At 38.7% G+C, this 55955-nt stretch carries 76 protein-coding genes and 1 pseudogene (1 of these 77 running past the window's edge); 71 read left to right on the forward strand and 6 right to left on the reverse strand.

All coding sequences use genetic code 11. The annotated features are described in order from the left end of the window. The 16 genes from IGI67_RS25235 to IGI67_RS25310 form a co-directional block, all read left to right on the forward strand. Positions 1-1597, forward strand: a 1597-nt coding sequence (locus IGI67_RS25235; RefSeq protein ID WP_429959829.1) for a phage tail tip lysozyme, incomplete at its 5' end; no start/stop codon positions are given. Positions 1598-1606: 9 nt separating this feature from the next. Continuing rightward, positions 1607-2233, forward strand: a complete 627-nt coding sequence (locus tag IGI67_RS25240) for a hypothetical protein (protein WP_429959830.1) — start codon at positions 1607-1609, stop codon at positions 2231-2233. Between the two features lie 46 nt (positions 2234-2279). Beyond that, positions 2280-2456, forward strand: a complete 177-nt coding sequence (locus IGI67_RS25245; protein WP_429959831.1) for a hypothetical protein — start codon at positions 2280-2282, stop codon at positions 2454-2456. Between the two features lie 71 nt (positions 2457-2527). Continuing rightward, positions 2528-2830, forward strand: coding sequence for a hypothetical protein (locus IGI67_RS25250; protein WP_429959832.1), 303 nt, complete (start codon positions 2528-2530; stop codon positions 2828-2830). Between the two features lie 41 nt (positions 2831-2871). Beyond that, positions 2872-3861, forward strand: coding sequence for a conjugal transfer protein (locus tag IGI67_RS25255; RefSeq protein ID WP_429959833.1), 990 nt, complete (start codon positions 2872-2874; stop codon positions 3859-3861). Positions 3862-3865: 4 nt separating this feature from the next. Further along, positions 3866-4123 carry a hypothetical protein gene (locus tag IGI67_RS25260; protein ID WP_429959834.1) on the forward strand — a complete coding sequence of 86 codons (258 nt, stop codon included), beginning with the start codon at positions 3866-3868 and terminating at the stop codon, positions 4121-4123. Further along, on the forward strand, positions 4104-4517 hold the full coding sequence (locus IGI67_RS25265) for a TcpE family conjugal transfer membrane protein (RefSeq protein ID WP_429959835.1): 414 nt from the start codon (positions 4104-4106) through the stop codon (positions 4515-4517). The genes IGI67_RS25260 and IGI67_RS25265 overlap by 20 nt, the downstream gene beginning before the upstream one ends. Then, entirely contained in the window at positions 4514-4771 is a 258-nt protein-coding gene (locus IGI67_RS25270; protein WP_429959836.1) for a hypothetical protein, read from the forward strand. The genes IGI67_RS25265 and IGI67_RS25270 overlap by 4 nt, the downstream gene beginning before the upstream one ends. Positions 4772-5093: 322 nt before the next feature. After that, positions 5094-7589 carry an ATP-binding protein gene (locus IGI67_RS25275; protein ID WP_429959837.1) on the forward strand — a complete coding sequence of 832 codons (2496 nt, stop codon included), beginning with the start codon at positions 5094-5096 and terminating at the stop codon, positions 7587-7589. Between the two features lie 17 nt (positions 7590-7606). Continuing rightward, positions 7607-9961: a CD3337/EF1877 family mobilome membrane protein gene (locus tag IGI67_RS25280; RefSeq protein ID WP_429959838.1), complete on the forward strand. Its 2355-nt coding sequence runs from the start codon at positions 7607-7609 to the stop codon at positions 9959-9961. 21 nt (positions 9962-9982) lie between these two features. Continuing rightward, a complete protein-coding gene (locus IGI67_RS25285) occupies positions 9983-12193 on the forward strand; it encodes a type IV secretory system conjugative DNA transfer family protein (RefSeq protein WP_429959839.1) in 2211 nt (736 codons plus the stop codon). After that, positions 12159-12557: a hypothetical protein gene (locus IGI67_RS25290; RefSeq protein WP_429959840.1), complete on the forward strand. Its 399-nt coding sequence runs from the start codon at positions 12159-12161 to the stop codon at positions 12555-12557. Before IGI67_RS25285 ends, IGI67_RS25290 begins: the two co-directional genes overlap by 35 nt. Before the next feature lie 716 nt (positions 12558-13273). Beyond that, complete coding sequence (locus IGI67_RS25295) at positions 13274-14056, forward strand: ArsR family transcriptional regulator (protein ID WP_429959841.1); 783 nt, start codon at positions 13274-13276, stop codon at positions 14054-14056. Between the two features lie 5 nt (positions 14057-14061). Continuing rightward, on the forward strand, positions 14062-14691 hold the full coding sequence (locus IGI67_RS25300) for a SprT-like domain-containing protein (RefSeq protein ID WP_429959842.1): 630 nt from the start codon (positions 14062-14064) through the stop codon (positions 14689-14691). 74 nt (positions 14692-14765) lie between these two features. Continuing rightward, the gene (locus IGI67_RS25305) at positions 14766-15713 is read left to right on the forward strand and encodes an SPFH domain-containing protein (protein ID WP_429959843.1); all 948 of its coding nucleotides are present in this window, start codon (positions 14766-14768) and stop codon (positions 15711-15713) included. 4 nt (positions 15714-15717) lie between these two features. Further along, on the forward strand, positions 15718-15963 hold the full coding sequence (locus tag IGI67_RS25310; protein WP_429959844.1) for a hypothetical protein: 246 nt from the start codon (positions 15718-15720) through the stop codon (positions 15961-15963). 273 nt (positions 15964-16236) lie between these two features. On the opposite strand, the gene pepG1 is transcribed toward IGI67_RS25310, so the two are convergent. Further along, the gene (gene pepG1, locus IGI67_RS25315; RefSeq protein WP_429959845.1) at positions 16237-16380 is read right to left on the reverse strand and encodes a type I toxin-antitoxin system toxin PepG1; all 144 of its coding nucleotides are present in this window, start codon (positions 16378-16380) and stop codon (positions 16237-16239) included. A 614-nt stretch (positions 16381-16994) separates the two neighbouring features. Here pepG1 and IGI67_RS25320 point away from each other — a divergent pair. From IGI67_RS25320 to IGI67_RS25400, 17 genes and pseudogenes are all read left to right on the forward strand, one after another. Next, positions 16995-17249 (forward strand): hypothetical protein, encoded by a 255-nt coding sequence (locus tag IGI67_RS25320; protein WP_429959846.1) that lies wholly within the window; start codon positions 16995-16997, stop codon positions 17247-17249. Positions 17250-17270: 21 nt separating this feature from the next. Beyond that, positions 17271-17783, forward strand: a complete 513-nt coding sequence (locus IGI67_RS25325; RefSeq protein WP_429959847.1) for a hypothetical protein — start codon at positions 17271-17273, stop codon at positions 17781-17783. Positions 17784-17840: 57 nt separating this feature from the next. Further along, positions 17841-18134, forward strand: a complete 294-nt coding sequence (locus IGI67_RS25330; RefSeq protein WP_429959848.1) for a hypothetical protein — start codon at positions 17841-17843, stop codon at positions 18132-18134. A 53-nt stretch (positions 18135-18187) separates the two neighbouring features. Continuing rightward, the gene (locus IGI67_RS25335) at positions 18188-18511 is read left to right on the forward strand and encodes a hypothetical protein (protein ID WP_429959849.1); all 324 of its coding nucleotides are present in this window, start codon (positions 18188-18190) and stop codon (positions 18509-18511) included. 63 nt (positions 18512-18574) lie between these two features. After that, complete coding sequence (locus IGI67_RS25340; protein ID WP_429959850.1) at positions 18575-18832, forward strand: hypothetical protein; 258 nt, start codon at positions 18575-18577, stop codon at positions 18830-18832. Between the two features lie 11 nt (positions 18833-18843). Beyond that, on the forward strand, positions 18844-19092 hold the full coding sequence (locus IGI67_RS25345; RefSeq protein ID WP_429959851.1) for a hypothetical protein: 249 nt from the start codon (positions 18844-18846) through the stop codon (positions 19090-19092). Between the two features lie 24 nt (positions 19093-19116). Beyond that, positions 19117-19551, forward strand: a complete 435-nt coding sequence (locus IGI67_RS25350; protein ID WP_429959852.1) for a single-stranded DNA-binding protein — start codon at positions 19117-19119, stop codon at positions 19549-19551. A 19-nt stretch (positions 19552-19570) separates the two neighbouring features. Further along, positions 19571-19780 (forward strand): hypothetical protein, encoded by a 210-nt coding sequence (locus IGI67_RS25355; RefSeq protein ID WP_429959853.1) that lies wholly within the window; start codon positions 19571-19573, stop codon positions 19778-19780. Positions 19781-20544: 764 nt separating this feature from the next. Continuing rightward, positions 20545-20772: a hypothetical protein gene (locus IGI67_RS25360; RefSeq protein WP_429959854.1), complete on the forward strand. Its 228-nt coding sequence runs from the start codon at positions 20545-20547 to the stop codon at positions 20770-20772. 28 nt (positions 20773-20800) lie between these two features. Then, positions 20801-21220 carry a hypothetical protein gene (locus tag IGI67_RS25365; RefSeq protein ID WP_429959855.1) on the forward strand — a complete coding sequence of 140 codons (420 nt, stop codon included), beginning with the start codon at positions 20801-20803 and terminating at the stop codon, positions 21218-21220. 641 nt (positions 21221-21861) lie between these two features. Next, on the forward strand, positions 21862-22071 hold the full coding sequence (locus IGI67_RS25370; RefSeq protein WP_429959856.1) for a hypothetical protein: 210 nt from the start codon (positions 21862-21864) through the stop codon (positions 22069-22071). Continuing rightward, a pseudogene (locus IGI67_RS25375) lies at positions 22071-22765 on the forward strand (hypothetical protein). The gene IGI67_RS25370 and the pseudogene IGI67_RS25375 overlap by 1 nt, the downstream one beginning before the upstream one ends. Before the next feature lie 58 nt (positions 22766-22823). After that, the gene (locus IGI67_RS25380; protein ID WP_429959857.1) at positions 22824-23111 is read left to right on the forward strand and encodes a hypothetical protein; all 288 of its coding nucleotides are present in this window, start codon (positions 22824-22826) and stop codon (positions 23109-23111) included. 81 nt (positions 23112-23192) lie between these two features. Beyond that, positions 23193-23489, forward strand: a complete 297-nt coding sequence (locus IGI67_RS25385; protein WP_429959858.1) for an LPD28 domain-containing protein — start codon at positions 23193-23195, stop codon at positions 23487-23489. A 657-nt stretch (positions 23490-24146) separates the two neighbouring features. Continuing rightward, positions 24147-24539 carry a hypothetical protein gene (locus tag IGI67_RS25390; protein ID WP_429959859.1) on the forward strand — a complete coding sequence of 131 codons (393 nt, stop codon included), beginning with the start codon at positions 24147-24149 and terminating at the stop codon, positions 24537-24539. A gap of 47 nt (positions 24540-24586) precedes the next feature. Further along, on the forward strand, positions 24587-25387 hold the full coding sequence (locus IGI67_RS25395) for a Cas9 inhibitor AcrIIA9 family protein (RefSeq protein WP_429959860.1): 801 nt from the start codon (positions 24587-24589) through the stop codon (positions 25385-25387). Between the two features lie 179 nt (positions 25388-25566). After that, complete coding sequence (locus tag IGI67_RS25400) at positions 25567-26739, forward strand: PcfJ domain-containing protein (protein ID WP_429959861.1); 1173 nt, start codon at positions 25567-25569, stop codon at positions 26737-26739. A gap of 78 nt (positions 26740-26817) precedes the next feature. Here the strand turns inward: IGI67_RS25400 and IGI67_RS25405 are convergent, their stop codons facing one another. Beyond that, positions 26818-26967, reverse strand: a complete 150-nt coding sequence (locus IGI67_RS25405; protein ID WP_429959862.1) for a hypothetical protein — start codon at positions 26965-26967, stop codon at positions 26818-26820. Positions 26968-27414: 447 nt separating this feature from the next. Between IGI67_RS25405 and IGI67_RS25410 the strand changes: the two genes are divergently transcribed. The 21 genes from IGI67_RS25410 (at position 27415) to IGI67_RS25510 (ending at position 36037) form a co-directional block, all read left to right on the forward strand. Next, positions 27415-27609, forward strand: coding sequence for a hypothetical protein (locus IGI67_RS25410; RefSeq protein ID WP_429959863.1), 195 nt, complete (start codon positions 27415-27417; stop codon positions 27607-27609). A gap of 8 nt (positions 27610-27617) precedes the next feature. Then, entirely contained in the window at positions 27618-28346 is a 729-nt protein-coding gene (locus IGI67_RS25415; protein WP_429959864.1) for a DNA/RNA non-specific endonuclease, read from the forward strand. Between the two features lie 11 nt (positions 28347-28357). Continuing rightward, a complete protein-coding gene (locus IGI67_RS25420; RefSeq protein WP_429959865.1) occupies positions 28358-28858 on the forward strand; it encodes a hypothetical protein in 501 nt (166 codons plus the stop codon). A gap of 40 nt (positions 28859-28898) precedes the next feature. Then, the gene (locus IGI67_RS25425; protein WP_429959866.1) at positions 28899-29210 is read left to right on the forward strand and encodes a hypothetical protein; all 312 of its coding nucleotides are present in this window, start codon (positions 28899-28901) and stop codon (positions 29208-29210) included. Between the two features lie 46 nt (positions 29211-29256). After that, a complete protein-coding gene (locus IGI67_RS25430) occupies positions 29257-29436 on the forward strand; it encodes a hypothetical protein (protein WP_429959867.1) in 180 nt (59 codons plus the stop codon). A 36-nt stretch (positions 29437-29472) separates the two neighbouring features. Further along, complete coding sequence (locus tag IGI67_RS25435) at positions 29473-29730, forward strand: hypothetical protein (protein ID WP_429959868.1); 258 nt, start codon at positions 29473-29475, stop codon at positions 29728-29730. Positions 29731-30076: 346 nt separating this feature from the next. Continuing rightward, on the forward strand, positions 30077-30283 hold the full coding sequence (locus IGI67_RS25440; protein ID WP_429959869.1) for a hypothetical protein: 207 nt from the start codon (positions 30077-30079) through the stop codon (positions 30281-30283). A 62-nt stretch (positions 30284-30345) separates the two neighbouring features. Then, positions 30346-30564 (forward strand): hypothetical protein, encoded by a 219-nt coding sequence (locus tag IGI67_RS25445; protein WP_429959870.1) that lies wholly within the window; start codon positions 30346-30348, stop codon positions 30562-30564. Positions 30565-30582: 18 nt separating this feature from the next. Next, the gene (locus tag IGI67_RS25450; protein ID WP_158408727.1) at positions 30583-30750 is read left to right on the forward strand and encodes a hypothetical protein; all 168 of its coding nucleotides are present in this window, start codon (positions 30583-30585) and stop codon (positions 30748-30750) included. A gap of 259 nt (positions 30751-31009) precedes the next feature. Then, positions 31010-31513: an HNH endonuclease gene (locus IGI67_RS25455; RefSeq protein ID WP_429959871.1), complete on the forward strand. Its 504-nt coding sequence runs from the start codon at positions 31010-31012 to the stop codon at positions 31511-31513. A gap of 251 nt (positions 31514-31764) precedes the next feature. Beyond that, positions 31765-31938: a hypothetical protein gene (locus IGI67_RS25460; RefSeq protein ID WP_429959872.1), complete on the forward strand. Its 174-nt coding sequence runs from the start codon at positions 31765-31767 to the stop codon at positions 31936-31938. 178 nt (positions 31939-32116) lie between these two features. Next, the gene (locus tag IGI67_RS25465) at positions 32117-32392 is read left to right on the forward strand and encodes a hypothetical protein (RefSeq protein ID WP_429959873.1); all 276 of its coding nucleotides are present in this window, start codon (positions 32117-32119) and stop codon (positions 32390-32392) included. 22 nt (positions 32393-32414) lie between these two features. Continuing rightward, entirely contained in the window at positions 32415-32870 is a 456-nt protein-coding gene (locus IGI67_RS25470; RefSeq protein WP_429959874.1) for a hypothetical protein, read from the forward strand. A 62-nt stretch (positions 32871-32932) separates the two neighbouring features. Further along, positions 32933-33235, forward strand: a complete 303-nt coding sequence (locus IGI67_RS25475) for a hypothetical protein (protein WP_429959875.1) — start codon at positions 32933-32935, stop codon at positions 33233-33235. A gap of 28 nt (positions 33236-33263) precedes the next feature. Further along, on the forward strand, positions 33264-33572 hold the full coding sequence (locus IGI67_RS25480) for a hypothetical protein (RefSeq protein ID WP_429959876.1): 309 nt from the start codon (positions 33264-33266) through the stop codon (positions 33570-33572). Between the two features lie 107 nt (positions 33573-33679). Continuing rightward, positions 33680-33967, forward strand: coding sequence for a hypothetical protein (locus IGI67_RS25485; protein ID WP_429959877.1), 288 nt, complete (start codon positions 33680-33682; stop codon positions 33965-33967). Between the two features lie 133 nt (positions 33968-34100). Continuing rightward, the gene (locus IGI67_RS25490) at positions 34101-34280 is read left to right on the forward strand and encodes a hypothetical protein (protein ID WP_429959878.1); all 180 of its coding nucleotides are present in this window, start codon (positions 34101-34103) and stop codon (positions 34278-34280) included. 72 nt (positions 34281-34352) lie between these two features. Further along, positions 34353-34565 carry a hypothetical protein gene (locus tag IGI67_RS25495; RefSeq protein WP_429959879.1) on the forward strand — a complete coding sequence of 71 codons (213 nt, stop codon included), beginning with the start codon at positions 34353-34355 and terminating at the stop codon, positions 34563-34565. Positions 34566-34754: 189 nt separating this feature from the next. Next, positions 34755-34967 carry a hypothetical protein gene (locus tag IGI67_RS25500; RefSeq protein WP_429959880.1) on the forward strand — a complete coding sequence of 71 codons (213 nt, stop codon included), beginning with the start codon at positions 34755-34757 and terminating at the stop codon, positions 34965-34967. A gap of 151 nt (positions 34968-35118) precedes the next feature. Further along, on the forward strand, positions 35119-35760 hold the full coding sequence (locus IGI67_RS25505; protein WP_429959881.1) for a recombinase family protein: 642 nt from the start codon (positions 35119-35121) through the stop codon (positions 35758-35760). A 10-nt stretch (positions 35761-35770) separates the two neighbouring features. After that, positions 35771-36037 carry a hypothetical protein gene (locus tag IGI67_RS25510; protein ID WP_429959882.1) on the forward strand — a complete coding sequence of 89 codons (267 nt, stop codon included), beginning with the start codon at positions 35771-35773 and terminating at the stop codon, positions 36035-36037. 367 nt (positions 36038-36404) lie between these two features. On the opposite strand, the gene IGI67_RS25515 is transcribed toward IGI67_RS25510, so the two are convergent. The 4 genes from IGI67_RS25515 to IGI67_RS25530 form a co-directional block, all read right to left on the reverse strand. Next, the gene (locus IGI67_RS25515) at positions 36405-36908 is read right to left on the reverse strand and encodes a hypothetical protein (RefSeq protein ID WP_429959883.1); all 504 of its coding nucleotides are present in this window, start codon (positions 36906-36908) and stop codon (positions 36405-36407) included. Then, on the reverse strand, positions 36892-38268 hold the full coding sequence (locus IGI67_RS25520; RefSeq protein ID WP_429959884.1) for a Y-family DNA polymerase: 1377 nt from the start codon (positions 38266-38268) through the stop codon (positions 36892-36894). The genes IGI67_RS25515 and IGI67_RS25520 overlap by 17 nt, the downstream gene beginning before the upstream one ends. A 561-nt stretch (positions 38269-38829) precedes the next feature. Further along, entirely contained in the window at positions 38830-39228 is a 399-nt protein-coding gene (locus IGI67_RS25525) for a replication-associated protein (RefSeq protein WP_429959885.1), read from the reverse strand. A 3-nt stretch (positions 39229-39231) separates the two neighbouring features. Then, positions 39232-40110 carry a ParA family protein gene (locus IGI67_RS25530; protein WP_429959886.1) on the reverse strand — a complete coding sequence of 293 codons (879 nt, stop codon included), beginning with the start codon at positions 40108-40110 and terminating at the stop codon, positions 39232-39234. Between the two features lie 559 nt (positions 40111-40669). Here IGI67_RS25530 and IGI67_RS25535 point away from each other — a divergent pair. The 17 genes from IGI67_RS25535 to IGI67_RS25615 all read left to right on the forward strand — a co-directional run. After that, positions 40670-42160 (forward strand): primase C-terminal domain-containing protein, encoded by a 1491-nt coding sequence (locus IGI67_RS25535; protein ID WP_429959887.1) that lies wholly within the window; start codon positions 40670-40672, stop codon positions 42158-42160. A 1167-nt stretch (positions 42161-43327) separates the two neighbouring features. Beyond that, positions 43328-43660 (forward strand): type IV conjugative transfer system protein TraE, encoded by a 333-nt coding sequence (gene traE, locus IGI67_RS25540; RefSeq protein WP_429959888.1) that lies wholly within the window; start codon positions 43328-43330, stop codon positions 43658-43660. Between the two features lie 586 nt (positions 43661-44246). After that, complete coding sequence (locus IGI67_RS25545) at positions 44247-44531, forward strand: hypothetical protein (RefSeq protein WP_429959889.1); 285 nt, start codon at positions 44247-44249, stop codon at positions 44529-44531. 338 nt (positions 44532-44869) lie between these two features. Next, entirely contained in the window at positions 44870-45100 is a 231-nt protein-coding gene (locus tag IGI67_RS25550; RefSeq protein ID WP_429959890.1) for a hypothetical protein, read from the forward strand. 28 nt (positions 45101-45128) lie between these two features. After that, positions 45129-45752 (forward strand): hypothetical protein, encoded by a 624-nt coding sequence (locus IGI67_RS25555; RefSeq protein ID WP_429959891.1) that lies wholly within the window; start codon positions 45129-45131, stop codon positions 45750-45752. A gap of 14 nt (positions 45753-45766) precedes the next feature. Further along, a complete protein-coding gene (locus IGI67_RS25560) occupies positions 45767-46129 on the forward strand; it encodes a hypothetical protein (RefSeq protein ID WP_429959892.1) in 363 nt (120 codons plus the stop codon). Then, the gene (locus tag IGI67_RS25565; protein WP_429959893.1) at positions 46110-46619 is read left to right on the forward strand and encodes a winged helix-turn-helix domain-containing protein; all 510 of its coding nucleotides are present in this window, start codon (positions 46110-46112) and stop codon (positions 46617-46619) included. Before IGI67_RS25560 ends, IGI67_RS25565 begins: the two co-directional genes overlap by 20 nt. A gap of 501 nt (positions 46620-47120) precedes the next feature. Further along, positions 47121-47894, forward strand: coding sequence for a hypothetical protein (locus tag IGI67_RS25570; RefSeq protein WP_429959894.1), 774 nt, complete (start codon positions 47121-47123; stop codon positions 47892-47894). A 16-nt stretch (positions 47895-47910) separates the two neighbouring features. After that, the gene (locus IGI67_RS25575) at positions 47911-49503 is read left to right on the forward strand and encodes a C39 family peptidase (RefSeq protein WP_429959895.1); all 1593 of its coding nucleotides are present in this window, start codon (positions 47911-47913) and stop codon (positions 49501-49503) included. Between the two features lie 149 nt (positions 49504-49652). Continuing rightward, positions 49653-52928: a VaFE repeat-containing surface-anchored protein gene (locus IGI67_RS25580; protein ID WP_429959896.1), complete on the forward strand. Its 3276-nt coding sequence runs from the start codon at positions 49653-49655 to the stop codon at positions 52926-52928. Between the two features lie 149 nt (positions 52929-53077). Beyond that, positions 53078-53467, forward strand: a complete 390-nt coding sequence (locus IGI67_RS25585) for a hypothetical protein (protein ID WP_429959897.1) — start codon at positions 53078-53080, stop codon at positions 53465-53467. 132 nt (positions 53468-53599) lie between these two features. Further along, a complete protein-coding gene (locus tag IGI67_RS25590; RefSeq protein WP_429959898.1) occupies positions 53600-54553 on the forward strand; it encodes a class A sortase in 954 nt (317 codons plus the stop codon). Positions 54554-54572: 19 nt separating this feature from the next. Continuing rightward, entirely contained in the window at positions 54573-54812 is a 240-nt protein-coding gene (locus tag IGI67_RS25595; protein WP_429959911.1) for a helix-turn-helix domain-containing protein, read from the forward strand. After that, positions 54796-54996, forward strand: a complete 201-nt coding sequence (locus IGI67_RS25600) for a hypothetical protein (protein ID WP_429959899.1) — start codon at positions 54796-54798, stop codon at positions 54994-54996. The genes IGI67_RS25595 and IGI67_RS25600 overlap by 17 nt, the downstream gene beginning before the upstream one ends. An 11-nt stretch (positions 54997-55007) precedes the next feature. Continuing rightward, a complete protein-coding gene (locus tag IGI67_RS25605) occupies positions 55008-55367 on the forward strand; it encodes an ArsC/Spx/MgsR family protein (RefSeq protein WP_429959900.1) in 360 nt (119 codons plus the stop codon). A gap of 15 nt (positions 55368-55382) precedes the next feature. Next, complete coding sequence (locus IGI67_RS25610) at positions 55383-55487, forward strand: DUF3789 domain-containing protein (RefSeq protein ID WP_429959901.1); 105 nt, start codon at positions 55383-55385, stop codon at positions 55485-55487. Between the two features lie 30 nt (positions 55488-55517). Further along, on the forward strand, positions 55518-55955 hold the 5' end (the start) of the coding sequence (locus tag IGI67_RS25615; RefSeq protein ID WP_429959902.1) for a glucosaminidase domain-containing protein. The gene runs 915 nt beyond the window's last position; only the first 438 of its 1353 coding nucleotides appear in the window; its start codon is at positions 55518-55520; its stop codon lies off the right edge, out of view.

The raw sequence follows: 55955 nt of genomic DNA on the forward strand, positions 1-55955 counted from the left end.
CACTGGACCAATGGGCTGCTTAGATTTTGAATCAGGGGGATTTAATCCAGCCATCGAAAATCCATCAAGTGGCGCCTATGGGCTTGCTCAATGGCTTGGAGGAAGAAAGACAGCACTAGCACAATTCGCCGCCGAAAAGGGCAAAGATATGTCGAATTTGGGCGTGCAATTGGAATTTTTAAAACAAGAACTGGAAAATCCCTATTATGCCAAAGCAAAGGCCGCTCTTCAATTAACTGACGTGCACGAAGCCCAGCATGAATGGTTGTTGTGGTTTGAAGGATTAAGCCAAAACCCGGAGCAATGGTTTTCTGCTGAACGAAACGCGCGTGCAGACAAATGGTACGCCAAGTTTGGTGCCAGTGATCCGGTCACAAGCAACGTTTTAGAGACAGCGGCAGAAGGACAACAACAAAGTGCGAGTGAAGACGGTTGCGAAACGATCAGTGCTGGTGGAGGCGATATCCTAGAAGCGGCACGTAGTTTCCTAGGATGGTTCTACTACAAATTACAACATCCGTCGCCAGACCTTGGAGATTTAAACAACCCCAACAAATCAGGTGGAACAGACTGTTCCGGTTTTGTTTGGCTGGCTTTAAACAAAGCAGGGTATAAAATGCCACCAAATATGGGATGGTTTACTGGAAGTATGGCAGATGATGCCAGAGGAGCAAAGCAATACCTTCAAGAGATACCAGCAAGTGAAGCGAAAGCAGGAGATATCATTATTGCGAATATGGGTGCCGGTGTAGGGAAAGATGGCCACACCGCGATTCTTACAGAAGATTGGCACGGAAATACGACAAAAATCATTGAGCAAGGCGGTTATGGATCTGATTCGGTTCATGAAGGGCAAACCGATACTTCTTTTGGCTACTTGATGTCCTTTGACATTTGTTTTGCGCGACCAGTAGGCGCGCCGTCCACATCAACGGCTCAAAAAGGGAATTTTAGTGCGCTGAAGACATTGAACAGTTCAGCGGGCAAGGTTGCTTATGGAATTTACTATTTCAACAATGGAAAATACGTATCCAATAACTACAATTCTCCAATGACATCCGCTTCCGTTATCAAAGTATTTATCATGGAATACATTTATGACAAAGGACGGATCAATGAAAGTGCAGGCGGTCAATCCGTCAGCAGTCTAGTGGAGCAAATGATTACAGTCAGTGATAACAATGCGACGAATATGTTGATCGATCATATCGGAATGGACACCTTAAATCAGTTTTTCAAAGAAAAGGGCTATTCCAATACAAAATTGAATCGAAAAATGCTCGCTTCAGGAAATGAAAATCTAACGTCTCTCAATGACACCATGTCATTTTTGAAAAAGCTCTATCAGAATAAAGGCAAAGCGCCTTACTCGACCATGTTAGATACTATGAAGCGTCAGCAGGTCAAAACCAAAATACCAAGTAAGATCAGCGTTCCAGTGGCAAACAAGACCGGTGAACTTGGAAGCGTAGAAAATGATATCGGCATCGTATTTAGTGATAAGCCGTTTGCGATCGTTGTTTTAACCAATGAGGTAAACAACAGTGCAAATGCTCGATCAGGAATCGGAAGTCTAGCCAAAGAAGCTATGAAGTAGGAGGGAGCTATGAATAAATCAATGATACCGTGGATAACAACCTTTCTTTTGTTAATTGGGGTTGTCTTTCTTGCAATCAACACCCAACAGCAAAAGAAGGAAGTCAAAACAGTAGAGAGTAAACTCGTTGTTCTAAAAGCCCAAAATGACCAGTTAAAGACTGACAAAGGAGAACTGAACGAATCAACGTCCAACTATCGCGAACAAGTCGCTAAGATGGAAAAACAGCTGATAAACACGGGAAAAGACGTTGACTTGAATCAAGAATACGAAAAAACGGTGAAAGAACTGTTTGAAACATTGATTAATTTTTCGCCAAGCAATTACGGTGAAAAGAAGAAGCAAGCCGAGAATTTCTATTCTGACGAACTGAAAAACCAATTTCAGGGAGATAATCGGAATTACTCGGACTCAAACGGCGTCACTTCAAAATTGGAATACATTGACGTATTTTCGAAAAGTGTTCAAGAAGGTGAAATGAAGGGCATCGTAGTAGAAGAACATGAGAGTGGCATGTCCGCAGATACCATGAAGAAAGGCCGTGCCATGTTCCTGGTCAGTTACGACATTAACACCAAGAAGGTCACAGAACTAAAAAATCTAGGTAGTGGTGTAGCAGTAGAGTTGCTGAAGTGAGTAGCAAAGAGGAAATACGAGCGAAACCAGAAAAGAGGTCAAAAAATTGACACAAATTTTTAACATTACTCAATGGCTTTTGAATGTCACTGTTTTATTACTATCATTTTTAATAGCTATGGTTCCCATTCTAATGAAGATGATCCTATGGGGCTTCATATTTTCAGCGTTTTGGCAGCTATTCAAGGCATTGATTGTGGTTTTGCTAACGGATGATCATTGAAAAGTTCTATCTGTTTGCCCTAAAGAAAGTACAAATGGTATCGAAAAATATTTGAGAGAGGATAAATGTACATGGAAAATGAGACACAACACCAGGAACAACGATCAACTGAAAAAGTTGCCTATTCATCAAGTTTTCAGCAACAAAAGCCAGCGATCCAAGTTGCTATTTTTGTAATGTGGAAGATTCACCACAAAGAATACCAAGTGGGATCACGCTTGTTTTTTGAACAGGTGGAGTCACAGATTAAAGTGTCTAAAAGCAACTACAAAGAAGCCCTTGCCTTTTTAGAAGGAGCTTCAATTGCAGTAAATGAAGTCATTATCGCAGATAAAGTGCCCCCAACACTTATCGAGCGATACGACATTAATTAGTGACTGAGAGACCAAACGGGTTTAATCCGCAAGCTGTTCAAATGAAAAATCAAAAAAAGGGGAAACAGAATAAGAAAAAGAAAAAAGACGGGAAAGACGAGTCTTTTTTTTCTGGTCAGGAAAAAGAGCCGCAAAATACACGCGCGATTCGTTTTGCGCCAAGAACGGCTATGAACATTTTTTCTGGTCTTTTCGTCTTTCTGTTTGTGATTATGTGTGTCGTGGTCCTCCTAACTTTCGGACGCACGGACACACTGGCGCGGCTTGCAATGAGTAAACAGGTCAATAAAACCGAATTAATTGAAAACGTGAATAAAGGCTTAGTAGCTACCGAACAAATGAGGTACGAGGGCGAAGTCGTCATTGAAAAACTGTTTACGCAGACGCAAAAGGCAGATGAAGAAGATTCTTGGAAAGAGGGAATCACACCGTATCTTTCTGTCGGATTGAGTGCCGACGATTTAGGCTTTTCTAACACAAGAATCGATCGAAATGCAAAAGAGATCAAATTCATCAAAGCCATTACGGTCAGTGAAAAAGAGCATTTCTATCGTCTGTATTATGATGTTCGCTTTACTGAAGGCGATACCTGGAAAAAAGCGCAGATCATCTTACCGGTTTGCTACAAGTACGGCGAATTAAAGCTGATCGATCGTCCACAGTTTACCAACACGACGGTCAGTGAATCAAAAAACAAAGTCGCTTTTAATGAGTCGCGCTTTATAACAACAGGTGAGGATGTACAAGGAACTGAAAAAGATAAACTCGACGAATTTATCAGAAGTTTCTTTGAGCTGTATACAGCAAATGACGAAAAACTAGGTCTGATTTCCAATGTCAAAGGATTGGAGGATGCCACACTCGAAAACATCGATGTCAAAACATTGATTGTAGATGGAAAAGGCATGTACCACGCAAGAGGGACATTCAGCTTTTATTACAAAGAAGGCAGCTCCTTCACTTCCGGTTTTGAATTGGTTATTAAGCCAACAAAAGAAAGTTACTTCGTCATTAAAATGAATGGAGAGTGAAAGAATGATTGATTTAAAACCATTGTGGGATAATTTTTCAACGCAAGCGATTATCTTACTTGCTATCGTGGGCGTTTGTTTAATTATTGGTGCAATAGCGACACAAGGGTTCGCAAGAGCCATCTTCTCGGTCGCTGGTATATTTGTACTAATCATGTTTATCTTGATTTTAGGGAATGCAACTGCTGTTGGAGAGTGGCTCATGAAGCTAGTCTACAAATTGAATCAAGGGGTAATCTATTATGGAATACAATTACACTAAAGAGTTTAAGCAGCCGAACAAGATATATTCATTTCCAAACGGAAGACCGATACCCTTTGCGCCTAATGGATTACGAATGGAGTATTTAGCGGTTGGAGGGATTTTTGTAGTGTTGCTGCTTATCATCATTGGTGCAAGTATTCTACTGAAGATTAGCTTTCTTCAATCGCTTTTTATAAACTATTGGATGATTATTCTAGCAGCATTGTGCGTCCTTGTTTGGACGCTTTTTTCTTTGAAGTGGGATAATAAGAGTTTCCTTGATTACATCTTTGGTCGGGGAACGTATTTTCAGAACAAAAATAAAAGGTACGAGCATGAAATGCTCGTACCTTTTTATAAGCAGAAGGTGACGTATTCGAGGCGAAAAGGGAAGTGGGACAAAACATCATGAGCGAAAAGAGAGACGCTGATAAACTCCAACTACTGCTATTCTGCATGGAAATTCCTTTCTATCAAAAAGGAATTTACTATAAAGAAATAAGAAGACTAGTAGAGATTTTAGAGCAAACATCTATTCCAGTTAGAACGGTAATAAAAGAGAGAATAGAAAAACACTCTGTAAACATGGTTGATCCTGAGTCAGATCACCGCAAGTTACAACGTTTAATTGATTTTAATGAAATGATTTTGAAGTCTCTATTTTAGGGCTCATTTTTGAGTTTTATTCTCCAATATATCGTGAAACTCAGCTACCAACTTTGGTGTTAGAAAGTGAGTCTGAATATGAACAAAAAGAGAGCTAATGTATTAGTATTATTGAATTTACCAGCTATTTTACTATGTTCTATAGTATATGGGCGACCTGATTTGATACCAACAATAGAGAAAGACCTCATTGTGATTCCAATTGTTCTCCTTTTTGATTTGTATTTACTCATAAATCGACTCACAAAGGGGAAATTAAGAGAATTAATTAAAGGGTTCTTTCGCTCATAATTGTTAAATCACATGAAAGAGTGGTGATTACGTGCCATTAGGAATAAACAAGGAACCAAGGCTGGAGTTTCCAATCGAAGCCATGTACAAGAACTTCTTATTTACGACCGATCAGCAAGTTTGGGTAGGCTACAAGCTCGATCATCAACAATTCCCAATCAATGACCTGGAGTTTTTCAAAGGTTATATTGAAGATGGGGAAGGAATGTTCGAACATGATAAGTACGAATATCATCTCGTTGATATTCCGAATAAGTTCAATTTGAACGAGCATGTCGATCGAACGATCAATGAATTGGTGAAGGGAGAATTCGCGGATTTAGGCGAAACGTATTTTCAACAAGCAGAAGAAATACTCGAAGATGAAGTACAGATGAACAAGTACACAACGTACTTGTTTGTGAAACTAACAAACACCGTTCAAGTCGCCAATCCACTGGAATACATCGAATTAATCAAGGAAGTATCGGCGACGTTTGTACGGAAATTGACAGGTCAGAAGCAAACACGATCTGTCCTGCTGTCCTCTACGCAGCGTATGGAACGTGAACTCTATGAGGATTTAATGAATTACAAACAGCTTGAACGACTTGATCCACAAATATTGGGAAGAATGTACTATTATTTCTTTCATCGAGCCGATCAAAAAATTATTAATCGCGACTTAACTATTGAAGAAATGACCGAAGGGATCATTTCAAATGATAACGGGTCAATTATGATCGAACAAATTGATAAGAACCATCATTCAGCCTTTCTAAGCGTGATTGAAACACCATCAAGTATGTTCGGTAGTTCCTTCGTCCAAAACCTTAGAGACAGCGTTTCTTTCTCCATAGAGACGCATACGAGGATTCGCTTTGAACATCCTGAAAAGGATAAAAAGAAAGTCCATAAAATGCGAAAGCGGATTGATGAACAAGACAAGGAACAAGGAAACATCGATGCCGTTTTAGATGACGACGAGGTTGTTCTATTCGGGGAAGAACGGTTGCGCAGCTTAAATGAAAAGTTGAAGCACAAAGAAAAGCGATTGTGTCGGGTGACGATCACCTTTGTTGTTTCTGCTGAGACGGTCGAGGAGCTGGAAGAACGTGTGAAAGATGTTCAGTTCGTCCTAGATGGGACCGACTATAAAATCTATCGTTCTATAGCCGATCAGTTGACACTATTCAATCAATGTATCGTTGGTAGTAAGAACCAATTCCGAAGCTATGAGCAAGTCGTGACAACAGGATACATAGCAGATTTAGGCATGGACTTAGAAAAAGAAGTCGGAAATCAGTACGGTTTTCCGCTTGGTCGGATCATAACGGCTAAGAAATTTAAATCTGTTCAACAAGCCCTGGCTATGTCGAGTAAAATCGTTTGGTTTTTGCCTAACCTGGCAAAGCGGGCAATCGAAGGCGCGCAGCATACCAACGGAAACACGTTGATAACTGGCCCACCAGGTCAAGGTAAATCCGTTCTAGTCAAATATATTTTCCTTTGGTTGACCTTTTTTGGTCAAAAAATACTATACGTTGATCCCAAAAATGAAACCGAGTTATTCTTCCGAAAAGCGTTGGAAAAGTTTAGCTTTATTCCAGAATTTAAGGAGCTATACAACCGAATAAATTTTATTTCGCTGTCTGACCAGGAACGGTATCGAGGCATGCTTGATCCGCTGATGTTCTTACCACGAGACGAGGCTATTCAAACAGCTAGAAGTGTGTTAAACGCCTTTGGAGAGGTCGATAGTGATAGCGCGACGTCAAGTAAGAAGAAAACGATCATTTTAGAATCCGTTGAAAAAGTTCTCAATGGTCGAGGAAAAAAACACTTAACCAAAGTGATTGAAGAAATTCGGAAAAAAGATGAAGATTTAGCTAAATTGATTTCTGGTTACAATGTGGGCTTAGGAAAAATATTGATTGGGAATGATTATAGTACCCCTATCAAGTTTGAAAGTCCGATCAACGTACTTGGTACGCAAGGATTGAAAATTCCTACACAAAGCGAAATTGAAGCCGGAAGGCTAAATCCCGAACAGATTGCAGGTATGGCGATCATGGAAGTTATCATGAAGTTGACCTACGTATTTTCTACCAATAAGGAAGAAGACGCAGCTATCATATTCGATGAGGCCAAAGGATTTGAAGACACAGCACAAGGAAGATTTTTGATTGACGACAGCCTTCGAAAAGGGCGTGCGAACGCAACAGATATCTACATTGTGACCCAGGCATTTATGGACTATGACAAAGAGGATAAGAAAGAACTGCTTTCTTACAAATTCGCCTTCAGACCGAAACAAGAGGAAGCACGAAGAAAAGTGTTGAATTTCTTTGAAATGGATAGCAACGATGCGAATCTAACCATGTTTGAACGGTTAAAATCGGGTACATGTCTATTCCAGGATCACATGGGCCGAAACCAACCGATCGCCATCGATGTGCTCTTTGACAGCTGGTTAGCGGCAATCTCTTCGACCAATCAAGAAGATGAAGCGACACAAGCAGCCTTAGCAATGGAACAAAATTCTTAACGTATGGAGGTGAGAATTTGAAAAAGAAATCGCTGGTAGCAACGTTGTTGCTGCTATTTTTTTGTGCCTTTTTTCTCAGCTCGAGTCCATTATCGACACGAGCTGAAGTCGGTTCAGAGGTGGATCACACCGACAACCGGTTAAACAATTCCGACGAAAAGAAGAAAGCGGAAGGTGAAGTCAAGATAACAGATGCTACGACTGATCCAAACACGCTTTATTCGCGGTACAAGGACAATTCCTTTGATCTAATGACAAAGGAAAAAGAGGGCGTATCCGGCTTAAAAAAATATATTGCCAACTTTTCAGGAACATTAAAAAGTCTTGTTTGGGAAGGAACAAAAGGATTGGGGAATATCAATACTGAAATGGTGAAGTTCCTTTTCAATATGGATATCGTTTCAGCTATTCGCAAACCGATTCAAACATTGACAGCGACAATTGCGACCAATATGTTATCGATCGCAGGTACGATCGGGATTAGTTTTGTGGCGCTAACGATTGCTATTAAATTTGCAGGGGAACAAAACTTCAAAAAAGCCTTTGGGCTCTTTGGGATGACGATTCTGATTTTTACTGGTCTAGCGGTATTGAGAAATTCCGCTGCAAGTGATTCGTTTTTCAACACCGTATTCACCATTGATAAGGCAGTAGAAACATCAATGGTGAGTGTGAATCCCGTTTTAGGCGACAGTAGTGTACCTCTGGAAAAGGGAAAAGATGGAAAAGACAATTACGACTCAAACAAACGGTTAAAAGGTGCAGGTGACATGATCGCCACACGTGTATTTTTCACGAATGTTTATGAACCCTACTTACTAGCCAACTATGGAACGTCCAACATGGAGACGATCAGGAAGAAGAAAGTTACGTACGATGAGAAAGATTATGACCGGATCAATTTATTGTTAGACAATGATGTTTCGACAGAAAAAGGCGAAGAAGTCCACGAGGCAGCGACGGAATATGAAGCCGAAGACCTAGAGAATCGAACGATCCAACATTACAATAACTTCACGAATGCGTTCAAATTGGGCTTCTATTTAGTGGTCAATTTGATCCAAACAGTCGCCTATTTTGTATTGTGTTTCGTTCGAATCATTATCGGAGTCTTGCAAGTTTTTATGATCCCGATACTGCCGTTTTTACTGTTGTATGGATTGTTTATGACATTCTCAAATGTCTTCAAAAACTATGCAATGGCAATGGCTATGACGATTTTCTTAAAAGGTATGGCAGGATTTGCCTGTATTTTGTTTGCGACGTTCCTATCGTATGGATTCCAACTAAGCAATACAATGGATAATCCGTGGCAAAAAATACTGACCATCCTCATTTATTTACTGTCTCCATTCGGACTCTATTTCTTTCGAACGTTCCTCGGAAGTTTGTTTACCGGACAAATGTCTTTAGCAAATGCCGTCGGCTTTGCGACGCATCCATTTAGCACGCAAAAACTGATGCGAGACAATGCCAAAGAGAAGCGGAAGGAACGGAAACAGCGACAAAATGATGCTAAAGAACAACGGAAGAAAAAACTAGAAGAAGACCGCAAGAAAGCAAGAGAACGGGGAAAACAAGAACTTGGGCTGAACCAAACGAATGAAAGAAAAGGCAAAGGACGCAGTAATTTGCGTAAAGAATTGAATCAACAAACGCAAGGACCGAAGCACAAACCAGACAGCAAGCGCCAGGCATTGCAGAAGAAACTTGAAGCGGCACATGAACAAAGTCGCACAGACGAGAAGAACGCTGCTAAAGATTTAGCGCACCGCCGTCAACGCAAGCCGCTTGACAAATCCGCTGCACAAACCGGCGAAGCAATCAGAAAAGCCAATCAAGAATTGCAAGAAAAGCAAGCCGGGAATTCACTCAAAGGAAATCGAAGACGTACTGGTGCATCCAGCAAACGTGCAGGAGCGGAGAACGTTCCTACAGCGAATGCAAGACGTCTGCAAGGACAGAAAAGTGTGCCTGATAGTGAAAAGGCGACACCAAAACAAGGCAAGGCGACAACGCCGAGATCAAGTGCTCGCACAACCAGAAAAATCAGCGGTCAGCGTCAATCTGTTAGTGACGTGTCACCAAAACAAACCGGTTCTGTTCGTCATGTTGGATCATCCGGTATGAGCAGTGCAAGAAGATCACCAGCTGTTCGTCAGAAAATGGCGACCGTAAAAGCTGTTTCCAAAGCAGTCAATGCAACAGACGAACCACTTGTTGAAGAAGTGATAGAAACGCAACAGCCAATCACTCGAATGGCAAAAAGAGACGCGCCGTCGACCAAGAAAACGACGAAACGATCACGGCAAGTTCCTGTCCGAAGAACGAAGACAACTGTAAAAACGAAAACCGTAAATAAAAGAAAGTAATGCCAAAAGGAGAGTGATTTTGTGTCGAATGATCCATTTTCAGATGGGCTATTTTCGTATGGAACGCCTCAGAAAAAGCCCGACAAAGAACCAAAAAGTAAGTTTCGCCAGCTGTTAATGGGAATGATTCTTTTCGGATTTGTCCTGTATCCATTCCTGATTGTTGGGTTGATTCCGTTACTTATTGTTCAACGAATTGATCGAAAAGATCAACAAAAATATATCTATGATATGGACTACGTGAACATAATCAAACGGTATAACAATCACTTTTTTGTATTGTCGTTTGTACTCGCTGTCGTCAACATGGCACTATTTACCCTCGTGATTCCACGAGGGTATTTATCTTGCTACATCCTTTTTCCACTGAACAATCTTAACCATGTACTAACCTTCGGACCGCAGACAATCGTCGCATTAGCGGTCGGAGGACTAGGCATGGGAAGTATTTTGATTGCCTATTCAGGCTTCGTTGCAAAGCGAAAAGTTTACTCAAAGGAAAGAAGACAGAAGGATATTATTGAATCAAAAGAGTATCAGAAACGACTTGCAAACAAGTTTGAGGAGTCGCAAAAGTACGTCAAAGAATACGAAAACGAGTATCAAGTTTCCATCGTTATTAAGGATTTAGTCGTTCGTAAAGAACGGCTTTCTGAATTATCTAAGACAATTTTGTTGGGTACAGATGAATACGGACTGCCATACAAAATGGGCTTTAGAGAACTCAATCAGCACGCGTTAATCCCAGCAACCACTGGTGGAGGGAAGACAACGCTCATACAAGTTTTTATTGAACATTGTATCAAGTATGGTATTCCAGTGCTACTGATTGATGGGAAAGGCGCACGTGATACTTTGACTGCAATGGAAGACATTGCGGCCAAGTATGGCAAGAAAGTAAGATCATTTACGGACACAGGAACCATGCGCTACAATCCCATAAAATATGGGAATGATATTTCTATTCGGGATAAGTTGGCTAACTTAGCTGAAACAGAAAGTGTCTACTATTCGATGGCATCCAAAGCATTGTTGCAGGTAACTGTACAACTTCTTGATGAATTTTCGAAGACACATGAGATCGAACGAAGCTTGCCATTTATGCAAAAGTATCTCATTCCTAGAGAAGTTCTGAACCTATTTATCGATCGGTTGTCTGAAAGAAATCCTCAATTTTTTGATTTGGAAATTCAATTAGATTCGGGTCCAAAGAAGAATAAAAATGTAGGAAGTGACGCAAATCAGGAGACTGATTCAAACAAGGCAAGCAATCGACACAGCAAGTACAAAAAGAGTGAAGCGAAGGTCGAAAATTCAAAAACAGTGATATTAGACCCCGAAAAGTTATCGCTAGAAGATTTATATTCGTTAATCAAACGCAGCATGGATGCCATGACTGAGGATGAGAAAAAGTTATTCGAACGGCTCTTTGTTCGCTACGAACATAAAGACAATCCTTTTTATTTGTACGCTACTTCGGAAGCACTACAAACCAACATCAACATGCTTTTAGACAGCGAATTAGGCAAACTTTTTGATACAAAAGGTAGTGAAAACACACTAGACTTGAAGGAAATTGCTAGTAATGGAGACGTTGTTTATGTGTCATTGAACGGTCTAATTTATAAAGACTTTATTGTGACATTAGCGCAAATGCTTGTCGGAGAGGTTAACTTTTTTGCATCCGATTTGTATGCAAAGAGTGAAAGAATTGATTTTCTTACTATCTTTGATGAACCAGCATCCTATCTAAATGATTCGTTTATTGATTCTGTAAACAAAGGGCGTGGTGCCGGACTACACGCCATTTATTCACCTCAAACAATGGCCGATATTGATAAACTTGGGGATAAATTGAAGGAGCAACTAGTCGGTAACGTCAACACATTTATCGTCGGAAAAACAAATGAAACGTCAGAAGTAAACTACTGGAGTGAAACATTCGGCACGTACCAAGATATTGAAGTTACAGACGTTGTGAACCAAGAGGAAGGTTATTCTGATGCAGGTAACATCAGCTGGCAAGGTGAAAAAGGAACGCGTAGAGACGTGGATCGATTCAATTTTCACCCTAACCGGTTTCGTAATTTACGCCAGGGGGAGTTTGCTGTTTATCGCACAGCGCTTAATGTCCATGAAGTACCACGAGCTGTATACATGCGAAATCCAATAGCTTATATCAAGAAGGAGCAAGCGAATGAAAGTAAAGTGGCTGAACGTCATTCTAATTAGTCTGTTCTTTTGCGTCTTCTTTTTTGTGTCTTTCTTGCATACACCACGTGGGAATTATTACACTGATTACTCGCTGACACAGGTGCTAACCATATCGAAAAAGGATAATGATATTGTCATCTATTTTGCACGAAATGATTGTCCTGAATGTCAAAAAGTTGATGACATTCTTCAATCAAAGCAGGGAGAGTTAAGAAAAAACACCTACCGAATAGAAACAAGAAGTGAAAAAGATCGTGAGAAATTGATTTCAATGCTATCGACTTTAAGCATCAAAGAAGTACCTAGTTTTGTTGCCGTTCGCCAACAAAACAAAAGAAAAATGAACCAAAATGAAGTAAAAAAAATGCTGGAAAAACAGTAAAACCCCAGTAAAAGGTCAGTAAAACCGCAGTAAAAAACCAGTAAAACCAAAAACACCCAAAATAGCTCTCGGCGCTTGCCATTCAAGGCGTTCTCCATATCCAAAATTCCTGACCATTTTCTCTCAACGTGGGTAAAACCCCCTTGTGAGAGAAAATGGTCAGGAATTTTGGATTTTCGAATGAATTTGGCAAGCGCCGAGAGCAAAGCAATTTTGGAAAACAAAAACAAAAAACAATATAAAAGTATTAAGTACTTAAAGATTAAGAGATCAACCCCCTACCCCCAATCATGGGGGTCTCATAACTATCTCTTTCCGTTCTCTTTCAACCTCTATTGAAAGAGAAAACTTACAACTATCCCTTGCGTCTGCGCCCTTTCACCAATTCTTGAAAGGGCTGCCGCTAAATGCAACAACTCCCTAAATCCCTCGCCAAAGCTCGAGGGACTTCAAACCGGAAAAGAGTTTGCATAGTTAACACTACGCTGCACCTTTTCCAAGGAAACAAATTGGCAAAGCCAATTTGTACATTGACCAGCTTTTTTTCCGCCATTTTGCATTCGCAAATTGCCGATCGCTGGTTGGACCAACACCCTAAATCCCTCAAACTTGAGGGACTTTAAAGCAAAAGAGTTTGATCTCGCTTTCGCATCGATCACTCTTTTTTAGAATCAAATAGGCCCGGCCTATTTGTCTTAGAACCGGAGGACATTTTTATGAATCCATTGTTATACAATTTCTATGCGCATGGATCAGAAACTAATCGGACAAAGCTTTTCATTTTATACTTACTACATGAGCTGCGAATACTCTCTAGAAATCAAATTACATGGTTCGTTCATAATGAGTATAGATTGCACAGTAGTAGAGTAGATGCGGCTCTTGGTTATCTTTCCAAAAACAATTTAATTGGCAAATACAGAAATGGCAATATGGTTTGTTACTATCTTACAAAAGAAGGTCATCTTAGTATTGGAGGATTATACACGTTTCCCAAAGTTCCAGAATATAATTTAGATCACCATTTGCAAATAAACGACTATCTCATAACGACGATTAAATTGTTAGAGGATCATCCACATTTAAAGTTCATTATGTCTGAACGAAGACAGGTCTATGAAACAAAAGATTTCCAAGAAAATTCCAAAGGCAGAAAATATTTTGTACCGGATTACATTGTTCGATTTATTGGTGAAGATGAAGAAGAAATCGACTGGTCATTTGAAATTGAATTGACATTAAAATCGAGAACACGATATCGTGAAGGGATATTTCCAAAGTATATTCGTGAATTGAAAAATGAACCAAACAATCACTTGCTATATGTGACACCAAGTCCTCAAATCAAACGAGAGCTAGACATTTTTAGAGAAATATTTTTGGAAGATGAAGGCGAAGATAATCACGAATTGTTTGATCGACTACACATTGTAGCCGCAGAAAATTTTCATGATGAATTAAGCAACTTCATTCGTCTTGATCCTTCAATCAATTGGTGAAGCAAATGAAAAAAATGAATTGGGATCAGTCAGGAGAATCATACCTTTCGGAATCAATCAGAATGCTTGAAGAAACATTTGATTTATTGAACGAACACTATTTTGAAAGTGCACTTTCAAAAAGCGTAATTACTGTTCAAAGTACCCCTAGCGCATATGGCCATTTTACGACTAAAAGAATTTGGAAAGATGACCAGGTAGAAAGATACGAAATCAATTTAGGAGCAGAGACATTACATCGACCGATAGAAGAAGTTGTCGCGACATTGATTCATGAAATGGTTCATCAATATTGTGCTGAAAATGACATCAAAGATACATCAAGAGGTGGAACATATCACAACAAACGATTTAAGAAAGAAGCAGAAAAGCGTGGATTGGTTATCACCTATAATCACCGGATAGGTTTTAGCATTACACAACCGTCTAGTGAACTACTTTCTTTTGTCCAGAGTACAAAGTGGTTAGAACAAATTTCTTGGCACCGTCAAACAAGAGTTCCAGAACCAAATGTCACCGTAAGTTCATCAAGCACAAGAAAATACGAATGTGATCAATGTGGAATGAGTGTACGTGCTACTAAAGAAGTCAATATCATTTGTGGTGATTGTAATAGTCACATGAAGCAAGTTTAGCAATAAAAAAAATTCAAAAGATAGCAGTAGCAAATAATGGTACACTATACCTATTAATCAAAAGGAGATACTACATGTTTATTTTTAATTTAATTCTATATCTAATCGTTATTGTCATCTTGGCAAAAATCATTTTCAGTTTGGTAATAATCGTTCATCAAGGAGAGGTCAAAGTCGTTGAAAGTTTCGGGAAGTATGTCAAAACTTTAGATCCAGGGCTACACTTTTTGATTCCTATCTTGTACAACGTCCGGACAAAAGTTTCGTTAAAACAAACACCGTTAGAAATAGATCCGCAGAGTGTGATTACCAAAGACAATGTCATGGTGGAGATTGACGAAGCTATCAAGTATCATGTCACGGACGTGAAGGCATTCGTTTATGACAATGAGAATTCCGTTGTTTCCATGATCCAAGATTGTCAATCCAACTTACGAGGAATTATCGGAAAGATGGATCTTAACGAAGTTTTGAATGGAACAGAAGAAATCAATGTGAGCTTATTTGAAAGCGTAAAAGATATTACAGCAGGCTATGGTTTATCTATTGACCGAATCAATATTGGTGAAATTTCTGTCTCCGACGAAATTGTCACGTCCATGAATAAATTGATTACGGCAAGCCGTGATAAAGAATCATCAATCACGATTGCTGAAGGGAAAAAGCAATCGGTTATTTTAGAATCTGAAGCCAAATCATCTGAAATGCAGATTGATGCAGAAGCGAGAGCGAGACAAACGAAAATTGACGCGGAAGCTCGAGCTGAACGAACGAAGATCGATGCCAATGCAGAAGCAGATCGGATCAATAAAATTACTGAAGCTGAAACCGCAAGAATCAAAGAAATCAACAAAGCTATTTCAGAAAGTAATTTGAATGAGCAAATGATTGCATACTTAGGAATTGAAGCCTTTAAACAAGTTGTCGAGAGTGATACGAATACTGTCATTATGCCTAGCAATATGACGGAACTTGGGAATATTCCTGTAGTGAAAGAATTATGGAAAAACCAGGAGAAATAGTGATATGGAAATCATAGAAGTGACTAACCACCAAATACAGCAGAGAGGGGATTTCATTGAACATGAAGCAGATGTTAAAATATCAGGACAATTAAGCAGCAATAAAGATCTTGTGGCCGCAACCAGCATACAAGTTGGATTCCACCCGGCCAAAAATGGCATGTACCATTTTGGCGCTGAAGAAGTGGAACCAAGCTGCTTTCATGTTGAGTGGGAAACATACACGCGGCAAATACCTTTCGAAGAATAAAAATGAAAAGAGCAGCTCTTTTTTGTTGCCCCCACACGCCGACCGCCCCCACTGTTTAGGTGGCAACAAAAAAGCGGGCAAAGCCCGATAGGCTAAACCCGAAATTCCGATGTCTATTTACAATCTTGTATGTGCCAAAGTGTTACAAATTATGGTATAATAGTCTATGTAAAGAGAGGTTGTTTCAGCAACCCCTCAATGTAGAACCGTTTAAAGCGGTAGCTTAGGTTGAAAAAAAGTAATTCGTCGCCCCTGGCTAAAGGTTATGACGGATTACTTTTTGTCGTTATTTAGCAATTTAACAACCAAGCCAACCAATGCAATGGCAAACATACCAAAGCTAAAGATTGTCTGGATTATCTCATATGCTGACAATAAAGTGCTTCTCCTTTCATCAGATTTTGGGAGTACATTCATATGCACCACCTACTTTCTATTCGATCAGATCAGCTACCGCCATAAACTCTCTACCCAATAATTATACCATATAAAACCAGTTAGAAACCTTATGATTAAGGCTTTTAACTGGTTTTTTGTATTCAAAATATGCGAGTTTCTTCCTTCGCTCCAACCGCCACCGCCGCTACGGAAGATTTGTTGATTTGCTGAAAGTTCAAGTGACTAAGATCAAAACATAGGTCATAAGATCAAGGTCAAGAGATTTAAAAATTTCAGAGCGATTGCTTCAAATTTCATACTTGGAAAAAAGTATGGAGCATTCGTCTAATGCGCTGTTAGCTACCGACGCTACCAACTTCTACACTGTAACAACCTGCAAAAAAAGGGGCGTAGAAATATTTTGAAGATCACAAAATTTTTCTACTACAGCACTCCCTTTTTTTCCAGAACGACTACAGTGTTTAACGAAGTCACGCCGATAGATAACAGCTAGACGAAATGAACCATACAAACGTTTTTCAAGACTACGAATGTAAGTTTGAATCAATTGAAATTTTTTTAAAACATTCCGCCTCCTGAAAAACGCTTCCGAAATGGTTTTAAAAATCATAATAAATTTAGGAGTGATCGTTATGAAATTGACATTACCACAAGCTATTGAAGAGGTGAAATGGATCTGGAAACATTCGGATGATCTTCCAGCAATAACCAAGCGCTATGGATCAAAGGAAAGAAGCGTGAACGCAAGAGTTAAGATTGGAGATTTTCTAGAAGAAAATGGCTACTGTCGTCAATGTTACGAGAAACAAGAGTCAAGTCACAAAATTGATTCTGGAATGTGTGATAGCTGTTGGAAAGAAATTGAAGAAGCTCATGGAATTTATTAAAAATTAGGGGAGTGGTTTGGTATGACTGTATCAGCAAAGGAAGTAAAAAAGGTATTAAAAGAAAATGGATTCGATACTAGGAAAATTCGGATTAGAGTCGAACATTTTGGTTACGGTAGCATGTCGATAACCGTGAGACTAATGGATGTATCGTTAGACCTTTCCAAAATAGATACGATTTTATGCAAGGAGTATCGAGAAGTCAGAGAAGACGAAAATGTTCAAGGTGAGTATTTAGAAGGTTGTAACACTTATGTACGTTGCAGCTATGATGAAGATGTTTTTGAATTAGAAAAAGAAAACATGTATCCACGAGCTGAAAAAATTTACTTGGAACTTGAAGAACAAGACACTTATAACGGTTTCGATATATTCGAAAATGATCAATTTCGTGCGGTGGCATTTATCAAGGATAAAGTGATTACATTAATGAGTAAGACAAATGAACCAGGTTTCTACCCCAGACATATGCTTAACTCTATAGACGATATGGCTGAAGCTCTAGTGATTCTTGAAAACGGACAGACGTTCTAAAAATATAACAAATGAACTCGCCCGATTTATTCGGGCGAGAAACAAGGAGAGAGAGCTATGTGGATACACTTTGAGCGAGCAGAGATTGACGGGAAAGAAATCTATAAGGACTCAGAAGATTGGGAAAATCTACTAGAAGTAATGGCGAAACGAATCGATGTTTTGAAATTAGACCCCAAAGATGACGTAATTGGTCGAGAACAAGATGAATTTGAAAAAGAGTACCCGATTCCATGCGGGGACGCGCTGCTTGATTATCTATTTACAAATTATCGGTACTATCACCATACGAAAAGTCGAAAGGCAACTTTTCGACAACCAGGAATCATTTTGGATCTGACATTTTCATAGAAATTAAAAATAATCCCCTCGATAGCATCGAGGGGAAACCGGAGGGCAAAAAAATGAAAATTAAGGAAGAGTATCGTTACCAAGTAGCCCAGGAATTCACCGTGGCAGAGGAGACATTCATTCCTAGCGAAAAAATTATGACATGTAGAGTCGATGATGAAAAAGTAGTTTTTTACAAAAAGAGCAAAGATTCAGAAATCAATGAACTGCCGGAGAAAGAACTGTCTGCATATTTAGACATGACAAGCGGAGTCGAAGATTTCGGAACATGTGAAAATTGCGGGTGTGATCTGAGTTCTATTCCAAATGCAGGTTGGGGCGTGGGTTATGTTTGTGGATCGTGTGCGCAAGAATTACGCGGTGAATTAGATTATTAGATCGGAAGCTGTTTATAGAGTGTTAGGTAGCCACCCAAATCATTTAATCAAGGAGGAGACTAGATGGAAATAGAATATAAATTGGTATTCGGTAAACAAGCTAATCTTACAATTTGGGCAGACGGGACACTGGTAGGTAGTACCAAATTGAGATTTAAGCAGCTTCCACAAGCTTTGAAAGATATTGATTCTATTGAGGTTAACTACCCAGAGAAAATGCTCGCTAAATACTTAACTAGAGCGGGTTTCGAATTTGAATCAAGCTTGAATATATCATCTGAACGCAGTCGCTACGAAATTTGGACAAAACAAGTTAGTTAGGAGGTGGAATATTGGAACTCTCAAAAATGCTCATTGAACTGAATCAACTGGTTAGAAAACCACCTGAAGATGTGACTGCAAAGACACAAATTCATATCCTGACGCGAGAAATAGAAAAAATTGCTTCGTTTGATAATGAGGCAGAAAGAAAGCTTGTAGAACGCCTCAAATGGATTAGTCGTATGACTGTTGACAAAGAAATTTTTAGAACACTTGAAAAAATGATTACGCAAATAAAAGAAGACGGTATTACCGTATAAAAAAAGCGAAAGAAGGAAAATGAAATGATTAATATTACACCAGTAGGACGATTAACGAAAGATGCCGATTTGAATTATTCAAACGATGGAACCCCGGTTGCACGCTTCACTTTGGCTTGTAAAAGAAAACACCCGGATAAGAATGGGAACGATCGTACAACGTTTGTACAGTGCGTAATGTGGGGCAAGCGAGCTGAAGCTTTCGCAAATTACACACGAAAAGGAACGCTGGTATTGGTTGATGGTGAATTAACAAGTCGTAAATACGACGATCAACAGGGAATTACCCAATACGTTACAGAGGTAAATGTCGAACACTTTGAATTCTTGGAATCAAAGCAAACCGTACAAAATCGTGACGGACAGCGTAACAATAACAACAGCTTGCCAACAGAAGAAAATTTCAACGGTGATCCAGGAGTAAGCGAAAACCATGCACCATATTACGGAAAGAATTAGAAAACAAGGGGGATAAAACGTGAAACGATCATCAGGAAATAGAAAGCCACACGTGGCAATGTTCAAACTATTAGAAGGCGATCGAGCGGGCGAATGTGTACCATTCATTCGTCGCTCAAAAGACGGTAAAGATGGGTGGCAAGAACAAGCAGCTGCAAAGGACTGGTTTATTCCTGACGATCAAATGCGTGTATGGGTAGAGTTGGGATGTATTGAAAAAGCCAGTTAAATGATTAAGATTTTCTTGCCATTCGATTTTTAAAGAGAAAGAAAAAGTATCAAATGATAAACTATTAGCATGTAGAAATGTTGCGCGAACAACATTTCTCAGTCGGATACAGTAACGACACCAGAAATCATCATTGTTAAAAATAGCCGCCTTCTCAAATACGAGAAGACGGCTATTTTGTTTTTTTTTAAGGATCAAAAGAAAAAATCATTGCTTCATCTGCGGTGCAGTAGCCCTTGATTCAAAGCGCAATGATTTGCTTTGCGGTGGTACTCTATCCACACAATTCTTAGTGGCTGCGTTCCTCCGCCAGACGAATTGACCGCTGCATGCGTCGTTCCTCCGCAACGTCGGCAAGTGGATGCCGTACCATTTTTGTGATACCACAAAAAGCAAAGCGATTGAAAGGACGGTCATTCGAAGCATAGCCCCGACTTCTCGCGACCTAAGAACAAGAGCGGAAGCAATCCCTCACAGGATTGCATGATTAAAAGAATTTTTTAGTTTTGCGCTACATTTTTACCATTTCACACACCTTCTAACTGCGAAATAGATCGAAGCTTCAGCGCAAGCGCTGTTCACCCTATTTCTCGCAAGAAGCTGAAAAGCTTGCAAGGGCAAGCGTTGTCGCAAGCGACCCTTGCAAACTTATAGTGAATGGTAAAAGCTCCGCAACAAAACGCAAAAAATTCAGCCTTTCGTCTAACGACCTTGTAGCTCAAAAATAAAAAAGGCAAAAACGAAAAGCAAAAAGGAGTAGATCCATGATGACCAATAAAAATAAAAACAAATGCCCTCATTGCACAGGTCCCGAAAGTGAAAGGAAACCACTTTGGGAAGAATCAGAAAGTGATCACTGTGAGATTGAAGATTTTAAGGGTGGAAAGCAACTAGCGATTTGTAGGAATGGCGTTGAATTTGACTGGTCTTTTATAAATATAAAATTCTGCCCAATATGCGGACGTGATTTTAACAAACCAGAAGAAAGCTAACCTATTAGGAATACTGGAGGAATAAAAAATGATAGATAGAGAAGAAATGAAGATTGAAGCGATTCAACGAATGGAAATGATGGGCATTCATAGAGAAACGATTCACCAATTTAAGGAGGAAAATTTACTTAGTTACAGCATGACTGGTGTGAACTATTGGTTTAGTGATCAGCACAAGCAAATTATTCAAAAATTTGAGGAAGACCAGAAATGCCTGGTGTATTTCGGAATTCTTAATAAAGTTAATTTGGTACCCACATTGTCGCTTTTCTATGTTCCTGGCTACGGAGAAGATCTCAACTATAGGAAAGAATGGCTGATCGATCGCCACGATATATCAGAGGGAGAATGTCTGGCTTACGTTCATAATTTGGAAAATGAACACTATTCAGAAATTGGATATATAGGATTCAGACCTTTAAATGGAGGGTTACAAAGACAGTTCTAAAATATCTATTCGTTTTGATACTCAAGTTTGCGCCTAGAAATCCACCAATGGTCGCAAATTTGAGTATCGAGGCGAATAAGGGAAAAAATCATTGCTTCATCTGCGGTGCAGTCGCCCTTGATTCAACCCACAACGATTTGCTTTGTAGTGGCACTCTATCCATACAATTCTTAGTGGCTACGTACCTCCGCCAGTCGAATTGACCGCTGCATGCGTCGTTCCTCCGCAACGTCGGCAAATGGATGCCGTGCCATTTTTGTGATACCACAAAAAACAAAGCCATTGAAAGGACGGTCACTCGAAGCATAGCTCTGACTTCTCCTGACCTAAGAGCAAAAGCGGAAGCAATCCCCTAAAGAGGATTGCCTTTTTTAAAAGAATTTTTTGGTTTTGCGCTACATTTTTACCATTTCACACGCTTTCTAGTTGCGAAAGCAGGTCGAAGCTTCGCGCGAGCGCGTTCACCCTGTTTCTCACAAGACGCTGGAAGAACTTGCAAGGGCAAGCGTTGTCGCGAGCGACCCTTGCAAAACCTTCTAGTGAATGGTAAAAGCTTCGCAACAAAACGCAAAAAATTCAGCCTTTCGACTAGAACATGCGTAGCACAAACCAAAAAAGATGAAAAACATGGAGGTACCAACATGAAAGATTTGACTTATGCAGCTGTAGTAAAAGAGCTAAAAATTCACAAGAACCCTATTCATTTAACAAAAAAAGAATTGAAGATCATTTTAGAAGATCAAAAAAATGAAACGATCGAAGAAACTAAAAAAACACGTATCTATCAAAAGTATGGCGGAGAATATTGTTCATTGCTGCAAGTATTACACCAACTGGGGGGCGGAAACTAATGAATAAACTAGAACAGGCACAATCAAAACTGAATCGTATTCGATCAGAACAAGAAGAAAACCAGCAATCGATCAGAAAAAAACACGGTCGGATTCCATTTGGACAGCCTAATATTATTGGACGTCCAGATATCTATAAGAACGTGAATCGAAAATATGAAAAGTCGATCACATTGCTAAAGGAAGAGGAAAAGCAACAAGATCGTGTTGAAATGCTTGAAAAGGTCGAACAATTTAAAGAAAGGAACGAATTACTCGAAGATGTTCATGTCGTTGGCAAATCAAGCTATGCCACAGTAGGCGCAAGAACAAGCGTTAATAATTTGGAGTATTTCAAGAATAAGTTACGAGATTTAGAGGAACAAAACGAAAAGGCCAAAGCTTACAACAAAACCAAGCCAGCCGTTAAAATGAAAACATTAGGCGCTGAAATCACGAAGCTAAGACGAAAGATCATCAGCTTAGAAAAGATGCAGGAGAGAGATCAAAACAAAGTAGTGAGTGAAAAAACGCAAGAATTAATCGAGAGCGGAGCGGTCAATCAATGGAAGAAAAAGCCTATTTATTATTTTGTAAAGGGCTGAAAAAGGTCGCATTAGAAATTGACGAAAATGGCAATTTCTATATCTCACCACGTTATTATCCTACCAGCGAAGACGATAGAAAGTATATTGAAGAGCTGCTAAAAGATTAGATCATTCGGCAACTCGCTAAATGGCGAGTTGCTCTAAAAAAGAAGCGGAGTGAAATTTATGGGCTTAGTTGATGTCTATGATAATCGGACAATGCGATATATCTGCTCATTCGAGCAAACAGAGGAAAATATTTTGAACTATGTTGCCTCTAGGGCACCGTTTGATCACGTTAGGCTAGTTGAACGTGTATCAGATGACCTAATTTTAACGACGATCGGCTTTTTTTTAGATCGAGTGCCCGATCAAAATTGGTTAGAGAGAATTATACCTCGTTTAATTTCTAAGCAAATGAAGGGCGTTAGTCCTGACCAAGTGAAAACCTTTGACCGATTAATGAATAGATAATAACGATACTCACTTATTCTTCCTGAAGAACCAGCAGCAAGTAAAAAGTGAGCACCGAATAATTTATAGGAGGAGTATAGTATGACCGTGGAAAAATTAGGATTGAAACCCTATAACAGTAAGTATTTAAAAAGCAACGACCACACGAAGCAAGCGAAATTTTATTGGACACTAGAAAAAAGGATAAAAATTGAAAATATACCTGATGGCTATTTTCGTTATCGTATTAGACACCACGACAATTCTATGAATATTCCAGTGTCATTAGAAAAAACAGTGTTTGTTAATCACTACCATGATGTTCTATCCGATACAGAAATCGAATACCTAGAAGAGGATGAAAGAAACTATATACCACTTTATAAAGAAGATGCCTGAAAAGGCACTTCTTTTTTTCACTCAAAACGAGAAAAAATCTCCGACGTCAATCAGAGAAGTGAGGATCAGGGGGAAAAAGGAATAAAATCATTACTTCATCTGCGGTGCAGTAGCCCTTGATTCAAAACGCAATGATTTGCTTTGTGGTGGCACTCTATCCATACAATTCTTAGTGGCTCCGTACCTCCACCAGTCGAATTGACCGATGCCTGCGTCGTTCCTCCGCAACGTCGGCAAATGGATGCCGTACCATTTTTGTGATACCACAAAAAACAAAGCATTGAAAGGTCGGTCACTCGAAGCTTAGCTCCGACTTCTCGCGACCTAAGAGCAAAAGCGGTAGCAATCCCCTAAAGTGGATTGCCTTTTTGAAAGAATTTTTTGGTTTTGCGCTACATTTTTACCATTTCACACAGCTTCTAGTTGCGAAAGCAGGTCGAAGCTTCAGCGCAAGCGCTGTTCAACCTGTTTCTCTCAAGAAGCTGAAAAGTCAGCAAGGGCAAGCCTTGTCGCAAGCGACCCTTGCAAACTTATAGTGAATGGTAAAAGCTCCGCAACAAAACGCAAAAAATTCAGCCTTTCGTCTAACAACCTTGTAGCTCAAAAAAAAACGAACAAGGTCAAAAGATAAAAAGGAAAATCAAAGGAGTGTTCGGAATGAGTGTAATGTTACATGGCAATGCGGAGTGGGTAGAATTGGAACGATTTTTTGAGGAACAATTTCCCGAATGTTTCCCCGAAGAAGCGCAAGTATTTCACGTACTAAATACGTTGTATGCGTGGGAACAGATAAGTTATAACGAGAGATACGACGAAACAAGCGAAATCATTCAATACAAAAGTCATCGAAAAGCCCATCTTGAAGAAATGACACCAATCGGTGTTATGAAGCGCCTTGATAGTATTTCTTATCAAATTGAACCAGATTCAATTTATCCTATCAGTCGGTTGTTTATCAGTGATCTTAACAAAAGAATCGCAGAAAGATTTTCGATTGACACAACTAGCAAGGAATATGAACGGGCTTATGAATCGGAAGAAACTTGGTAAAACGACCATTTGATTTTTAGAAAGAAAAAGAAAAGGAGCTGCTTTTGATGGGAAATGAAGTAAAAGGGATACGAACGGTACAGGAGTTGATTTTACGGCTGAATCGGTACCCTAAGAATCTCACAGCAACTATTTATGACACAGAGTTTGGAGACGCCCCGATTGCATTTAAAAGCGAACGGAGCGAACGCAACGGACAAACCTTTACATGGATAACAATATTCCCAAGTGAAGAACCGCAACAAACCACCGTAGAATCGTTGCTGACTATTTTAGAAAAATGTCCGAAACATGTGCTTGTCACCATGAAGGATAGGAACGGAGAGTATTCAGACCTATTTACGTCAATTGAAAGCATGGTCGGTGATTTTTCAGATACGAAATGGTTGGTTGTCAGTGATAAAGAATCGTACTTCGAGCTATTTGCAGAAAAAGAGCCAACAAACAAAGAAACCGCATTGAAAAAAATTGCGGTAGAGCTTGGAAAAGACCCCGACAGTACCGAACGTTTGATATTCGGATGGTTGAAACGTCAAAATGACGACTTGCTATTTACTGGTGCATTGAAAAGCGACCGAACGTTAAAACAATCGGTCACCTTTGCACTGGGAAAAGCACAAAAACTAGCAAGGCAGGGAAATGTTGCAGTCGTTGATGATGAAACGGTGTTTTCTTGGATATACGAATATTTCACAGCGGACAAGGTAGATATACCTAAAGTGAACGGAACCGTTGGCACAGGTAAGAAAAAGACAGCAAAGAAGACGAAAGAAAGCACTAGCAACATAACGAAAAAAGAAGATTCCGAAACGGTCAAGGGGGGAGACGAACAAGTTAGCTTGTTCTAAAAACTATGGGAAATGTAAATCATATAATCAAAAAGCCGTTGCAACCTCCTAAAGCTTTTTTTGATTGGTGTTTGTCACATATTCCAAATTACAGGTGGGAAAACAAGAAAGAAACCATTCTAGCGTCCAATCGAGAGAACTGTCCGATAATCGTTAAACGATTATCGGCACGCTCTCTCTTGAACATTCCAGAAAAAGCCTACTTTTTCGCCATTGTCCTAGTCACAAAAAAGCGTATTGAAATTCAATCGTATGTGTATTGGTCAGAGGTTAGAGACGGCAAACAAGTGATCGAATCACGTATGAGTAACTTAGAACGCTTTAGTAATGGCAAGCACATCAAAGCTCATAAACGGAATGATGAATGGTATGAAGGTCTATTACAAAACTACGGGTTTATGTCGAGCGCCTACACTAATTCGAATTTTTATCCGAATGACTGGCAAGACAAGGCGCATCAGTTAAAAGAATTGCAGTATTTAGAAATAGAGAATCTAAACAGGCACACCCTTCCTAAATATTTCAAATACCATAAAGAAATTGAGTATTGCCAAAAAATCGGCGCTAAGTTGATTGCTAATGAAATCATTGAACCCGATATATTATCCAGTTATAACCGTTCAATATATTCAATTGACCTTAGAGTTTGTACTTGGAATTGGTTGCGCAAGAATAAACAGAGTATTAAAAATAGCAACAAGTCATTTAACGATGTTCAAATGGAACACCTTATAAGAAAACGAAACGGAAAACCAATTGAGGGGATCGGAAAGTACTTGAATTATAGAGAGTTTAAACAAATCCCAAAAGAAGTGAATATCACGAAATTTCAGCATTGGGTTATGAAAGGGAAATTTGATTTCCAGACGTACAAAGATTATCTAGCCATGCTTGACGAATTGAAAATACCTAAAAATAGTGAGTTGGTATTCATGCCAAGGGATTTAAGGGATAAACACGACGATCTAGCAAAAACAATTACAAAAATCAAGCAAGCAAAAAGAAATGATTATCTGAACAGCGTGCTAGAGTCAAGAGCACAATACGAAATGAAACAAGATGACTACACATTTATAGTACCGAAAACGTTACGTGAAATAGTGGAAGAAGGAAGTGCTTTGGAGCATTGCGTCGGTGGTAATTATTACCTAGAGCGCCACAAGAAAGGCGAAACAACAATCGTATTCATGCGCAAGACAACAAACATCGATACACCACTTTATACGATTGAATATAGAAACGGTAAAATCATCCAAATTCAAGGGAAAAGAAATAGGATTGCAATCACGAACGACATACAAGCGACGGCAGATAAGTGGGCTAAAAAGGTACAAAGGACAGAAAAAGCATAAAGGGAATGCAACGAACCGACTAGACCAAAAAACAGGACAAGTCGGTTCGTTGCAGGCGTCCTAGAGGGAACCAAGGGCTTACTTCGTCGGCGGTGCAGTCGCCCTTGACTCAAAACGTGCGCCCCTGCCTTCACCTTGCCAAGTAGTCCATTCAATTCTTTGTGGTTCCGTTCCTTCACCAGTCGAATTGACCGCTGCATGCGTCGTTCCTCCGCAACGACGGCACATGGACGACATGCCATTTTTGTGACATCACAAAAACCGTTTCAGTGACGAGTAAGAAATCACTCGAAGCATAGCTCCGACTTCTCGTGATTTAAAACCGATGGAAAAAATCAAAGGAAAAAGACAATAGCAGAAGCAATCCCTTGCAGGATTGCATGATTAAAAGCATTTTTTGGTTTTGCGCTACATTTTTACCATTTCACACGCTTTCTAGTTGCGAAAGCAGGTCGAAGCTTCGCGCAAGCGCGTTCACCCTGTTTCTCACAAGACGCTGGAAGAACTTGCAAGGGCAAGCGTTGTCGCAAGCGACCCTTGCAAAACCTTCTAGTGAATGGTAAAAGCTTCGCAACAAAACGCAAAAAATTCAGCCTTTCGACTAACGACCCTGTAGCTCAAAAACAAAAATGAAAAGGTCAAAAGACGAAAAGCAAAGCCAAAGGAGCGATTTTTATGAAAAGTGTTGTTTGTCGGTTGCCTTATACAGTCAGAGTGCCTATGTGGGTAATCACTGTATTAGTGGTGTTTTTGGTGGAACGTTTGACGAAGCTATCGAAGATAGCCGCAATCGTATTGGGTATGCTAGCGGTTATTTTATATTTTTGGTTAGCATTATCAGCAAATTCATTATTCTTTTGGATGAATTAGGAGGACATATGAACAGACGAAAAAAACGATTGAAACAGATGATTACAGGATTATTTATCACATTAGTTATAACCATTTCCGGTGGCTGCTCTCAGCAGCTTACCGATTGGCTCGATGGAGTCACCGACAGTCATTCATTAACTAGAGATGTCGCGAATGTAGAGGAGTTTCCAGCGTTTGACGGAGAGAATGCTGTTTTATCAGTAAATGAGAATCGACCAACGTTTACAGAAGAACAGCTGACGATCGACCAGGGGACGTGGCAAGCATTTAGTAACTTGGATTCTTTGAACCGAGTAGGAGAAGCCAATGCATTGCTGCATAAAAACATGATGCCGACAGAGGAACGTGGAGACATTCAGAATGTTTATCCAACAGGCTGGCATCAAAAGAAAATCGGTGATAAATGGCTCTATAATCGAAGCCATGTCATTGGTCATCAGTTGACCGGTGAGGATGATAATTGGCAGAACCTTTTCACTGGTACAGAGCAGATGAACCAGGGTGCAATGGTGGAGTATGAAAAAAAGGTAGCAGATTACTTACGTTCTACGGATAACCATGTTCGCTACCGAGTGACACCAACATTCTACGGTGAGGAATTGGTTTGCCGTGGTGTTCAGATGGAAGCACAGAGCATTGAGGACGATCAACTATCATTCAATATATTCATCTACAACATTGAAGACGGTGTATCGATCGACTATGCAACAGGACAATCAACTTTACAGAAATAGGGGTGGCAAGAATGACGACTTTGCTAGAAGAATTGACAGGGTTGAACAGAAAAAAGAGCTATTCTATTGTGCTAAATGGTATTGGTAGTTTTCAATTTGTAACAACAACTAACTTGAAGCTGTCGAACATCAAAGAATCCCATAAAGGCTTGTTAGATTTCAAATTAATGAACAAAAAAAATCGTGGAAAATATTCAGTATTGGAGTTTGGCGGGAAAACACAGCTAGAGTCAAAAGAATTGGTTCGGTTCCTTCTTGATATTATTGGTTACAAAAAGAAAAATTTCCAACCGGAATTGTTAACCGTTGCAATAACGAAAAAGAAAGGTGAAAAGCCCATTCTTATTGTCTCAAATATGATGCAAGACGCTAACGGAGAAATTATTATCGAAGACCTAAAAAAAGGATCTAAGGCGGAATCGGTAGCAATTTTAGGAGACTACTTTTTCAGAACATACGACAGTTTTCAGGCGACTTTACAGAAATTGGTTGATATTTGGGTGAATGAATGATGAAGAACAAGCGAATAAAATTAAGAATGGAGGAAGCACGTTGGAAATAGTTGAACAGATATGCCGGGAGTGTGGCTGCACTCAAAACAATGCATGTCCGAACGGGTGTTGGTGGGTTGAGGAAGACTTATGTAGTGACTGTACAGAGATCAGTCACTACCCATTAGAAAAAGAGATTTATTCCAGAGTTTCAAAACTAGAATATCGAATGTATCGCCATGCAGACAATGCCGAAGAAATGACGGAGCAAATCTTTGAATTGATAAGAGTATCAGAAGCAACGGATGAAAAAGTCAAACGATCAATCGGCCTTGAAGCGATCAGGCTATTAGCATGCTATCGTTTTGAGTAGTCAATAGAGAGTATCAAAAAATATCTTGTTGGAAAGGGAGTTAATTATGGGACACACTGAATTAGATGTAAAAAGATTATGGGTTGAAAAACTGCAAGACGATTTGGAAGAACTGGAATCATTGGGAATTGATAAAAATTCAAGAATGTACAGAGAAGGTGTAATTCGGACCAAGAAAGCTAAACAGGAACTAGAATATTTAGAACGAGCAAATGAATGCACATAAATTGGGGATAACAATGTCCCCTAAAAGGAGATGAATATGGATAACGGATCTAAGAAAATCATCAAGACGTTCAAAAAGGCAGATACGCAGAAAGTTGTAGACAGAATTCAAAAAGATGCAAGAACAACTGAACTAATGAGAGTTGAAGTTTATGAAGATTTTGATTTAGAGGTGGATGGAGTTTTCCGAGGGTGTGAAACATCAGAAGAATTTTATACAACAAAAGCTGCTTTAAAGGATGATGCTGCTCTAATAAAAGACTTAGCTAATCATTTGATTGATATTTCCTTGTAAACGAAGAAATATCAATATCTGAACAAGCTGCATAGCTCCATGAACTGGAGCATTAGCATAGGAAAGAAAGGATGATTTTATGAGTTTCTATGAGGATTTATGGATTAGACGAGAGTTCGAAAAATCTCAAAAAATGTTTGATGCAAAAGTTAAACATAGAGATTTCATTCAGGGAAATAAACGAAAAAATATATCTAGAAAAAACAAAGTGAGACGTGTTCAGAACGGGCGCTAACGGAGGAAATAGCTCCTCTATGGGGCTATCAAATAGAAAAAAGGTGATCATATAGACAAGAAATTGCCTACCGTTCGAGTTATAAAAAACACTCATGAGAAGCTCAGTAGGATGGAAAAACAACTCTCAGAAATAATGAGTGAAAAAGGCTTTGATGGTGGATTTACCTATAGAGCAGACGAGTACAATCTTTGCTACGAATGGGAATATGGACAAATTAATATGGTTTCAATTATTGAGAATCAAAAAGAATTAGATTATCTTCTTGAATCTAGTTTTGACGAAGCTGTTGAATTTTTAGAAGCCAGAAGTGTTTAAGTCAATTAACGGAGGAAATAGCTCTTGTTTGGGACATTAGCATAGGAAAGGCAGGGAATTAGATGAAATTTGTATGGGTCATGGTAACTATACCAAGTGATAGTGATGTTCCAGAAATATATACATCAAAGAAAAAAGCTCTAGCGAACTTGAATGCAGAAATAGAGTTCGCCAAAGAGCAAGGCTATAAGGTGGAAGTGTCAGAAGATTGTCTATCTGCTAATTGGACAACATTTGATGAAGATTACAGCGTTTCAGTACGAAAAGCAAAGGTACAGTAACGGAGGAGAGTGAAGAAAATGCCACCAGAAGTAAATGAGCCAACTAGAAAGGCGCTAGAAGTAATTAAGGGATGGGCGAATCTCAAAGCTAGTGAGTACCCTCTTGAATGGTCAGAGGATGATGAGTTGCAATATCGATCAATGTTTGGCGAATCATTAACGGTTCTGCCAGATGAAAGAAAATAGTTCAGCAATCGGAGGAATTAACGCAATTGTTAAAAGACCGTTAGGCTGATTCTAACGGTCACTTGGCGAATGAGGACAAAGAATTTTGTTATTCGCTAATAAAATAGTATACACAAAAATAAGACAGCCGACCACTGACTGTCTAGGAAAAGAGCCGTCTAGTTTCCGCTAGACAAGCTTGATTCTATCAAACGTTTAAATGAACTAGCAAGGCAATGCGTAAAAAATTGAAAGTAGACTATCAAAGGGAGGAGAGTTAATGCCTAGTAATAAGAAATGGATACCTGGGTACAAGGGGAGATATTTTGCTACGTGGGACGGAAAAATAGTCAGAGTTTACAAAAGTGGAAAGACACGCCAACTTAAAGGGTACAAGAAGGGCAATTTATATTGCGTGAAGCTGACAAATCATCATGGTCTAACGAGAGAATATACGTTTCAAAGACTCATTTGGGAAACATTCAAAGGACCAATCCCTCCAGGATACTTAGTTACGAGAAAAATTGCTGTATTGACAGAAAACGGCATGCAAAATCTTCGTTTAAGAACAAAACAGCAGCATGGTAAAAAGACGGGAGCGCTTGCTCGAAGTAAGCAAGTGGAACTGCTAAACGAAGAAGGAGAAATCATTGATTCTTGGTCAAGCGCTCGAAGAGCGGCCAAAGAACTTTACTTTAGCTACCAAACGATCATGGATTATTGCAATAAGAAAGTAAAAAAGCCATTGGTCAATGTTCGATGGGCAGAGGGTGAGCGTTTGTAGCGATAGTAGGACTGTTTAGGAAACACCATTTAAACATACGATCAAAGGTTTTAGGAGGATGCAGAGATGAATTACATTGGGGATCACCAGACCCTAGAATTACAGAAGTTGGTGTGACAATGGCAAAAATTAAGACGAAAATAGGTGAACATCAACGCAATCAAACATTAAGCTAATAAAGTTTTTAGATCCAGTTAAAAATATAAACGACCAGGAATAATTAATTGAACTGAATAAGGAGGATATCTACCATGGCAAAAACTAGAAACTCCTACACATTCTATGATAAAGAGTCGGAAGCTGTTAAACGATTAAGTGAAAAGCACAGTAAGAGTGAGGCTGAAGTTGTCCGTGTAGCTGTACGATTGCTGGATGAACAAGATCGTGCGGGTTTTGGTATTCCTCAACTGAAAAAGAAAAAGTAGTTTCACATCGAGGAAAAACGTACTATAAATGCCGATCAGAAATACCGAGTGTTGTGTTGAAATCAATAAAAGAATAGGAAATTGTCGGATTTTTCATTCTTCAATTAAAAAATAGAAAGTGACGTCACTTCGTTTAGTAGTATAGTTATTGTGACATCACTTTCAGGGGGCGTTCAACATGAAGAAAAAAAAGCCGCAAAAAATTCATATACGGATTACGTACACCATTGATCCTTATGACAAATGGATGCTGCTAGATGAATTATTAGAAGAGCGAACAGAACTAGAAATTAAACAGCTATTTCTTGAAGCGGAGATCAAAAAACAAATAAAACAGGATCCAGAAGCGCTACCGCCTATTGCAAAGTCGTTGGAGATGGACTTAAATAATCTTGCAATAAACGAACTAGATATGATGATCGATCGATTGGAAGAAAACGAAGAAGATGACTGAAGGAAAACGAGGAGGAAAAAGGATGTTTCGATGTAAATATTGTGACCTAAAACTGATATTGGATGGATTAAGCGGGTATTACTGTAAAGAATGTGACTTGTATTTCGAAGAAACAGAGGTCATTCAATCACGCCGTGAATTAGTTCGTCTACCGGAATTGTCCAACGATCCCTACTTTTTCCAATACACCACGACTAAGGATTTGCTGGAGTGTCAGACTATTGAGTTAATGAAGTACCTGACATTAGCGAGAAGTACGCGAAGAAAACTAAAAGAAAAGGCCTATCGCAAGCCTAAAGAAACGGATCAACTTGATAGAAGCAATCTAAGCATGGCAAAGAAAGCCGTTCATAAGATTGAAACGATCCTGATTGAAAGAAATGGCTATTTTCCTGCAGCTGTTTATCAAACCACGATCGATAAGGAATACAAACGGTTGAGAGATCGACAACGCTTTTTCCTTAAAAAAGAGAAATAGAACCGTCTCAGAGGATTTAAAAAATCTATAAATATGCTAGTTACCAGCGGAAAGGACTGTTAATGAATAATTGTATTGACTTAGACGAGAAGCGGTTGAGAAATGCGTCCATCCTGATATTAGGGAAAGAAAATGATCAATTACTTGGTATTTTATCCATTGAAACAACCGATAGTAATTATGTATTTACAATGGATCCTGAAAAAATGAAGCGTGTTTCAGAAGCTGAAGTTAATCGGATTATCAGTAATCTGATAGAGCAGCAACGCATGGATCCGTTTATAAGAACTAACGAAACTACGAACGAACAGACATCATTTGATTTAGGAGATCTCCTATTTGAAAAGGTAATATTAACTTCTTAGAAATGATTAAAAGCAAAAGGAGACGATTATGACTGAAATTAGTGATTTAACAGCAAGGCTTCCGAAGGATTCAACAATAGCAGTGATTAAGCGTAGCAATGAAAAACTTCTTGCTTTTCTTTCAATCGAAACAACGGACACTAGGTATAGCTTTACTGATAGAATCGACAATATGAAAACAATCTCTGCATTAGAAGCAGAAAAAATAATAGAGGATCTTAATGGTACGTGTACGATCGAAGGAATCAGAACGTTTAATGAAGATACACATATCTGGTCGATTACGCCACTTAGTGAAATCAAGTTTGTTCCTGCAGTAATTGAATTTGAGGAATGAGAGTTAAATAATTCCGCAAATTAAGGTTTGCTATCGCTGTGTTAAGACACTAGCTCCCACGCTAAGGCGCAAACTATTCTATTGTATGGGAAAATAGGGGTGGAAATTTGGAAAACGAGTTTGGTATTTATAGATGGAAAAAGGTCAAAAATATTGGAAAAACAATACTTCTCTTAGCAGACAAAGTAATGGAAGTTCTTTGCGGTGTTTTGTTGGCAGGTGTATTAACTATATTCATTGTCGATATAAAGGCTTTATTCCATCCAGTTGTGGTCTTTTTCTTCAAAGTAGTTATTATTGTGAGTGTCATTGCTTTTGTGGGCTCTGTAATTGGTCAAATACTATTATCAATTAGTGAAAAAAATTTAAGGAGCTTTTGGCAAAATAAAAAATGACCTGTTGAAGTAAGCATTCAACGCACTGAATGAAATTGTATCTGAATACGGAGTGATAGTTCAGTTAGTGAATGGATCACAGAAAAAAAGCTCATATGTATGGGGCATTAACATAGGAAAGGCGGGGAAATACATGCAATTAGAAGAGTTTACAAAAGGAATGGATGAGAAGGAATTACATGATTTTTTCGAGGATTGGAAAAGCTACAAAAAGAAAAGAGAACAATTATTGAAGAACCGACCAAAAAAGAGTTTTGATTTGAGCCAATCCACCAAAGAACAAATAGACAAATTTTCTAAAGAACGAAAGTAATATCTATGCTAATGGAGGAAACAACATAGCTTTTAGGATAGGAATAACACAATTTTTGAAGGGGGAAAGAAAATGATTGATGGAAGAGAATGCTTTGATCCGAACATGGTGCCAATAAATGAATTTAGCAAATCATTATCTTGGCCACCAACTTATATTCAATGTGACTGTGACAAAATAATTAGAAAATCTCAGTACGGTAATGGAGCTTACTATTGGAAGTGCGAAGAATGCGGGAAAACATTTTCTATGAAAATGGGGAGAATTGTAGTAAATACTGAATGAAAACACTCAGCCGAAGTGGGTAGCGGATGCTACCCACTTTTTGTTAAACACTTTTAATAAGCCCAACAATAAACTGTTCAGGGTGGAAAGCCAACCAATTATGAGGATCATGTATCTTTTGACGATAATGCCATTTAAAATACAAACTTATAGACGTTGAGACTGATCTAGCATAAAAAGGAGTACAAAATGAACTATTTTACAATTGAAACACATGAATTGAAAAATTTAGATACCGGATGGAGATCAATAGGAATAACGACGATTTTAGCAGATAATCCATCTCAAGCATTGAAAAAGGTTAGCGACTTCTATTGCGAGAATCAATATAGTCATCAAATTATATATATGATCGATGCAGAATACGAAGAAGAAACAATCATTCATTTTCTGGATAGCTAAAATGATCCTACATGTGACACTTTTGGGTATACCCATAGGTGTCACCTTAACCCACTCCCGGAAATCTTTATTTTCTGGGATTTTCTTTGTCTTGAAATGTGTTACCTTTGGGTGTATATTATATACTAATCTAAAATAAGAAAAAAAGTGAGTGATTTTTCTGTACGCAGCATATTTAAGAGTCTCGACTTCTGATCAGAGTTTAGGCAGACAAAAAGAGATACTTTCAAAATGGCAACTCGAAAAAAATATTGCTGATGAGGATATCAAACTATTTTCGGAAAAAGTGTCCGGGAAAACTATTGACGATCGAAAAGAGCTTCTCAGACTATTAGAATTTTTAAGAGAACGTGATACGTTGGTTGTCACTAGTTTGGATCGATTGGGAAGAAACAGCACGGACATCAAAGATATTTTACAGCAGGTACGTTCAAAGGGCGCCAATATCGATATTTTGGACTTCCCTTCTTTCGCAGGAATAAATGATACTAGTTTGCGTAATTTATTGACGAACCTGGTTATCGAGGTATTTAGCTACACAGCAGAGTCAGAGCGAATAAAAACTTTAGAGCGGCAGCAGCAAGGAATCGCACTTGCAAAAGAAAACGGCATTTACAAGGGAAGACCTCTTAAATATCACTCAGAGGCTAAAGGAGCTGACAAACTTGTGTATGATCGTGCAGTAGAAATGTTGGCTTCCGCCTGCCCTATTGCTACAATAGCAAGAGAGTTATCAGTACCTAGAAAAACGATCTATGCAATTAAAGAGCGCTTGGGCGATACGTCCGAGTGAGGTGGAGACTATGAACGTGATTAAAAAAGTAGGCTTATTAGATAAAATTCGTGCGATTAAAGAGGCGCCAATGATGGCACGCTTCACATTGGTAACTATTCGTCGATCGTATAATTGTATCGTTATAAAACCCGAACTGACAACGATTCTTCTTATGCTGCAAGATGGAAAGTATAATATTTTAGTTGAAGGCCACTTCAATAAGCAAAAACAGCTTGTCGTTTCTTCTTTTACTGTTAGAAATCCCGACAAAGCAGCAAAGGAATTAGGATTGTAGAGTAGAATGGTTCAAGAAGGAAATGAGCGTAGATGATTGAAGAACAATTAGCAGTGATAGAACAGAAACCAATATGTTCTAGGGCGTGACTCCCTATCTTCATTCTCAAATTTTTTAAATGACTGTACGCAAAAAAAATATAGAAGCAGCAATCACCGGTTTCAACGTGATTACTGCTTTTTATTGTTCCTGGTATGGAATGACAAAGTAATCATACTCTATGCGCCCTGCCGATCGTTCAAGATAAAAACAGAAGCGCTCAATCCCTTCAGCTGCAATTGTTCGCTGCCCACATCCAAGTATTTGTTCCAGGAAATAATCACGATCAATGTAGCGCAATTCGTATAATTTGATTAAAGTCATTTCATCAATCAGTCTCACCTTCTTCGGAATAAAACGGCTGATAGAACTCGTCTTTTTCGAATTCAATTTCAGCAGCTGCTTGCTGAGGATCTTCAGGTTGTTTTGCTTCAGCAAACATATCTGTTTCGAACCACTTATTTGTTTCTTTGATTTCTACATGGCGGACGTCTTCCCAATAGATTACTTGATCGTTGAAAACAAAGTAATCTTGGTAGGCTTCGCCTTTGAAATATCCTGATAGATCGTCAAGCAGTCGACCAAATTCATCTAGCAAATTGAGTTGTACAATTACTTCCTTTTTCCTAAGGAACGAGTCTGACAAAACAGCATCGATGCTCTCTCTAGTCATTTGTGGGCGTGCTGCATTACTTTTTAAGGCATATTCTTCGTTGGTACGTACACCTTTCATAAGATCATCGAGTGCAAAAGCTGTTCCCCATTTCAGACCGAATGGTCGATCGTGAAACTCATTGTAGTTTTTGAATTCTTTTTTAGTTCGGTGTACCATTCGAATCACTCTCAATTCCAGACATGCCGCCCGCATGCCCTCCGACCAAGGACGACCGCTCGATAGCCCTTGATCCAGGCATATAGCTATGCGCATGTACGATCGATTTAAACCCATATTTTTTTCTTATGGTGTCAACAATGAAATCAATTTTAAAATCGTTAATTTGCTCCTCCGGTTCCTGAAATAGATTCAGCTGCAAGGTATTTGTATACGTAAGCTTCGAACAGTTTATGCCGATATTTCGGACGTCTTGCCTTTTATAATGCCTGGAGAAAATGATCAATAATGCTTCGGCTATTTCCTTGCTTGAATTGGTCAGAGGAAGTCTAATTTGTTGGTGAAATCCCCTCTTATCAGGATTTTCGTAGTCTATGTACCCCATTGAATAGCCAACCCAAAGTGATACGCATTCAGTTTTTGCGCCTGATCGACGCAGCCGAGTTCCTACCTGGTCGGCCATTTCTTTGATAACGACTTCGATCTCGTCGCGACGTGTGTAGTCACGATTCAGTACTTGACTATTCCCGATGGATTTAGACTTTGGTGTGTACTTTTGACCGATAAAGCTACGATCGATGCCCCAGGATTTTGCGTATAATTCTGTACCAATGATTCCTAGTCGAGTCTTTAATCGCCAATAATCAGCATGAGCTAGATCATAGACAGTATGTATTCCCAATCGATTTAATCGTATAGCGGTTCGCTTAGCTATTCCGCATAGTTCAGTTAGATCGGTAATATTCCATAACTTATCCTGAACATCTTCATAACGAATTTCTGCACGCATATTTCGATTAGACTTGCTGTATAGATCAAGTGCTGCTTTCGCAAGCCAGCAGTTGTCCCCTATTCCGACTGTTGTGTAGATTCCTGTTGTTCTACAGACATCAATCTGGATCAGACGTGCGAGTTCATCAGCTGTTTTGCAGCCGTATAGTTTAAGCGAATCTGTCACGTCTAAAAATGTTTCATCGACAGAAAAAACGGAGTGATTATTCTCATCAGCATACTTCCGATAAATGTTGTTAATCTCCATATTCTTTTTCATATAGTATGACATTCTAGGCGCAGCAATTACTAAATCTTCAGGATACGGAAATGGTAAGTCCCTGGCGCGTGATACATTCGAAATACCATAAGCTTTTTTTGCAGCCGGTGAAGACGCCAAGATCAAACCACTGCCCCGTTCCTCTGGATTGTCTGAAGGATAGCTCATAACCACCAACTTGGTGGTAAGTGGATTTAGCCCACGTTCTACGCATTCTACGGAGCTGTAAAAGCTTTTGCAATCGATGCACAAAATATCACGACTAGGCTCTCTATTGTAATCAAATTTTGGATTATCATTCCAATCCATAAACTCACCCCCGATTTAGTTCTATAACGAACGTATGTTCGTTATAAGTTTAAATTGAGAGTCGTTTTTTGTCAACGGAAATCTATTAAATTTAATGGAGAGATCAGAATATCCGATTGTAGCCTAAACAGTATTTTTACTATTTGGGTGTGAATTTATAAAATGCTTGTATATCAGCATTTATATAGTTTTCATGAAAATTCCTATTGGGAATTTCTGTACAGTTGGTTCGTGAACCCCCTATTTAAGAGCAACGCTTGTGAAAATGCGTAAATGTGTAATTATGTAAATTTACACATTTACAAAAAAACATTCATCAAAATTGATGACGTAGATAGTTCTATCTACAGCTTTAAAGCTGAGACCTAAGACTTCAAAGTGTAAAAATACAAATGTGTAAAATTGAAAAAGTACACTTGTGTACTTTTATGGAATTCTATTAGCACAAAATGGGATCAGCGTGATATCGGGTAGATCACTTTATAAATTCAGGTGTAAATGCGTAAAAATACAAATGTGTAAATTTACACATTTGATTATAAAAGCAAAGGAATCAGGGAATTAACCCTGATTCCTTTGCTTTTTCTGAATCTTCTTTTGAATCTTTTTTACTTCTTTTCTTTTTAGATCATATAGAACGGACTGATATTTCTGTTCGTCCTCTTTTGAGAGCTGCTTTCTCGCTGAGTAAACTAATTCTGCTAAAAGTTCATAGGCATATTGATAATCGGATATTTGAACCAAGGCATCCAATTCTAGTTTTTGTTCAAGTGGTGGCCGAATTGTACCTCGTTCAAGTGTTAGTAGATTGAAGTCTAGTTCTTCAGTTAATGGTTTAGCTGGTGTGTTTTCAGTTTCAGTAATTCCGGTGTAGGGATTCTTGGGTTTAACATCTGGGATATAGGTATTAGTCTTTTTCTTTTTGTTAATAAGACCAATTCTTTTACTATTAGATTCCATTTATTATTCCTCCACTATTATTATTCGGTTAATTAATTCTTCAGCGATTGGGTTGATTGATTCGTTAAACATTTTGCTGTTCCAATATCCTCGTAAGGTAACACCGTTACGAGGAATATTTTGGATAGCTTTAGTGAAAGGAACAATGTTCTCAAAAACATTTTCAGATCCAAATAATTCATGAGCATCATTTAAGGTTGCTGATTCAATACTTCCTTTTGTCATTTGATTTGGTAAAATCCCGATAATTTCAAACTCTGTGTTGAAATTATCACTCAATGGAATAAGTGTTTGTTCAAGAAAATTTCGAGCACCATCTAAGCTATCACTTTGTGTTTGAAATGCGATTAGAATATAGTCACTGCTATAAGACACGGCTTCAGTTATATCAGATGATGTTGGTGGTGTATCAAAAAAAACGAAATCGTAGTCACCTTTAATATCATCAATTAGTTGTTTAAAGTAAGCATACTGTTGCTCTTTCACTTGGAAATAATCAGGATCACTTTCGTCGACTAACCCAAATTTTTTACTTAGAAATGTAGGAAAACTCTTTAGATCATAAGCAGATGGAATAAAATCAACATTAGGCATAACGTTTAGAATTAGGTCTGAGAGATCACCTCTTGCTATCCCATTCATTAAGGTATTCTCAAATACAGTGACTTCATCTTCATGGTAAATGTTTCTAGTAACATAGAGAGATTTTGTCGTATTTGCCTGGGGATCCATATCTACGATAAGGGATTTGAACCCAAAAAGATTTGCTAAAGCCGCAGGTAATAAACGTGTCAATGATGTTTTACCAACACCGCCCTTTTCGTTACCAATGTTTATTACTCTTGGCCGTTTACTCAGCCTTGAAATTTCTTGCTTTTCCATGTTAAACCTCCTAAAAAAATGTGTATATTTACATAAGTACAAATGTGTAAATGTGCAAATAGAGTATAAAACGAAAAACCCGGCCTGTCAAGACTAATTTACAAAAGTGTAAATGTGTAAAAGTACAAATGTCAGGCAAAGATAGACAAACCGTGTGGTAAAAGCAATTTATAATGTGTAAATGTGTAAAAAATCAAGATTTGCATTTATTTAATGAAAAAACTTTAGTAGTTCATTTACAAATATGTAAATGTGCAAATGCGCAAATGTGTAAATATACCGTTTCTTATGATTTTTTAGCGGTTTACAAGAATGAATTAGTATTGTATTTTAAAAAAGAAAACAAAAAAAGAGCCAGTCTATCAATTCAACTCTGACCTTGAATTGCGACAGCTCATGCCTTTGGAAACACTTATCTGTTGAGTAGACTATATCAAATTTTCGCCAAAAATTCAATATTTTTAGGCTTATTTGGTTATGAAAAAAACTCAATTATTACTGCAAAGGCATGGCTTTTTAGTCATGCTTTTTTCTATGAGAAAGAAAGTAGGTGATTGTAATGAGTAAAGCAAGCTCTAGCGTTCTTATGATTTTAAAAAATGGACTTAGAAATTATAAATATAAAAATAGCAAAATTAAACCAATCGATAGCAACGAAGGCAACAAAGGGGCTATCTTCGGATTTCGTACAAAAGAGCTAATGAAATATGCAAGAGGGATCGTGATTACTTCATCTGAAGCAGTTGCTGATAACATCGATGGACTGACACATTGGACTCCTAACGTTTATCGTTATGGTACCTATTCAGATGACGCACGTCTGACCGTAAAAGGGCATAGTGAAAACAATTTACGTCAGATCAACACTTTTGTTGTTGACATCGATCTTCCAGGTAAAAAGTTTAATCATGGGGAAATTGTGCTTTCGGCGTATGATCGTATGGGCTTTATGCCAACAATGATTTTAGATACCCCGAAAGGATACCAGGCATACTTTGTTTTAAAGGATGCTGCATTCGTTACAAGCAAATCGAACTTTAAAGTGATCAATGTGGCAAAAAAGATTTCCGAAAATATTCGTAAAGAGTTGGCTAAAGATTTAGCTGGTGTAGATATCGGCTGCAATCACTTCGGGATAGCAAGAATCCCAAGAACTGACAACATTTTGTTCTTGGAAGAATCATATACCTATACGTTCCAGGAGTGGTTAAATTGGTCAATAACGATTTCTGAAGATAAAAAAGCTGATATCGTTCAAATGCCAAGAAAAGAAACTAAAAAAGGGCGTCAAATTGACGAAAACTGGGTAAATCTTTTGCTGAATTCCAATAGCTTAAGAGGCTCTAAGGGAGTTTACGGCCGAAACAATGTCTTCTTCACGCTCGCTTTAGCCTACTATTCGTCAGAATCTCCTTTGGAAACTTGCCAATATAACTTGATGGAAATGAATGAAAGACTAGAAAGTCCAATCAGTGAGAACGAATTGGATCGGATCATAACCAGCGCGTATTCAGGAGAGTATCTAGCAGCTGCTAAAGACAAAGTTCGAACTCTTTGCCATACCTGGGTCGATGCAAGCTTGACTGATGATCAGCTATTTTCCCAACCAAAAGGTTGGTATAAATTTAAAAAAGCTCGCAAGGAACGCGTGAGATCCCATTCGAAAGAATGGCAGCAAGATATCCTTGCTTATTTGGCGACCCAAAGCTACACGTATAAACCTTTTGTTTACTCAACTAAGAAAGAAATTAGAGAAGAAATCGGAGTACCGGAGAGATCTTTCGATGCTGCTCTTAAAAAGCTGAAGGAAACGAACCAGGTATTTTATCGAGTTACGACCGGACGTGGTGGCGGAATTATGATTGCTTCAGTTAAAGCGTTGATGCGGACAGTCATTTTAACGAAGAAAGAAGTCCGCGAGGCCTATTTTAACGCGATTAGAGAGACTTTCCTAGTTCCAGGCACTATAGTTAGAGAAGTATTCTATCAGCTATTACCGATCGAAAAAAGCATGGAGCAATTGGAACTACTCCAACCGGGAGCCGGCTAAAAATTAAACCCGCAAACTGCCTTATACATTATATCTATGATACGTCTTCTTCTTGCTTTGTCGTATTGAGTAGCGCTTTAGCGCATGTTGCCTTAGCAACTTTGGGCTCCTGTTTACAATCGGTGTTTGCTGTTTCTAGCTGGGCCTTTGCCCAAGATTATTTGTTGTTTGTTGTGTTTCATGAACTAGATCACTGAGGAGAATTATCCGTGCAGAGGTGAGAGAGTTCCCAAAAAGAAAAAAATTATGGGTGCACTTTCGGGTAAGATTCTTGGGGATAAGAAGATAGAATTGATTGAATATTGAGAAAAATAAAATAACACCGTTCGCGAACTTCCGGTTTTCAAAAATAACAAAAAATTCACTAAAAACCTTTATTTAATGGGGTTTTTAGTGAATTTAAACGTTGACAGATGTTTTTTACAGATGTTAATATAACTTAGTATTCAAGATTTGAAGATTTGTTTAGTGATAGTCGTTATTAATAAATCGATGTTTTTGGAAAGTATCGGGGATCGTGATTATTTTTTTGGAGAGTCAAAAAATAGGTTTCCTAAAAAAATATAATGTGTTACTCTATTTGCGAAGACCAATCAAATTATCGTAATTAATTATGATTTTTTGCTGAACGAATTAATAAAACTGGATATATATGTATTTTGCGTCAGCATGAAGCTGGCAAAAACAAAGACAGAAGCCGAGCTTTACTGCTCTCCCCAACAAAGGAATCCTACCTCCATTGCTGGATCATTGAGTAGCAAAGTTCCATCCTGAAAGAACAGTCAGATGGGTCAAGGCTCCTGCCAAAATGTGCAGACATTACTATCTGCAACGAGACTATCTTACCATATTTGTGCGCCTTTCTTAAACACTTATTTTATGGGGAAGTGGCGACAAATTTAACGATCAGATTTCATATTTCGGATTTACGGAATAAATGAGTCTAATCGGGGGTTTCTTTGTGGATCGTCTGGGCAGAAGTAGGGAGGAGACTATACCTAATGGGTGTGGTCTCCTCTTTTTTGTTGTCAGTTTCCTGCTGGCGCAAAGCATATTGTCAGTATTGTTGTTGCTGCAACCAAGAAAAAATCTTAAATTCTTTCTTAACACAGGAATCCGCGAAGTCCTGGTTGCAGCAAGATCAAATAAAGAACGGGAGGGAATTGCGTGAGAAAAGTGATCAGCATTGAAGAGATTGGGTACTACGGAAAACGTGTGACGGTTTTTGAGAAACGGAAAAGAAGAGTGCCAGGGCACTATGCACCCAAAACAATGAGTCATTACCGAATCGATGGACTAAAAGCTGAGAAAATCGAAACGTATTTTGAGGGAGTTTGTAAACGAGAGCGGGTGATTGAAACCGTGATGCTCCATACGATCTACCCCCGAATCAAGAATGTATACGATTCTGATAAAAGACTAATTGCTCGAAGAGTTGATCCTAAACAACCGTTGAGGATCACTGGAAAGGGCATGAGTAAATATTTGCGATACGGTTAAAAAAATAATTCTCTTCTCTTTTTTCGCTTGCTTGAAAAATTTGCAAAGCAAGCAACACAATTTGAAGAATCAGCGGAAACGAGCAGCAAGGCTTTAAGCCTTCAAAGACCTACTTAAATAATTTTAAGAATAGTTTTTGTGGGAAACTGGGAAGCTTTTGGTAGGTGGTATCAGAAAAGATGGGTCATCTAAGCAAACGGTACTCGAAGAATTTGTGAAACTGATGAAATGAACGTCTGCAATAAAAGCAGTCGGTAAACAATCAAAGGAATTGCTTGTCTAGCAATTCATAGCGTCTTGGACTAATCAGAGCAGCTAACTAAAGGGGTCTAAGACATTGACGCAAACTTGGAGAAAGACCAAGCGGGCTTTTCGTAATGGGAGAGCGCATGGAAAGCAGTCTGGAACAAATTCAGATTTCTTTGTATGTCGTGTGCTGCACTACATATAGGCACTTGTCACAAGGATTTAGTGGCATTTACCGTTGTCTATTAGGGTTTCGAGTTTCGGACGCCATAAACTCGTTGAGATTATTTTTTGTTTTCAAGTGTGCGAAAAAAGAGAAGGTACACAGGAGGGAATTGCTATGGTGTGGGTTTGGGTAGTGTTTGGTTTAGTCTTTTTACTTCTTCTGTTTCTGGTGATCTATTTACTGGAACACTGGCAAGTTCTTGACAGAAAACAACGAGTGCCATTAATAGTCAACATTCTTAATTTAATTTGCTTGGCAGTCATAGCTTGGTCTATGGTTGGAACGAATCAAAAATTGGAAATGATGAAGAAGCAACAACATGAACCGGAGGTCATTGAGATAGCACCGAATTTTGAAAGTGATGAGAATGAGACGGTGTATCCACTAGAGTCTCAATGATCTGACTGATTAAGAAATACTTCTTAAAAATAGCGATATAAAAATAAGCCATTGATTTTCCGATCAATGGCTGATGCTAAGAAAGATAAGCGAAGAGTAACTAGAAAGTTATCATGCCAATACTCGTAGCTATAATTTCATCATAGCATGATCGAACCAAACGGCTGAATTATATGCTTAAAAATAAAGAGAGACGCTGAAAGTAATCAGCGTCAAAGGGTGTTAAGTATTTGGTTATCATGGATTTGAATTGGTTTCACAGGGGTTACCTAACACCCTTAATCATCAGCATAGCATAAATAATTGGTGTTTTGTATGTGAATAGGAGTGAAATGTTTATGGAACAATCAACAAAGTCCTTTAAAGAAGTTCGTTTATTGAATAATCGATCCTCGGTGCAGGAACTTAGGAAGGATTGCAAAAGAATTGTTCAGTTATTTATCGTCAGTCTGTTTGTGTCTGCCCTTACGTATCGTTTAGGTGTCTGCTTTGGAGAATCACTTGTTTGTTTAGGAATTTCTTTTGCAGCGACCATAATTTCAAGACTATTCTTGAAAAGATTGAAATAGGCAGATTAAGCCAAGGAGAGTGATTCTGATGTTTCTGTTACGTTGGGAAGATGATGAAAGTTCAAGGAAAAACAGTATCGGAGTTCTATTTAGATCGGCAGTTCTTATTATTGCTATTGTAGGACTGCATTTTGCTACGCTATTTACTATATATTGGGCGCATTACATAAATTTGTTTTCAGGCAAATCAGCGATCAGAATTGAAAATCTCTTTTGTGATGAAGCCGTCTTTATTTACGAGGAGTCAGAAGCTGAAGGGATATCTTGTTTGTATTACGAAACCTATGCAACAGAGTCACCTAAAGAGTTATTTCCATCTTGGAAAGATGGAATAGGAGATAAAAAGATTGTTCGCTACAGTCAAGTATCTAAGAAAAATAGAAGAATATTGAAGTTCGAATCGACTCAGTATGATAGTGGTCTTGTCGGAACGGATGCGTTTTCTGCTTTTTCACTAGCAAAACGAACGAACAATTGTTCAACAAGCGATCTGATTTTTCTATACGTCAAATCGCTTGGGATAGTAATTGTAATAGTCGCTGTCGCAATCGCAGCAGTCATTGCAGCAAAAGTTATCCTTGGTTGGATATGGTTGGCAATACAAATATTCGTATTCATGGGAATAAGGCGGAAAAAAATAGATAAAGAATAAAGGAGTTGAAATCCATGCATAGAGTCATGACCGACAGCAAAAAGTATAAAGTATTGATCCGGCGCTTTACTCATGAAAAGCGCGGCAAGCAGTTTACGTATAAGGAATTTATTCATTGGTTAACAGATCGTCAATACTTGATCGTCTCACATTGTGGCAACGCAAGTATCGGGCAAGCGATTTTCACAACTATTACCAATCATGAATTTGAGCTAGTGACGACGTATCGTCACTCAGAAGACGGGCAGCTAGAAACAGTTTACCAAATTGAAAATGATGAGGTAAATGTTTCAAAAACAGACAATGAACCAGTTTCCATGGAAACTAGCACTAGACGATCACGAGGGGGAATGATCAGTGAACTATATCGTCAATAGGGAGCAGACACTCCTTTTACAAAGGGAAATAGCAGAACTGAAAAGCGAAAATGCGATTCTAAAAAAAGTCATTAGCGACTATCAAGATGGACTTATTAACGCAAATAAAGAAATTCAGAGAAGATTATATTTTGAGGAAAAGCAACAGATAGAGTCAGAGATTCAGCCCTACGAAAAGAAAAAAATAGGCATTCCATTACAGAAGTTAACCAATGCGGAGAGGCAGTTATTATTTATTCTCTTGGCTGAGAAGGACAAGTCAATCAGTCGTGAGAATCTAAGCAAAAAAATGTGGGGAAAGTCGGCTTCAAATAGTTGTATGGCTCGCTTATCCACGATCATAAAAAAATTACGACTCAAGCTACACATCGATCAAGGAAAACAAGAAGTCATCCGAACAAATTGGGGAGAAGGCTATCAATTGACAGAAGAATTTTTTGAATACTATGAAATCGATCACCAGCTCTTACAGGAATACGAAATTGCATAGGGAGTTGCGTAATAGATCAAGTAAAAAAAGCGCTGGTCAAGCGGAGCATAGCTCCAACTCCGCTCGCCCAGGCAAAAAGGATACAAGTTTTAAAAAACTTGTTTTCTAAATAAATTTTTTGGTTTTGCGCTACATTTTTACCATTTCACACGCTTTCTAGTTGCGAAAGCAGGTCGAAGCTTCGCGCAAGCGCGTTCACCCTGTTTCTCACAAGACGCTGGAAGAACTTGCAAGGGCAAGCGTTGTCGCAAGCGACCCTTGCAAAACCTTCTAGTGAATGGTAAAAGCTTCGCAACAAAACGCAAAAAATTCAGCCTTTCGACTACGCCATTTCGTAGCACAAAACAAAAAAATAGGTTCAAAACCGTCTAGGAAATAATCTAACCGTTTAAGAAACTAGAACCATTTTAATGTGAAAGTATGGTATTTTAGAAATAAGCCTGAATTATGTGTTCTGTTTAGATATAAACTAAAAAAAAAGGGTAAAAGGAGAAAAAGATGATGAAAAAGAATAAGTTAGGGAAAATAGTTATCAGTTTAGGTATTTTAATGGGTGTTGGAGGAGCAGCATTTGCAGGATCAACCGAAACAGAAGCTTCCACATTATATCGTGCTTATAATCCAAATACTGGTGAACATCTATACACTCAAAATGCAAATGAGATTCCATCTGTAGTGAGAGCTGGTTGGAGAAGTGAAGGGACAGCCTGGGAAGCACCAAGCAAAGGAGCCCCTGTCTATCGTGTCTTTAATCCAAATAACGGGGGAGATCATCACTACACTTTAAATATGAATGAAGTAAATAATTTAAAGTCTAATGGATGGCGATACGAAGGAGTTTCGTGGCAATCGGGCGGTTCCACACCAGTTTATCGTTTGTACAATCCAAATGCAAAATCAGGAACGCACCACTTTACTGTCAATGTCAATGAACGTAATAGTCTAAAAAGAGCTGGATGGAGAGATGAAGGCGTAGCATTTTATTCAGGCAAAGACGTCGCTGCTAAACCAACGACGCCAACGGCGCCTACTCAACCAACGACTCCGAAACCGATTGATAAAATTGGTAATAGCGGTATTTTAGAGAAAAATTTGTCAGTAGCGGGGCAAAAAGGCGACGCTATGAGAAATGATCAAAATTCAAAATACTATAGTGGATGGTTTGTAGTTAACGAAGGTTCGACAGATAAAGTATGGGCATTCAAATCTAGAGAAGTTAGAATGAGCAATGGTGAAACTTGGTATACGATTGATTTTTATGTTGATTATGTATAGATAGGAGATTAGAAAAATGGAGAAAAAGCGATTTAAAATGTACAAATCAGGCAAATCATGGGTTATAGCACCAATAGTCTTTTTTGGGTTACTTGGTTTAAGCTTTGTTAACGATACCCAAGAAGTTCACGCTGATGAGGTCTTACAAACTGAAACAGTAGTGGCAGTAGAGACAGAAAATGAACAAATTGTGCCGAATAATACTGTGGAAACCCCAAATGATTCTGAATTGATAAATCAAGCCGATGATGTTGAATCCGAAGTATCTACGAGCAAAGAAAACACATCTGATGAAGGTAATCAACTTCCTGCTGATAAACAGTCAGAAACTGAGGATGCAATGAGTTCCGAAAAAGAGGCTGAAAAGAACGTAGAGACTACAGAAGAATCTATAAATGATTTTGAAAATGCAGAAAAAGAGGATGAACCAGTAATTGACAATTCGACTAATGAAGTAGTCGATGAAACTCCTAGTGTTGACGTTTCCGAAAAGACAGAAACCGAAGAGACAGAAACCGAACAGACGAAAAAGGAATCAATTATAAAGGAAAATAAAACAAGTTCCACTACAAAAGCAAGCGCAAAAGTTGAAATGAAAGCACCGACGAAAAAATCGACTGTTAAGAAGGTTTCAATACCAATTTATAGAGTTTATAATCCGAACTCTGGAGAGCATCTCCACACGATGAATGGTAATGAAAGGAATCATTTAGTTCGTCTTGGGTGGAGAGATGAAGGAATAAGCATGTATGTAGATGGCACAGGAAACCAACTGTTCCGATTATATAACCCCAATTCCGGGGAACATTTCTTTACACTCAATGCGAAAGAGCGAGATAATTTAAAACGACATGGATGGCGTTATGAAGGCGTAGCATGGAAGACCCCTGTTAAAGGTGTTCCGATGTATAGAGTATATAATCCTAATACTCGTGGCGCAGGAGCACATCATTATACAATGGATGTAAATGAGCGCAATTCTTTAGTAAGAAAGGGTTGGAGGAACGAAGGCATCTCTTGGTACACGCTTGGAGGAAGTAAGCCGGTAGCGTCATATGTATTGTTGAATGCACCGTTTATAGACCAACAAGCGGCAGGTTTTCCTATGGGATGTGAAGCAGCGTCACTGCTTCAGGCTCTTCACTTGAAAGGTTATGCTAAGAACTACAATTTGAATAGCTTCATCAAACAACAACCGAAATCTCCGAATAATAATCCAAACAATGGATTTTCTGGAGATCCTGGGAATATTGTTTCTGGAGTGTATCATTCCATTTTTTCAAAACCTTTGGCAAATTGGGGTAGTAAATACGGGAAGGTTTCCGATATCTCGGGATACTCTGTAGAAGATTTGAAAAATGAGTTACGTAAAGGAAATCCTGTTGTGGTGTATGTCACGTTAAACTTCGAAGCTCCAAGATATGGAAATTATTGGTGGGGTAAAGGAATCAATAATGCTCATATAATGACATTAGATGGATTTAACGAAGCGAATCAAACTTATCATGTCTCAGATCCAAATGGGAAAAAAGGTGGTAAGTATTGGGTGCCAGCGAGTAAATTTGAGTCAAGCTATAATACGAGACGATCAGCAGTGGTAGTACGATAGATTGTTTAATAACTAGATAGAGATATTCAAAGACGTATAAAGAGAAATCTTTATGCGTCTTTTTATATATATACCATTAAAATTTAGGAGGAAAACGTATGAAAAATGGTAGAAGTATTAAGCGAAAGGTGACTAGCTGGATTATGTTGTTGTCTGTTTTATTAAGCACAATGGCAAGCCCAACAATCACTTTAGCGGAAGAGATCGGAGATCAACTAAAAATAGAAGAGGTTGATAAATCAGAAGAAAGGGAGGAAAAGACTGCCACGAGTGCGGAATCAAAAACCGATCAATTTACTGAGAATTCGGATGAGAAAAGATTAGTAGAGGAAGAACTAGATCAATCGGCAAAAGCCAATGATAGTCCAGAGTTACCAACAGTATCAGAAGAAGTACTGAAGCAGCAAGATGATAATACTACAACTGACAAAAGTTCAGATGAAGAAAATGAAACTGTAGATATGGAAAAAATTGATCAATTGGCTAAACGTCCATTGACCGAAAAATACGATACCACCGGATTATCAAATGCCGAAATAGAAAAGCTAGGATTAGCAATTTTTGGTGAAGTACAGCCAGATGGTGCAAAAACGACGATGGAGAACGATCTAGGGGAAAAAGTGAATATTCCTTTTAAAATCAACAAGTTTCAGACTTTTGCAACGGGTACTTCAAGTTCATTTAATATGAGTTATACATTAACTGGGTTTGGCGTAACTAACTCATATCCAATAATGGCACATCATTATATGGATGGTAAATACTCTTATTGTATGGACCCAACATATATTTTCTATCCAGGAAGCCAATACACAGGCAACGCTATGGATATTTCCAATCAAACTTATAAGAATTTAAATGATGTTCTTAACTTTGGAGCAAAAGATGGTTCGGATGAAGTAGCGGCAGGGTACACTCAGTTGCTGGTTTGGGCAAGAATTGGTTGGGATGTCACGGCCGTTGGTGGAGTTGGTAGCCTATCAGGTTTTAAAGCATATCAAGCAAATATAGAGAAAAAAATGCAACAATGGTATGCAAAACCTTCATTTGAAAACCAAACTGTTAATTTACGTGTTGGAGAATCTGTTACGTTGACTGATACAAATAATGGAATCAACGAAATGGAACTAACAGGTAATACAACAGGGACACAAGTCACAAAATCTGGAAATAAAATCACAATTAAAGCAACGGCGAACACAAATAAGAATGGAAATGTAATTTTCAAAAAAGATACACCATTAAGTGATACACCTTTGATCTGGGTTTCTCCAGGAAGCCAATCAAATGTCACTGGTGGGAGATTAGATCCATCGTCGATTTTAACCACGGTAAAAGTCAATATCATTAAGCAAGGCGATTTCGTCCTAAAAAAGGTTGACGATACTGGTAAAGCCGTGGCCGGTGCGGAATTTGATTTTATTGCTAACGGAAAAACAGTATCAAAAACAACTGACAGCAACGGTGGTTTAAGCGTTACTGGTTTAGACGTTGGAACAAAAGTGGAATTCAAAGAAACAAAAGCTCCTGCAGGCTACACTATTGATCCAGCAACTTCTAAAGGTTCAGTAACGATCAAAGAAGGTAAAAACGAAATTAAAGTTGTAAATCCTCGACTTGGTAATGTAACGTTCTTTAAGAAGAATGACAAAGGTCTAAATCTGGAAGGAACAACATTTAAACTATCTTATCTTGATAAAGTGAAAACTTTGAAGTCAGATAAAGAAGGACGTTTTGAAGTTAAAGGATTACTACCTGGTACTAAAGTTGAGTGGGAAGAAATTTCAACGATTGCAGGTCACTATATCCCTGAAAATGCAAAAGGGTCAATGATTGTGAGATCGGGTGAAAACACGATCAACATTGAGAACCCAACGCTTAACTTTGGTATGGATTCGCTAGCAAGTAACACTGACGGGGCCCAATTTGTGAACCCATCAAAAGGGCAAAAATTAGTTGAGCAAGTGATGATCGAAGCACACCAAGCGCCAGCAAACGCAAAATTACGTTTGACTACAGACTTTGTTGAGTTTGGAACTGGAAAATTATTAGGCAAAGAATCATTGAAACAAGTTACCGAATTTGAAGGAAAGCAAGCTAAATTTGTTAAATCAGTAAACTTAGACTTTGATGCAACAGGAATGCACGGTAAAAAAGGTGTATTCACCAACGTATTAGAATACTACAACCCATCAACTGAAGCTTGGGAAGAAGTCGCACGTCATGACGATTTAAATAATGAAGCTGAAGCTATTCAAATTGTGAAACCAGAAATTCACACTGAAATGTTTTTCTATGATCAAAACAGCAAAGAAACAAAACTTTCTGATCCGTTAGCAAAAGTAAAAGGCTACGATCGCGTATTCTACAAAAACTTAATTGCTGGTCAAACGTACGTCTTTGATTTGTCTCTAATGAGTCGTGAAACAGGAAAAGAATTCAAAGACCCTAACGGTAAAGTTGTCAAAGGCACGCTAACGATTGTTGCAGGCAAAGACGGCAAAGTAACATCTAAGATCAATGCCAAAGAATACTACGACAACTTAGCGAAAGAAGCTGCCGACAAAGAAGACAAGAAAGACACAGACGCAACGAAAGACTCTAAAGAGACTGACGGAACGAAAGAATCGTCAGAATCAAAAGAAGCGGACGTTGAGAAGAAAGATGCTGAAGACGCTGACGGCGAAAAAGAAGAATCAGAAGAACCAACCGAATATACACCATTGGTTGATGTTGAGTTAGTCACTGGTACTGTAGACATTCCGTTTGAAATGAATGCTACCGCAGCAAAAGGTAAAGAAGTGGTTGTATTTGAACAAGTATCTCACAATGATACGCCAGTTGCGGATCACAAAGATATCAAAGACAAAAAACAAACAGGAAAAATTCACAATCCGAAAATCTCTACAAAAGCATTAGTTAACGGTGAAAAAGAAATCACCGAAGACGGTAAGATCATCTTTGAAGATATTGTCGAATATTCAGATCTAACACCTGGTGTTGAATATGAAATGGATATGACAGTTATGGTTAAAGACGAAAATGCGCCGTTAGAGCTGCAAGACAAAGTAGTGAAAGGAAAAGCAACATTCACTCCTGACAAGGAAAGTGGCGAAGTGACTGTTAAAGTTGAATTTAACGGGAAAGATCTATTCACTAAACATGGTGATTCAGTCGATCTTGTTGCATTCGAAAAATTATTGTCGAACGGTGAAGAAATTGCTAAACACGAAGACATTAAAGATGCAGGACAAACCGTTAAGATTAACAAACCAGTAACACCAGTTTCAGCTAAAACAGGTCGCTCGCTACCACAAACAAGCGGAACACTAGGAAATCCAGTTGTATGGATTGCTATTGTTGCACTTGCTGCAGCGGCTATTTTTGTTTTCATGAACAAAAAACGTCACGATCAACAAGGCTAAATTGACCACTCTCTTTCAGAGGTAGGATCAATCTAGTCTATTTTTATGCCGTCCTTCAATGAGGGGCGGCATTTATTGTATTTGATAGAAATACTAGATTCGGACCAAGTGAGTTAACAAAACCAATAAGTAGCTACAGGAGGGAACAATTGAAAAAGAAACTAATAGTCGCAATTGTCACAGTGATAGGATTATTCAGTCTTTCGGGATGTTTCTCAGATGCTGACTTAGCATCGAGTAATCTAAGTGAAGACGCCGATAATTTTAAAGTATTAAGAAAAGTGACCTTTATTAATACGGTGACTGACGAGGTTTTGTATACTGTTGAAGGCAATTTTTCAATTACGGCTGACACAGCAGACAACCAACTGGAAATAACTGCAAAGACTGGTAAAGACGAATTTCAAAAACATTTTCTAGGATTGTCAGAAACGACCGTTTATATCGTAGAACAGCTAGAATGGGTCGAGACAAACCAGTATAATTTCAAAATTACTGTTAAACCAAGCGCTTTGATCCCAGATGTGGATATTAAATAAAACGACTATCTGATCAATCATGGGAATAAATCATATACATCAATAGCTAGATAGAAGTATAAGTAAAAAATTTAACTAAGTGTCTCAGGCGCTTAGTGTCTATCATGTGTCTGATGTTGCCAGGGGGACATTGTGAAAAAAGCATGGAAATCTTTACCTATTTTGTGGCTTGTTTTGGGATTTGTTTTAGCGTGTGGTAGTGGTTACGGCTATCACTTGATGAAAAATGCAGGTAGCAATGCCGAACAGATGACACACCAAATTGAACCAAAAAAAACAAGCCAAAAACGAATCAAGCAAAAAACAAATGAAGCTACCTATGACGAGAATCAGATCAAGCCAGTGACGCCGGATGCTTTTGCACAGGCGCAACTACGTTACGAGAAGATCGTCAACCAGTGGGGGATTGGATCACTCTATATTCCAAGCGCAAACGTTCGAACTAAAATTCTTGCGGGTATGGATAACCAAAGCCTAATGGTTGGTGTCGGAACCTATTCTCCAACCCAACAGTTTGGAAAAGGCAATTATGTAGTTCTGGCTCATAACTTAGTACAGGGTGGCGGTTCATTAGGTAATCTACCAAAAACGGAACTGAACCAGGTGTTCTATGCAACAGATTTTGCGTATGTGTATGAGTATGTCGCAAGAAAGAACGCCGTGGTCAATCAATCTGAAGGGGAATTATTAGAAGAACCTGAAAAAAGCGACGAAGCACTGATGACATTGATTCGTTGTGAAGGCGGGCTAAACACGGATCAACGTGCAATCGTACAAGGAACGTTTGTTAAAAGGTATCCCGCAGATCAAGCCAGTGCAGAGGTTAAACTCGGATTAGGGTTGATTGAAGAAAAAATGACAGAAGTAGGGCCATCCGATCCAACTGTTGACTCGTCCAGTGACGTCTTTTCTCAAAAGAGAAAGCAGAGCCACAAGAAAACGGCAGAACAGCCGATCTATTCACCCTTACAACGAGTGTGCATTTCCGCTTTTGCATGGTTGAATCAGTCACCGGTACTTATTGCGATCGGGTATCTAGTCATTCTATCGTTACTGATTAAAGGTTCAACCCTTATCACGTTATAGAGGGAGGGAACAGGTGACAATGATATGGGAAAAAATCGAAGCAGTTATGCAAGAAAAAAATGTGACACCTTATGGATTGGCACAGCTGATGGGTATTCAGATAACTAGAGTTTACCGCTTAAAATATGGCGATACAAAACAGCCGCGCTTAAGATTTATTTGTCAAATTGCACGTGCGTTAGACGTGGAAACGGAAAGGTTTAGAATTGAAGAGCCAATCAACCAGGAGAAGGACGAAGGCTATGTGGGAAAAAATTGAAGCCATCTTAAAAGAAAAACAAATGACAGAAGCCGAACTGCTCGAACAACTGTCCAATGCTGGAAAATTATTTTTAAAACGTACGAAATCGGGCAACTCCCCGAATCCTCCGTATGTGAGGGTATGTGAAATCACAAAGATATTAGGGGTTAAGACAGACGACATCATTCCAGATGATTATTGAGGAGCGAAAGAATGGGCTTAAAAATTTACACGGAAAGCAATTCATCCACTCGAAGAGCTGTTAGATGGTTGAATGAGAATGGCGTTGATTTTCAAGAAATTAGAATGAAGAATGACTCACTCAGTAAGCAAGAATTGAAAACTTTGCTATCATTCACAGACAATGGACTGAATGATCTCTTAAAACGAACCACAAAAATAAATTTTGACGATATGACGCTGAATCAAGCGCTAGACTTCTTGGTTCATGACACTAGTCCATTAAGAACGCCAATTTTGTTCGATGGAGAAAAATTACGAATAGGCTTCCATGAGGAAGAAATTCGTTGCTTTATTCCTCATCCAACGAGGAAGTTAGCCCGGATTATTTAACGCGGGAGGGTTAGTATGTTTTGGATCACTTTAGCGTTTATTTTAGGATTATTTATCGGAACAACAATTGGGGTCAGTATTATGGCCGTTTTAACAGCAGGAAAAAGGGTGGAGAGATAATTCACCAAATCAATTAGGAGGAACAATCGAATGAAGAAATTTTCAAGAATCGTGTCTGTACTGTTCTTATCAGTGCAGGCTTTTTTGTCATTTTCAACACCAGTGAATGTCCTAGCAAATGAAATTGCACAACAGGAAGGTACGGAACAAGTTCAGGAAGAAGAGACGACAGAGACACCGGAATCTAGCTCATCATCAAGTAGCGAGTCGTCCACAACGCCATCGAGTGAAAGCAGCACAACGAAACCATCAGAATCTACACAACCGAGCCAATCAGAGCCACCAAAAAAAGAAGAACCAAAGAAAGACGCACCAAAACAACAAGAGCAAGCACAAGAAGCACCAGCTGTACCACAAGTAGAGCAGCAAACACAAGCGCCACAAGAAGCGCCAACACCGCAAACACAGATTGATCAAGGCGCCACGGCTGACTTGTCACGCTCAGTGCCTTCGGGAACCGTTACGCAA

It is taken from the genome of Enterococcus sp. AZ196 (genome assembly GCF_050498845.1).
Lineage (GTDB): Bacteria > Bacillota > Bacilli > Lactobacillales > Enterococcaceae > Enterococcus_A > Enterococcus_A murrayae.

Bases quoted from the DNA above. Each gene is read 5' to 3' on its own strand.
- IGI67_RS25240 (WP_429959830.1), top strand. From the start codon at position 1,607: ATGAATAAATCAATGATACCGTGGATAACAACCTTTCTTTTGTTAATT.
- IGI67_RS25250 (WP_429959832.1), top strand. From the start codon at position 2,528: ATGGAAAATGAGACACAACACCAGGAACAACGATCAACTGAAAAAGTT.
- IGI67_RS25255 (WP_429959833.1), top strand. From the start codon at position 2,872: ATGAAAAATCAAAAAAAGGGGAAACAGAATAAGAAAAAGAAAAAAGAC.
- IGI67_RS25260 (WP_429959834.1), top strand. From the start codon at position 3,866: ATGATTGATTTAAAACCATTGTGGGATAATTTTTCAACGCAAGCGATT.
- IGI67_RS25265 (WP_429959835.1), top strand. From the start codon at position 4,104: ATGGAATACAATTACACTAAAGAGTTTAAGCAGCCGAACAAGATATAT.
- IGI67_RS25270 (WP_429959836.1), top strand. From the start codon at position 4,514: ATGAGCGAAAAGAGAGACGCTGATAAACTCCAACTACTGCTATTCTGC.
- IGI67_RS25290 (WP_429959840.1), top strand. From the start codon at position 12,159: ATGAAAGTAAAGTGGCTGAACGTCATTCTAATTAGTCTGTTCTTTTGC.
- IGI67_RS25295 (WP_429959841.1), top strand. From the start codon at position 13,274: ATGAATCCATTGTTATACAATTTCTATGCGCATGGATCAGAAACTAAT.
- IGI67_RS25300 (WP_429959842.1), top strand. From the start codon at position 14,062: ATGAAAAAAATGAATTGGGATCAGTCAGGAGAATCATACCTTTCGGAA.
- IGI67_RS25305 (WP_429959843.1), top strand. From the start codon at position 14,766: ATGTTTATTTTTAATTTAATTCTATATCTAATCGTTATTGTCATCTTG.
- IGI67_RS25310 (WP_429959844.1), top strand. From the start codon at position 15,718: ATGGAAATCATAGAAGTGACTAACCACCAAATACAGCAGAGAGGGGAT.
- pepG1 (WP_429959845.1), bottom strand. From the start codon at position 16,380: ATGAATGTACTCCCAAAATCTGATGAAAGGAGAAGCACTTTATTGTCA.
- IGI67_RS25320 (WP_429959846.1), top strand. From the start codon at position 16,995: ATGAAATTGACATTACCACAAGCTATTGAAGAGGTGAAATGGATCTGG.
- IGI67_RS25325 (WP_429959847.1), top strand. From the start codon at position 17,271: ATGACTGTATCAGCAAAGGAAGTAAAAAAGGTATTAAAAGAAAATGGA.
- IGI67_RS25330 (WP_429959848.1), top strand. From the start codon at position 17,841: ATGTGGATACACTTTGAGCGAGCAGAGATTGACGGGAAAGAAATCTAT.
- IGI67_RS25335 (WP_429959849.1), top strand. From the start codon at position 18,188: ATGAAAATTAAGGAAGAGTATCGTTACCAAGTAGCCCAGGAATTCACC.
- IGI67_RS25340 (WP_429959850.1), top strand. From the start codon at position 18,575: ATGGAAATAGAATATAAATTGGTATTCGGTAAACAAGCTAATCTTACA.
- IGI67_RS25350 (WP_429959852.1), top strand. From the start codon at position 19,117: ATGATTAATATTACACCAGTAGGACGATTAACGAAAGATGCCGATTTG.
- IGI67_RS25360 (WP_429959854.1), top strand. From the start codon at position 20,545: ATGATGACCAATAAAAATAAAAACAAATGCCCTCATTGCACAGGTCCC.
- IGI67_RS25365 (WP_429959855.1), top strand. From the start codon at position 20,801: ATGATAGATAGAGAAGAAATGAAGATTGAAGCGATTCAACGAATGGAA.
- IGI67_RS25370 (WP_429959856.1), top strand. From the start codon at position 21,862: ATGAAAGATTTGACTTATGCAGCTGTAGTAAAAGAGCTAAAAATTCAC.
- IGI67_RS25380 (WP_429959857.1), top strand. From the start codon at position 22,824: ATGGGCTTAGTTGATGTCTATGATAATCGGACAATGCGATATATCTGC.
- IGI67_RS25385 (WP_429959858.1), top strand. From the start codon at position 23,193: ATGACCGTGGAAAAATTAGGATTGAAACCCTATAACAGTAAGTATTTA.
- IGI67_RS25390 (WP_429959859.1), top strand. From the start codon at position 24,147: ATGAGTGTAATGTTACATGGCAATGCGGAGTGGGTAGAATTGGAACGA.
- IGI67_RS25395 (WP_429959860.1), top strand. From the start codon at position 24,587: ATGGGAAATGAAGTAAAAGGGATACGAACGGTACAGGAGTTGATTTTA.
- IGI67_RS25405 (WP_429959862.1), bottom strand. From the start codon at position 26,967: ATGTGCCGTCGTTGCGGAGGAACGACGCATGCAGCGGTCAATTCGACT.
- IGI67_RS25410 (WP_429959863.1), top strand. From the start codon at position 27,415: ATGAAAAGTGTTGTTTGTCGGTTGCCTTATACAGTCAGAGTGCCTATG.
- IGI67_RS25415 (WP_429959864.1), top strand. From the start codon at position 27,618: ATGAACAGACGAAAAAAACGATTGAAACAGATGATTACAGGATTATTT.
- IGI67_RS25420 (WP_429959865.1), top strand. From the start codon at position 28,358: ATGACGACTTTGCTAGAAGAATTGACAGGGTTGAACAGAAAAAAGAGC.
- IGI67_RS25430 (WP_429959867.1), top strand. From the start codon at position 29,257: ATGGGACACACTGAATTAGATGTAAAAAGATTATGGGTTGAAAAACTG.
- IGI67_RS25435 (WP_429959868.1), top strand. From the start codon at position 29,473: ATGGATAACGGATCTAAGAAAATCATCAAGACGTTCAAAAAGGCAGAT.
- IGI67_RS25440 (WP_429959869.1), top strand. From the start codon at position 30,077: ATGGAAAAACAACTCTCAGAAATAATGAGTGAAAAAGGCTTTGATGGT.
- IGI67_RS25445 (WP_429959870.1), top strand. From the start codon at position 30,346: ATGAAATTTGTATGGGTCATGGTAACTATACCAAGTGATAGTGATGTT.
- IGI67_RS25450 (WP_158408727.1), top strand. From the start codon at position 30,583: ATGCCACCAGAAGTAAATGAGCCAACTAGAAAGGCGCTAGAAGTAATT.
- IGI67_RS25455 (WP_429959871.1), top strand. From the start codon at position 31,010: ATGCCTAGTAATAAGAAATGGATACCTGGGTACAAGGGGAGATATTTT.
- IGI67_RS25460 (WP_429959872.1), top strand. From the start codon at position 31,765: ATGGCAAAAACTAGAAACTCCTACACATTCTATGATAAAGAGTCGGAA.
- IGI67_RS25465 (WP_429959873.1), top strand. From the start codon at position 32,117: ATGAAGAAAAAAAAGCCGCAAAAAATTCATATACGGATTACGTACACC.
- IGI67_RS25470 (WP_429959874.1), top strand. From the start codon at position 32,415: ATGTTTCGATGTAAATATTGTGACCTAAAACTGATATTGGATGGATTA.
- IGI67_RS25475 (WP_429959875.1), top strand. From the start codon at position 32,933: ATGAATAATTGTATTGACTTAGACGAGAAGCGGTTGAGAAATGCGTCC.
- IGI67_RS25480 (WP_429959876.1), top strand. From the start codon at position 33,264: ATGACTGAAATTAGTGATTTAACAGCAAGGCTTCCGAAGGATTCAACA.
- IGI67_RS25490 (WP_429959878.1), top strand. From the start codon at position 34,101: ATGCAATTAGAAGAGTTTACAAAAGGAATGGATGAGAAGGAATTACAT.
- IGI67_RS25495 (WP_429959879.1), top strand. From the start codon at position 34,353: ATGATTGATGGAAGAGAATGCTTTGATCCGAACATGGTGCCAATAAAT.
- IGI67_RS25500 (WP_429959880.1), top strand. From the start codon at position 34,755: ATGAACTATTTTACAATTGAAACACATGAATTGAAAAATTTAGATACC.
- IGI67_RS25510 (WP_429959882.1), top strand. From the start codon at position 35,771: ATGAACGTGATTAAAAAAGTAGGCTTATTAGATAAAATTCGTGCGATT.
- IGI67_RS25515 (WP_429959883.1), bottom strand. From the start codon at position 36,908: ATGGTACACCGAACTAAAAAAGAATTCAAAAACTACAATGAGTTTCAC.
- IGI67_RS25520 (WP_429959884.1), bottom strand. From the start codon at position 38,268: ATGGATTGGAATGATAATCCAAAATTTGATTACAATAGAGAGCCTAGT.
- IGI67_RS25525 (WP_429959885.1), bottom strand. From the start codon at position 39,228: ATGGAATCTAATAGTAAAAGAATTGGTCTTATTAACAAAAAGAAAAAG.
- IGI67_RS25530 (WP_429959886.1), bottom strand. From the start codon at position 40,110: ATGGAAAAGCAAGAAATTTCAAGGCTGAGTAAACGGCCAAGAGTAATA.
- IGI67_RS25535 (WP_429959887.1), top strand. From the start codon at position 40,670: ATGAGTAAAGCAAGCTCTAGCGTTCTTATGATTTTAAAAAATGGACTT.
- IGI67_RS25545 (WP_429959889.1), top strand. From the start codon at position 44,247: ATGGTGTGGGTTTGGGTAGTGTTTGGTTTAGTCTTTTTACTTCTTCTG.
- IGI67_RS25550 (WP_429959890.1), top strand. From the start codon at position 44,870: ATGGAACAATCAACAAAGTCCTTTAAAGAAGTTCGTTTATTGAATAAT.
- IGI67_RS25555 (WP_429959891.1), top strand. From the start codon at position 45,129: ATGTTTCTGTTACGTTGGGAAGATGATGAAAGTTCAAGGAAAAACAGT.
- IGI67_RS25560 (WP_429959892.1), top strand. From the start codon at position 45,767: ATGCATAGAGTCATGACCGACAGCAAAAAGTATAAAGTATTGATCCGG.
- IGI67_RS25570 (WP_429959894.1), top strand. From the start codon at position 47,121: ATGAAAAAGAATAAGTTAGGGAAAATAGTTATCAGTTTAGGTATTTTA.
- IGI67_RS25575 (WP_429959895.1), top strand. From the start codon at position 47,911: ATGGAGAAAAAGCGATTTAAAATGTACAAATCAGGCAAATCATGGGTT.
- IGI67_RS25595 (WP_429959911.1), top strand. From the start codon at position 54,573: ATGATATGGGAAAAAATCGAAGCAGTTATGCAAGAAAAAAATGTGACA.
- IGI67_RS25600 (WP_429959899.1), top strand. From the start codon at position 54,796: ATGTGGGAAAAAATTGAAGCCATCTTAAAAGAAAAACAAATGACAGAA.
- IGI67_RS25605 (WP_429959900.1), top strand. From the start codon at position 55,008: ATGGGCTTAAAAATTTACACGGAAAGCAATTCATCCACTCGAAGAGCT.
- IGI67_RS25610 (WP_429959901.1), top strand. From the start codon at position 55,383: ATGTTTTGGATCACTTTAGCGTTTATTTTAGGATTATTTATCGGAACA.